The following is a 54,575-nucleotide window of genomic DNA, read 5'->3' as shown; positions in this document are numbered from 1 at the left end:
GGAAAAGTGTTCAGGCAATCTTTGCGTCAGTTCACACTTCAGCAGCATTGAACCGGTTAGGCTGAGACAAAAACAAAGGAGAGGTAAGGCATGGGTAACAAGTTTCCTGACAATTTCTTATGGGGTGGCGCGGTTGCCGCGCATCAGGTAGAGGGTGGATGGAACTGTGATGGTAAAGGCGTGAGCATCGTTGATGTGCTTACCAAAGGTGAGCACGGCGTGCCGCGTAAGATTACCGAGCAAGTCCAGGCTGAAGAAACGTATCCCAACCATCAAGCGGTTGATTTTTACCATCGTTACCGCGACGACATTGCGATGTTCGCAGAGATGGGATTTAAATGCTTTCGGACGTCGATAGCGTGGTCCCGTATTTACCCAAATGGGGATGAAGAGACTCCTAACGAAGCGGGGCTGGCGTTTTATGATGGATTGATTGATTGCTTGTTAGAGCATGATATCGAGCCTGTCATTACATTGTCGCACTTTGAGATGCCGCACCACCTTGTCAGTGAATATGGTGGCTGGGCAAATCGAGCGGTCGTGGATCACTTCGTTCGTTTCTGTGAAGCCGTATTAACGCGCTACCGTGACAAAGTCACCTATTGGATTACCTTCAACGAGATAAATAACCAGCTTAACTGGGATTATCCGTTATTTGGTTATTGTAATTCGGGGGTGGTGTTTACCGAGCACGACCACCCTGAGCAAACCTTGTATCAAGTGCTACATCACCAATTTGTGGCCAGTGCCAAAGTGGTCGCACTGGGGCATGTGATTAATCCTGAATTTAGCATTGGCAGCATGATCCACATGATGCCTTTGTATCCTGCGACGTGCCATCCGGATGACATGTTAGCATCACAGCAAGCGATGCGAGATAAATACCTGTGCAGTGATGTACAGATAAGGGGTCATTACCCTCACTACATTTGGCCTCAATGGGCAAGCAAAGGGATTAAGGTGGTGATGCACGATGATGATGCGCAGATCTTAAAAAATGGTCAGGCGGATTTTTTGGCAATCAGTTACTACATGACCAATATTGTCGATGCTAATCCGCCAGAACAAGATGAAAATGCCTTGTTCAGCGCTAGTCGATTGAATCCACATTTGCCGGCGTCGGATTGGGGCTGGCAGATCGATCCGAAAGGGCTACGTTATGCACTTTCAGAGTTGTACGAACGCTATGAATTGCCCATTTTTGTGGTTGAAAATGGTCTAGGGGCGGTGGATATTCCCGATCAAACCGGCGCAATCAACGATGATTATCGTATCGACTATTTGTCGCAACACATTGAAGCGCTTGAAGAGGCGATTTCACTCGATGGTGTGGATGTGATGGGATACACGCCTTGGGGATGTATTGATTGTGTATCTTTCACCACCGGAGAATACCGCAAGCGGTATGGGTTCATTTATGTTGATCGTCATGACGATGGCAGTGGTGACTTTTCTCGCTCCCGTAAAAAAAGCTTTGACTGGTATAAACAGGTCATTGCCAACAATGGCTTGACGGGCTAGAGGATAGGCTAAAAGGGACGCGTTCGGCGTCCCTTTTGCTTTTATCGCTATACGACCGCTAGGATGAAGATGACGGTTTACACGTTAGGTTGATAATCAAATTCAATCACTTCGCCGTATTCAATGCCTTGTTCACGATAACCCACGATCGCCTCTATCACATTAAAATGTGCGACGACGGCAATGGTTGAATACTCGTGATACATGTCGAGCACAGCGCTCACGCGACGGTGCAAAGCTGTTGCGGATTCATAACCGGCGTTAGTAACCTCATTACCGTTGGCAAACAGCTCTCTATACTCAATCCAGCGACGATCGCGTTCAGAAAGAGGAATATAGCTCCCCTTTATATCCGCTTGCCATTCGCGTAAATCGTGCTCAACAAACAGATCTTTTTGCAGCTGTCGGTTGAGAATTTCTGCTGTTTGCAGGGCGCGCGTATAGGGCGACGACAATATAATATCCGCTTGTTGTAAGGCAGAGTGACTGGCCAAGGCCTGGATGTCTGGAATACACGCACGTTGTAGTGGCGCATAATCTTTTTCTAACTGACTCATCTGACGAGCATCTGCCAAAGCGTAATCGGTTTTTCCATGGCGGACAAAGACGACTTTCATCGGACTTCCTTCTCTAGCGTCGATCATGGCTATCAGCTTGCGGACATGTTTAGCAAGTGACATCCATTTGGACCAACAGTTGCTACAACCTCATTTGACATTGGGTTGTAGCATACCGTCATGATGCTGTCATGAAACGCCAGAAGGATAAAGGACATGACGTGAGCGAGCTCGCTATTTTTGATGATGGCGGTCAAGTATATTAATACGATTCCGTCCTTCCTCTTTCGCTTGATACAGACGTTGGTCTGCCATTTCTAGCAGATAAGAGTCAGTGGTTTCATCGGTCGGTTGCAAAATGATCCCGCCAATGCTCACTGTAATCGTCTTGCCATCTGGGTTTTTCGCATGGGTGAGGCCAAGTGCCGCAATGTCATCATGAATCGCATCAGCTAATGCATGAAGCTGAGAGGCGTAGTGAGTTGAAAGCGTGATAGCAAACTCTTCTCCCCCAAACCTTGCAACCGAGCCTTGAAAGGCTTGGGTTTGCTTGAGCAGTACCCGCGCAATCTTAGTGAGTACATCATCGCCTTTTAGATGCCCATACTCATCGTTGTACGCTTTGAAGTGATCGACATCGATCATCATTACCGCAACAGGTAAGTCATTCTCAATACCATGACGGATATGGCTCTTTAGCTCACGTTTAAAGGGGCGGCGTGTGCTCAGGCGGGTGAGGTCATCTGTCTCTGCCTGTACTTTCAGTTTTTCGTTGGCTGCGATCAGTTCTTCTTGCAACTGTTCCATAGCAAAGTGGTTGCGCTCTCGAATCATGACTTCACTAATCGCCGTCGCAAAGCGCTTCAATAATAACGTTTTGTTGTTATCCCAGATAAACGGTAATTGACGATTCGCCACCGTAATCATCCCAAAGCTCTTGCGGCCGTCGGTTAGTGGAAAAGCCGCAAAAGAGAGAATATGTCGTTGACGCAACCACGATCGTTCATTCATGGCATCATCGCCCAGCTGGCCAACGTGAGGGACCACCAATGTATCGGTATCTGCAAGCCAGCGTTTGATCATGTGCATGTCACTTAAATCCACTGTTTTTGGTGCAAAGTCGGCCTCTTCTGGCCAATAACAGCGACGTTCAGCGCGGTTCGAATCAAAGGCATACCAGCCGATGGCCTCTACTCCTAATAGTGACACCATTTGCGGGAAAATATGCTCAACGTCCTCGGTGATATGTTGAGAGTCAGCGCGTAGAAATTGAATCGAGATATCAGCCAATAATGAGCTCGCATTCGACTGCCAATTCAGTGCTTTTGTGCGTTGTTCTACTTGCTCTTCGAGCAACGTTTGATGTTGGCGTAGCTCGCGTTCTGTGATGCGTTTTTGTAATAAATCGTCTTTGATTCGGGACTGGAGCGAATTGATTGAACGAGAAACTTTACCAATCTCATCATTACGTTGAATTAATTGAACCGGCACACTACTTTGGCTGATTCTATCGGCTTGGTAATAGTCTAAAGTCGTTGCAAGTTGCTTGAGTGGCCGAGAGCAAAGCCGATTTAGCACCCAGAGAATCAGCAATGAAATCATCAATGTTTCGGTAAAATGAACGGCAGCAATAGGCACGGTACTACTCAATGCTTCACGCTTTACCTCGCTGTGATCAAGAACGATATTCAGAGTGCCAATATTATTACCTTGAACACTCAGCAATGCTTGGTGGTTGGCGTCACAATGACGACTGGTGTGATTAACTTCGGTAACCGTCGTGCCATCAAAACCTGTGACGTCGACCCGACAGACGGTGGGCGTCATCGCTAACCCTTTGACACTGCGGCGTACGAGTTCTAAATCAACAATCCATAGTGCATGGCTAATGACCCGAGCTGAATTTTGGCTGCGGCTTTCCACCAGTTGCGTTGTGGTTGTTAGTGCTCGCTGATAGTTGATATACATTTGCGTCAGGGTCGTCCCAATAGCAAAGAGCAAACTAATGGCGAGCACGATAAAGGCGACGCGAGTTTGAAGACCACGTAAGTTAATAGCGCGTTTTGTCACTTAGTTATCCATATCCGTTGAATGAGGCGTACATCGGCTTTCGGTCCGTCGAGCCATTTTTAAAAATGGAATCTCGTGCCAAGCTTGTTTGCGCAACTGTGTAAAAAAGCGTGAATCGGGTGTAATTAAACGAAAAAGTGCATTATTGCATCTTTTTGGTGTTGGTAAGCCGCTATCGTGCGCATAAATATGGCTTAATGCAAGACCGGCTGCGGTGAAATGCCCACCTCCTAGTGCTGAAATAGTACCAGCCTCACGTAAAGCGAGCACCTTTTCTGATGTGTTGACTGTGGCAAAGAAGATATCCTCGCCTGGTGTCTTTCCTGCTTGCTTCGCGGCTTTCATTGCGCCAAATGCCATGTGGTCATTGGCCGTCCACACGTAACGTACATCCGGGTAGCGTTGCAACAAGGTGTGCATCTGCTCTTGGCTAATGGACTCGTCCCATTGACCATGGACAATCTGACGCAAAGTAATATTTGGTTGCTCATCAAAAAAACGTTGACCCCCCGCTTCGCGTTGAACGGAGGCTGGCGTGGTGAGATCGCCCGAAATCATAACAGCGTCGCCAGACTCATTGTTACCTGCGTTTATCATTGCCTTCGCGATCGTATGACCAATGGCCTCGTTATCCGGAATGATGCTAGCTAGGAGATATTCTTGCCAATGCGTATCTTTTTCTATGGACATTTTTGTCTGTTCATCTATATCGTTTAAGATGACCTGAACGTAAATGGGATAATCGCGTAACATCGGAAGCAGATCATCCGCGGCTAATTTCTCATTAACGATGATGACATAATCGGGACGAGTCGGTTTATTTAAAGTGGCAGAGAGAATTTGGCGCATTGCAAAGTGATTACGATCTGCATGTCGAATGGTAAGGTCAAGATGCAACGCCTTGGCAGCAGCCTTGGCGTAATCGTCTACATCCTGCCAAAAGCTCTCATTGGCAAAGCCTGGATTGATAAAAAGTACTCTCGCCTGTTGTTGCGTCGTCGCGTAGGCAAGCGTATTGAAGAGCATGGCCACAGACGCAATAATCCATACCAACAGTGTGTTTTTCATTCTTATTACCAATCCTCGTATGTTTTTTCCCTTTTAGATATGATAGCGCATCTGTATAGGATTGATTGCGATGAAATCTTACAACAATAAAAAGACGTTTAAGCGCCATTTCCCAATGGATTTTTATGGCGACGGTGAAGGATGGCGTTTTGCTGTGCGTGCCGAATCTCCTGGCCAAGTTTTAGCGGCTAAATGCTGGGTTGCTTGTTTGAGTGTTCGCCGTCGAGCCTTTCGTATTGTTGATTTAGCTGTCGATAGCTTTAATTATGTGGATGGTGTGTTTGACGCGGCAGGATTGACTGGTATTGAGTTGGGGACAAACATGCGTATTCGGCGTCAGGGGCAAGTGGTTACGGTCGATGCATTGAACAACCGGTATGGTGCTTTGTGGACCCACCGCGAGGCGTCTATTTCATCGGTATGTATCAAGCCTGCTAACAAGATCGCAATCTCTTAGTCTCCCGCTGCTCGATAAGGCTATCCAGTGTCATACTGAAAAGAAAAGGCGGCAGCGTATGGTTTTTCTCGTCATAACAGCACTTACCGTTTTAGGTGGCGTGCTGGCAGGTGAACACTTTCATTCCTATCTTTTAGGCTTTGGCGTCGCTAGTACTGCCGTGGGAGTTTGTTATTGGATCACTTTTCGTAGCACGCATTATCCGCAGTTTGCTTTATTTTTGTTGTTGCTCGGTGTGGCGGCCAAAATGACAGTGACTGCGGCGGGTGTACTCCTCGGGTTAAAGCACTCGCTTATTACCTCCCCGTTTGTGTTTTCTTTGTCTTATCTTTTCTTTTTGTTTGCGTCGACCTATTGCTACTTTCGTTACCGCGAATATTGGTTAACACGTTTTCGACATAAAGATTTACAATGATTGACTCTAGTGCTGCTATCAAGCAAATAAATCATAGAGTTGGGGGGATGTGTGGATAAACTGGCGGATGATCTTCATCAAAAGCTATTTAACGAGGAAGACGCGCGGGCGTGTAAAGACATTGATGGCAGTGCGTGTCGCGAAGTACCGGGGAATTTTTTTCGTATTATCCTCAGCCAAGGGCTAACTAAAATCGGTGACGCGGTATCTAACCCGAAAATCGTATTACCAGCGTTGTTAACCGCTGTGGGTGCCCCCTTGGCCTTGGTTGGGCTGCTGGTGCCGATTCGAGAGGCGGGGTCGTTAGTGCCTCAGTTAGGTATTGCCGGTTATGTCCGCCAATTTGCGGTACGTAAGTGGGCATGGGTGGCCGGCTCTGCTATTCAAGGGGCTTGTATCCTGGCAATGGCCATCGCAGCGTTGCTTTTAACCGGTCAAGTGGCTGGCTGGAGCATTGTTGGCTTGCTGGTGATCTTTAGTTTGGCGCGAGGCCTTTGCTCGGTGGCATCGAAAGATGTTTTGGGTAAAACCATTCCTAAACCCCAGCGGGGACGCTTGAATGGCTGGTCGTCAAGCTTGGCGGGTGCGGTGACGATTGCTGCCGGTGTGGGTTTATTTAGTGTTTCTGATCAGCAACATGTTTGGGTGTACTGTGCGCTACTAGCATTCGGTGCTGCGCTCTGGTGGGTGGCAGCGGCGCTCTACAGCCAGGTGGATGAATACGAAGGAGCCACTGAAGGCGGTGCCAATGCGCTGACGCATGCGCTTTCTAAACTACGCTTACTGGTGGATGATAGACGGCTGCGCCATTTTGTGATCACGCGCTCCCTGTTACTGTGTTCGGCCTTATCCGCGCCCTATTATGTGTTGTTAGCCAGTCAGCATAGCCAAGCGTTGGCGATCACCACCGCAAGTTTTGTCGCAATTAGCGGCGTTGCGAGCCTCATTTCTGCACCTTTTTGGGGACTTTTTGCCGATCATTCTAGCCGCCAAGTGATGATGATCGCCGCCGTGGTCACGGCGGTACTGGGGCTGGTGGTGGTCAGTATTAGTCAGTGGTACCCCACGCTTTTCTCATTGGCGTGGGTGTTGCCTGGCGTCTATTTTGTCCTGACCATTGCTCACGAGGGCGTGCGTCTTGGGCGTAAAACCTACATTGTGAATATGGCCGAAGGTAATCGGCGCACTGATTATGTTTCAGTCAGCAATACACTCATTGGTCTCGTTTTGTTATTGATGGGCGCGGCTACTGCGTGGCTTAGTCAATGGGGGATCATGGTCGTCATTTCGGTATTGTCCGTTTTTGGTTTACTCGGCGCATTAATGGCGCGCGCGCTGCCTGAAGTAGAACGCTAAGCCGACGGCGGAACAGAAAAAAGGCGCTGAATCCGTCAGCGCCCGGCAAGCGCGACACAAGCCTTACCCTGACGATTTGGTTGGTTTATCCGTGGGTTAAAAAGCCGTAAGGTAGAGCAAAGTCAGTGAAATCGAGGGAATGATGAAACTAAACGCAGACATGGGTGAGAGCTTTGGTGCGTGGACGATGGGAATGGATAGCGCGCTGATGCCATGGATTGATATGGCCAATATTGCGTGTGGCTTTCATGCCTCTGATCCTGATGTAATGGCGGCCACGGTGGCACTTGCAGTAAAGCACAATGTAAGTATTGGTGCTCATCCCGGTTACGCCGATAAGCAGGGCTTTGGCCGTCGTCATATTGATCATAGCCCAGCACAAATTAGTCACCTCGTTCGCTATCAAATCGGCGCATTACAAGGGATCTGTGCACGCTTTAATGCGAGCCTTGATTATGTGAAGCCCCATGGTGCGCTGTATAACACCATGATGGTGGATAATGGTTGCTTTGAGGCGGTGTTGGCCGCGGTGGCTGATACGCTGCCTAATACGCCATTAATGGTGCTGGCACTGCCAGATAACCGTCGGCATCGCCAGCTTGCCCAACAAGCCGGTGTGCCGCTGATTTTTGAGGCCTTTGCCGATAGAGCCTATCTGGCGTCAGGACAATTGGCGCCGCGCAGTCAACCGGGCGCCGTGTTAGATGACGCCAACGCGATGATTGCGCAGGTGTTGCAGTTATCTCAACATGGCACGGTGACAACCCTTGAGGGACAAACGCTCTCTCTGTCGCCGGATACGGTGTGTGTGCATGGAGATAACCCACAATCGGTCGAGGCGATAAAACAACTCAGCAAGGCCTTAACACCATGACACTCAAGGTTGAGCAGGTCAGTGAAACCACGGTGATGATCCGGTTGGGCAATAAGATCGATCTTGCCTTAGTCCCACAGTTATCTGCGCTGTGTGAGCGAGTCCGCCAACACTTTAGCCGTGGTGTGGTTGAGTTAATTCCCGCCTACACCAGCGTTCTGGTGGAAGTGAATGTTCGCTTACTCTCGCCAGAAACGTTGAAAACGTGGGTGGTGAATCAAGGCGATTCACTGCGAGTCACCCGTGACGCTGGGAGTGGAAAACACGTGTCGTTGCCAGTGTATTATCATCCCTCGGTTGGGCCTGATCTGGCTGCGGTCGCCGAGTTTGCTGGCGTGAGTGAGCAAGAGGTGATTGCGCGACACAGCCAACAAACTTACACCGTTTGTGCGATTGGTTTCGCGCCCGGCTTTGCCTTTCTTGCGTCGGTGGATGAGACAATAGCCATGCCCCGTCATATCACGCCTCGTCATCAGATCCCCGCCGGCAGTGTGGGCATTGCACAACAGCAAACCGCGGTGTATCCGGCTGCGTCTCCTGCTGGTTGGCAAATTATTGGCAATTGTCCCAAGGTACTATTCAATCCCCGTCAATCGCCCATGATGCCGTTTGATGTAGGTGATACCGTCTGTTTTGAGCCGATGTCAGAGTCTGATTACCGCGCGGCAGGAGGTCAATGGTGGCAGGATTAACGGTGATCGACCCCGGGGTATTGAGCTTGGTGCAAGACACAGGGCGTTATGGGGTGGGCCAGCTTGGCTTAAGCCAAGGCGGGCCGGTCGATTGCCACGCATTTGCTTGGGCGAATTATTTACTCGATAACCCCGCAAAGACGCCGCTCGTCGAGATAACCATGGGTCAAGCACGTTTTCGTGCTGACCACGCGATGTCGATTGCCATCACCGGCGCAGACATGCAACCTTGTATTAATGGTCAGCGCATGGGTATGTGGCAGACCTTGACGCTAAATGCGGGTGATGAACTGCGTTTACGCTACGCACGCCATGGCTTGCGCGCCTATCTAGCGGTGCGTGACGGGTGGGCAGTAGATGGCGCATTTGGCAGTGCCTCGACGGTGATGCGCAATCAACTCGGCGGCCTTCATTCCGGATTCGGTGAACAGGCGGGAGGTATGGCGCTCGCGAAAGGAGATGTGTTGCCTTGCCGACCGCATGCGCTGTTGCCAAAGGTGCGCGGTGTGCCGACACGTTTTATTCCTGACTACAATGCCCTGACCCCACTGGCGCTTGTGCCGGGGTATCAATTTGATAGCTTCAGCTCCGAGGCGCTAACGGCATTTTTTGATGGCGAATACACGGTCGATCAGCACAGTGATCGTATGGGCGTGCGGCTCAATGGACCGAGCGTCGTAAGCAAGCAACCGGGTATTGTCTCCGAAGGCATTGCGCTCGGCGCCGTGCAAGTGCCCCCTGACGGTCAGCCGATTGTACTACTTAACGATCGGCAAACACTCGGTGGTTATCCTAAGCTTGGCTGTTTAACCCGTGCCAGCTTAAGCATGTTGGCGCAAACGCGACCCGGCCAGACCGTGCGTTTTTATCCGGCACGGCTGGCGGATGCATCAGCGCAATGGCAGACGTTTGTGCAGTTTTTTGACTGGATGTAGTCCGAAGAAAAATGGATAGATGAGCCTCTGGAAGACAGAGGCTCGTGAAGGGGAGTCTCGCGCAAACAACGGGCTAGCGGAAACGGCTAATTTGCTCGAGGGCTTTTTCCATTTGCGCAAAATCAGGTGACGCGTTTTCTATCGGTCGGTTGGTGTTATCCATGTATTGATATTGCCCTCCCGCACCGACTTCTAAAATGGTGTCGTCGGTGACTAATGCATAGCCGCTGTAGTTTGACGATAACACCCAATCTTGCCCGGGGTTGGGTGCAAGTAAGTCATGACCAATCGCGTAGCTGGCCGGATCGGACGTCACGCCCAAATAATGTTTCATCAGGGTGGGCGCAACATCTTGGTGGCTGGTGAGCTGTTTGCCGGTATCCACTTGTTTTGCATCGATGCCGGGGCCTATCATCGCGAAAGGCACGTGAATTTGTGGGTCAGTAAAATTGCTGTTGTGTCCCCAAAAATTTAGCTGGTTGTCATTCATTTCTTGGCCGTGATCGCCAGTGAGCACAATCAAGGTATTATCGAATTCCCCGCTTTGTTTTAGCTCCTCAACCACCTTTGCAACCAAACTATCAACGTAGCGTACGCTGGTCTTGTAGCGATTGAAAAACGGTGTTGGATCTGTCTCGTTATTTAGCTTGAGATAGTTAATTTCGTCCAACATCGGTTGATACTTGGGGGTAAAGTCCGCAGGAAAATCATAGCCATGTGGCGCATCGTAAAACAAAAACGAGAAGGTGGGACGATTGGCCTCACGCTGCTGGTGCCAACGGATCCAATCTTGGGTCAGATCTGCGTCTAGCTCGGCGGGAGAGTCGCCCTCAGAGCCGTTACGTAAATCGGACACCTTGGTAAACACGGTTTGGTTGAATTCCGGCTTTTCCAATTGCGCGGCGGTAAAAATACCCAGTTGATAATCGAGTGCCTGCAGACGATCCATCAATACCGGAGATTGCTGATTGGCAAGAAAGCTATGCCAATAGGTGCCGGGCATGCCATAAAACAGGCCAAAAATGCCGGTGCGGGTCGCGTTCCCCGTCGCAAGATGATGTGAATAGGTACGGCCACCTTGCGCCAACGCCCAAAGGTTAGGGGTGTTGTCAGCATTGAAGGTATCCGCACGCCATGAGTCAACCACCAAAAACATGATATTCAGCGGCTGCGCAACCTCAGTCGTACTTAGCGGCGAAAGGGGATAGTTAAGGTCGGCTTCGCGCTCCACATCCATCGCCTTTTGGCGCGCTAGAGCTTGTTCATCAATCCAGCCGTTTTTACGCATCATACTGTTAGCGGTGGCCGGATAAAAAAGCGGCAAATAACGTTTCACCGTTGTCACGGGCTGATACGCATAGGCTGCGGCCCAAATATGAATCCCGTGGGTGGCGAGCAAGGTAAGAAACGTGAGCAGCGCAAATTTTTTGCCGACCTTGTGCTGGAAGGAAAAGCGTGTCCGTGACAGCACAGTCAGTAGCGCCCATTGCGCGGCGACGCAGGCAACCACGCCACCGGTCACCATCAGCCAGGTGATGAGCGGGAAGCTGACAATCTGTCCGGCAAGGATCAGATCCAGCACCATGGCATTGATATGGAATCGGTATTGGGCAAAGACGATGGTATCAATGAAAAGGGTGATCACACCCACTGAGGCTATCAAGGCAAGTAACGGCTGACGCACCTTGGTTGGCAGCAGTAACAGCGGGAGTGTCACCAAGCCAACAATAGCGGCAAGTAAGGCCATCTGGCTAAAGGTACTGACCACGATAAAGGTGATACCTAGTGGCTCAGTGGGAAAACTAGGCAGAAACGCAAAGTAGCGGCTGGCTATTGCCATCAATACAAGGGCGTTAATGGCAATAAACCAGCTATGGGTTTGAAGTCGCGATTTAAAAGACATGGTTTCTTATCACAGTTGAGTTAATCAATTGGCAACGTAACGGGCGCGTTGCCAGGTTGTATGACGACGTGTTTTATCGAATAAGTGGGACACCAAAGTGATGCCATAAAATGGTAAGCCAGACCACACCTGCTAAAAGTAAACTGACAAACACCGCCGCAGAGCTGATGTCCTTGGCTCTACCACTGAGTTCATGGCGCTCTACACCCACTCTGTCGACCACGGCTTCAATGGCGGAGTTAAGTAGTTCGACGATAATCACTAACACAATGACGCTGAACATCATCAAGGATTCCGTCAGTGGTAATTGCAGCCAGAGCAATACGACTAGCGCCGCAGCCAATAATACAACTTCTTGACGGATCGCGGCTTCATGGTGATATGCCGCTTTTAATCCAGCCCAAGAATAGCCAGTGGCTTTAATGATACGTATCAGTCCTCGTGGCTTTTCTGAGGGGGATGTATTAGCGCCCATAAATACATTCTCGTAACAATTTGATCGATAGACTGGCATTTTACATTTAACCGAGCCAACTGCATAATCGGCGCGATAACTTAATTGGAATTTGTTATGCCTCTGTTTACTCACGCCCCACGCTCCCTGTGTTTTTTACGCCTCTCTGCGATTGGCGATGTTTGTCATGCGGTCGCGGCGATTCAAGCCGTGCAGCGCCATTGGCCGCAGACGCAGATCACTTGGGTGGTTGGTAAAGTTGAAGCACAGCTTTTAGCTGGGCTTGATGGGGTGGAGCTGGTGGTGTTTGATAAAAAAGCGGGATTGGCAGGCATGCGTCAAGTCTGGCGGCAGCTGAAAGGGCGCCGGTTTGATGCGTTAGTACATATGCAGCTTGCTTTACGCGCGAGCTTATTGACGGTAGGGATCGCCGCGCGCCATCGCGTGGGGTTTCATCGTCATCGAGCGAAAGAGGGACAGTGGCTGTTTACCAATAAGCGGATCCCCGATACCCAATCGTGCCATGTGTTAGATAGCTTTTTCGCCTTCACTCAATATTTGGGCGTGCCGGTTACGCCGCCGCAGTGGCAACTGCCTCTTTCTGAGGACGATCATGCCTTTGCCAAAGCGCAACTGGGTGACAAGCCTACTGTCGTGATCAGTCCAGCCGCGAGTAAAGATGAGCGCAACTGGCTACCAGAGCGTTACGCTGAATTTGCCGACTACGCAGTCGGTAAAGGGTATCAGGTGGTACTCTGTGGTTCGCCGGCGGCGCGTGAAAAAACGCTGGCCGCCTGCATTATCGCTGCTGCTAACGCACCACTGGTTAACTTGGTGGGACAAACAAGCCTTAAGCAATTAGCTGCTGTGCTCGCACGCGCCGATGCGGTGCTGGCTCCCGATTCTGGCCCCGCACACATGGCAACCACACAAGGCACGCCTGTCTTAGGCCTTTATGGCCATAGCAACCCGAAGCGGACCGGCCCTTATAACAATCTCGCGGATGTGGTCAGTGTTTATGAAACCTTTGCTGAACAGCAACATGGCAAGTCCGTTGATCAATTGGCATGGAGCACGCGGGTGAAAGGCGATCACGTGATGGCTGCCATTGATACACAGCAGGTGATCGACGCATTTGAAACCATGATGGCGAAGCAATAGAAAAAGGCCCCGTAGGGCCTTTTGTGTATCAATGCCAGTATTAGCTGGCGAGCTGGCGGAGCACATAGTGAAGAATGCCGCCATGGCGGTAGTAATCCCACTCAACCGCGGTATCGATGCGGACATTGACGTTAAACTCAATGGTTTTATCATCCCGCACCGCTCGCACTTTGAGGGTGGACGGTTCGCCGCTAACCTCGTCAAAGTCGAATGCTTCCGTGCCATTTAAGCCAAGCGATTCGACGGAGTCACTGTCTTTAAACTGCAACGGAAGCACACCAAAGCCAACCAAGTTAGAACGGTGAATACGTTCAAAACTTTCAGCAATGACGGCTTTAATGCCTAATAGGTTAGTGCCTTTTGCAGCCCAGTCACGACTTGATCCCGTGCCGTACTCTTTACCCGCAAGCACTACAAGTGGTGTCCCCTCGGCTTGATAGCGCTGAGCCGCTTCATAGATACTCATTTGCTCATTGGTGGGCAAATAGGTAGTCATACCGCCTTCGGTGCCCGGCGCCATTTGGTTTTTTAAACGTACGTTGGCAAAGGTACCGCGCACCATGACTTCGTGGTTACCGCGGCGCGAGCCATAGCTGTTGAAATCCTTCGGCTCTACACCTTTAGATTTCAAGTATTCGCCCGCGGGGCTATCTGGCTTAATTGCGCCGGCGGGTGAGATATGGTCAGTAGTAATAGAGTCACCTACTTTGACCACACAGCGCGCTCCCTTGATAGGTTTTATCTCAGGAAGTGCCATGGTCATGCCGTCAAAGTACGTTGGCTTTTTAACGTAGGTTGAATCGGGCCATGAATAGATCTCATCTTGTGGCACTGGTAATTGTTGCCATGCCTCGGTCCCTGCAAACACATCTGCGTATTTGTTTTTATAAAGCCCGTCGGTCATTGCTGCTTGAATGGTGTCTGCCACTTCTTTTGGCGTTGGCCATATATCATTAAGATAGACGGGCTTGCCTTGTTGATCGTTTCCTAGCGGCTCTTTGAGAACATCAATATTCATATTGCCCGCCAGTGCGTAGGCAACGACTAGTGGTGGTGAGGCTAGATAGTTAGCTTTCACATCTTGATGAATACGGCCTTCGAAATTCCGGTTGCCCGATAGCACGCTAGTGGCTAATAAATCCGCGGAACGAATGGCTTCTGCAATTGGCTCAGGCAATGGTCCTGAGTTACCAATACAGGTGGTACAGCCAAAGCCAACGATATTAAAGCCAAGCGCTGCAAGCGGCTCGAGCAGCCCGACGTTTTCTAAATAAGCCGGCACTACTTGTGAGCCAGGGGCGAATGATGTCTTAACCCAAGGCTTAGTATTTAAGCCTAAATCTCGCGCTTTTTGTGCCACTAATCCGGCTGCCACCAGTACGGCAGGGTTCGAGGTGTTGGTGCAAGAGGTGATCGCAGCAATCACAACCGCGCCGTGCTCAAGGTTGAATGTTTCTCCTTTGTATTCGACCGCCACTTTGCCCTGTTCGCGTAGGCTTGGGTTGTCCACGGCTGTTTGCCCGCCTTCGCTGGCAAAGCTTGCAATCACATTATTCGCCGCTGCTTGCTCTTTTTCTAACAGCTGATCAAACTGACTTTTTGCCTCGGTTAAGGCGATGCGATCTTGTGGCCGTTTCGGACCGGCAAGACTTGGCACCACATCGCCAAGGTCAAGTTGCAAGGTATCGCTGTAATCTGCCACCGGTGCATCATCATCGCGCCACAAGCCCTGTGCTTTGGCATAGGTTTCGACCAAGGTAATTTGATCCTCGGTACGGCCTGTCAGGCGCATATAACTGAGCGTTTCTTCATCAATCGGGAAAATGCCGCATGTTGCGCCATACTCTGGTGCCATATTGGCAATGGTCGCGCGATCAGCCAACGGCAGTTTCGCGAGGCCAGGACCGTAAAATTCAACAAACTTACCCACCACACCACGTTCACGCAGCATTTGGGTGACGGTGAGTACTAGGTCAGTGGCAGTAGCTGACGCGGGCAATTCGCCTTTTAGCTCAAAGCCGACCACTTCAGGGATCAACATAGTAATAGGCTGCCCAAGCATTGCGGCTTCGGCCTCAATACCGCCAACCCCCCAGCCAAGCACACCGAGCCCGTTAATCATGGTGGTGTGAGAATCTGTACCAACCAGTGTGTCTGGCATGGCTAACTTGTTGCCACCTTTTTCTTCGACGAGTACGCCGGGAGCGAGATATTCGAGATTGACTTGGTGCACGATTCCAGTACCTGGAGGCACGACACGGAAGTTAGAGAATGCTTGTTGGCCCCAACGTAAAAATTGGTAACGCTCGCCGTTACGCTGGAACTCAATCTCGGTATTTTTCTGTAGAGAATCAACGTGGCCGTAGTCATCCACCATAACGGAGTGGTCAATGACCAGGTCAACCGCGCCGAGTGGGTTGATTTTGGCCGGATCACCGTTTAAGTCGCGCATGGCAGCACGCATAGCGGCTAAGTCAACCACGGCAGGCACGCCGGTGAAATCTTGAAGGACAACGCGCGCCGGAGTGAAATTGACCTGATCTTGTCCGGCGTGGTCGGCTTGCCACTGACAAAGCGTACGAATGTCATCCGCAGAGACATTCTTACCGTCTTCTTTACGTAGTAAGTTTTCTAACAGCACTTTTAAACAGTAGGGTAAGCGACTGATATCGAATGGCTCGGGCAATGCATCAAGTCGATAATAATCATAGCTCTCACCGTTGACGTGTAGGGTACGCCGGGTGTTGAAGCTGTCTTGGCTTTTGGAGTCAGGTGTATTGCTCACGGGTGCCTCCCCTGGTCGGTTATTGTGAGTAAAAGAAACGGTCATCATGCGTTGCAGGCAACAGTCTCTCTTGGGGATTGCTTATTTTACCTTCATTATTGTAAATGGGGTTTTGTTGAAGTTAAAGGTTCGTTATCACGATACGGTCGATGGTTCTCATTGATCAATCCTTTTGTTTCACAACGTGCGCAAATAGCGCACTCAATGAGAGTATAGAAGGCTCTGCATCAGCGGGCGCTTCCGCTAAAAAGGGCTTATTTGGTATCAATGAACCATACTGATCTATTCTAAATGGCAACTTTTCGTGACAGTAATTAGTCATTCTGCCTATGGAAAATATCGCTATTTTCATCTTTGTTAGCCATTAATGCTAATGTTTTGGAAATGTTAATCATGCATCTGGAGCGTTTCAATCGCTTAACGTTTTTAACTAGTCTAAAATGCTATTTAGGGCTTTTTTGGTCGATAAATCTAGGGGTAAAACTGGAAATAGTAGGGGATTTAATTGATTATTCCATGTAGCGCATTTGTTAAATTTTTTGTCTGACAATTGCATTGCATCACTGTGTGCTTCGGCATGACAAAAGGAGACAGCCATGAATACCTCAACCCTACTCATGCAGCTTAATCAGTTAGATGATCATCATATCAAGCAACTGCAACCTTCATTTAACCGGTTACCTGACACTTCGCATGCGGATGGTGGATTTCGCCTGCGTCGTTACTCGATCGTTCATGTCTTTGACGGCGGGGTTGAAAAGCTGCCGCCACGACCATTTATGCAAACTTCTGATATCAATGAATTCCAAGGTGATGTGGCACGGACGTTTGAAGATATCGAGCCCGAGACAGTACAAACGCCAGGGTTTCATGCGATGTGCCGAACCTTTCGCGACCTCTATCAACTTAGTGATGATAATGATATCGAAATCCACCAGATTCGTATTCAGGCGGATAATCAATCTGTACAGGTCGCCCCAGAAGGCGTTCACCAAGACGGCTTTGATCATATCGCCATTGTGAGCATTGGCCGCGATAATATTGATGGCGGTGATTTTCAGGTGTTTCGTCACAAAACTAGCGCACCACTCTTTAGTCTCCCATTGATGCCGGGTGAAATGGCGGCCCTCGATGATCGTGCCCTTTGGCATTATGCTGAACCGATTACTCCCGTTAATCATGCGCAATCAGGCACGATGGATGTATTTGTACTCACAGCAACAAGGAAGTAACGATGATACCGGCAGTTTTTTCTCCCCATGCAGTACGAGGCCATTTTCCTGCATTGACGCAAACTATTGACGGCCAATCCGTTGCTTTTTTTGATGGGCCAGGGGGGGCGCAAGTACCGCAATCTGTACTGGATGCCATGGTGACTTATCTGGGGCACTATAATGCGAACTTGGGGGGACAATTTTTTTCTGGGCATCACACCACCGCAATGATGCAACAGGCACGTGATAGCGCCGCTGCTTTTGTCAATGCGCCATCATCGGACTGTATGGTCTTTGGCCCGAATATGACAACGTTGACGTTTTCGTTAAGTCGCGCAATCAGCCGTGATTGGCAAGCTGGTGATGAGGTGATTGTCTCGGCACTCGATCATTATTCTAATGTCTCTAGCTGGCAGCAGGCCGCACACGATAAAGGGGCGACTGTTAAGCAGGTGCGAGTGGATGAATCCAATTATTCGATCGATATGACGCACCTTGTCAGTCTTATTACGGACAAAACCAAACTGATTGCGGTGACGCTGGCCTCAAATACCACTGGTAGTTTGGTGGATGTAGCAAACGTGGTAGAGATGGCAAGAAAGGTTGGTGCCAAAGTCTATGTCGATGCTGTCCATTACGCTCCGCATTATTTGGTCGATGTACAAGCATTAGGCTGTGACTTTCTTGCCTGTTCGGCGTACAAGTTTTTTGGCCCACATCTGGGTTTTGTATATGTGGCGCCTGAGTGGGTACAGACGTTGAAACCTTACAAAGTCGAGCCAGCCACAAACCAAGGTCCCGGTCGATTTGAAACAGGTACTCAGAGTTTTGAGGCGATTGCCGGATTTATTGCGGTGGTGGAATATCTCGCGCAGTGGGGCGATCCTGATTGTTCACTAAGAGAAAGATTGGCACAAAGCTATCGCCAGTATCAGGCGCATGAACAGCAGTTATCCGCCCATTTTATTGACCTGATGCAGGCCTATCCCAATGTTCACATTTATGGGATCACGGATGATGACCAGTTGGCTTATAGAACCCCAACCTTTGCGATCCGGATTGAAGGCGTCACGCCCGCGGATGTGGCGCAAGCGCTAGGGAAGCAACATTTTTGCGTGTGGAATGGCCACTTTTATGCCCAAGGTTTGTGCGAACAGCTTGATATTTTAGACAAAGGCGGTGTGATCCGTATCGGTATGATGCATTACAACACCGTTGATGAAATTGACCGGCTACACCAAGCCTTATTGCCATTTATTAGCGATTAAGGTTAATCAACCTCTCAAGCGGCCAAAAGAGCCGCTTTTTTTAGTTAAAATTGGCCTCGATTGAGATTTAAGTGTGAATTTATTCACAATGCAACCTTGAAACGTTAGCTCGCTCATAGGCGAATGCCTATCCGTACGTTATGATCACCACTGTTAGCACTGCCCAAGAAGCTGTTCAGAAAGAAATCATTTAAAAAGAAACCAATAATAATTAAGGCGAGACCCATGACTGAAGAACAAAACGCCTTTTGGCATCAATATCTTGCGACTCTTCCCTCTGACCAACGGCCAGCCGATGATCAAGTAGTGGTGGACACCTTAAGTCATCACACGGTGAGAGCGAATGAAGTCGCGACATTAGTGAGCCTAAACAAAAAGAAAGCGCATTGCCGGTTGCGCAGCTCTTTGGAAGAGAAAAATGCGGTGATCCCTCAAAAAGGACATTATAAGATCGTCCTTAATGGTCACCAGCGACCCGTGTGTATCGTCAAAACCACACAGGTGAGTTATTGCCCGTTTAACCAAGTTAACGCCGAATTTGCGGCACGTGAAGGCGAGGGAGATGGCTCTTACCAATGTTGGCACGAAGCGCATTGGGGTTACTTCTCCCAGTACGCCAAAACACACGGCCTGCATTTTGATGAGCACTCGGATGTGGTGCTTGAAGAGTTTGAGAAAGTCTATCCACTCTAAAAATCAAAGCCGCGTAGAGCGGCTTTTTTAATGGTGATTCATCTTCATGTAAGTCCGAGGTGACTCTCCCAGCATGGTTCTGAAAAATGTGATAAACGCACTGTCACTGGCAAAGTGTAATCGATGGGCGATATCACCTTGCTTTTTTCCCGCGGCGAGTAGCTCTATCGCTTTAATGATCCGCCATTGTTGTCGCCATTGCTGATAGCTCATCCCCGTTTCTTTCTTAAACAAACGCGTGATCGTTTTTTCAGAGGCGCCGCATCGTGTTGCTGCTTCTTTTAACGGTGGGAGTACATCCATTTCGAGGAGCGGCGATAAACGATAATCCGCCGGCAAAGGCAACGTCATTGTTTCTTCTTTAGCGCTTGTCAGCTCATCGATACATACAGCGAGAAGGTTGGCTGGTGCGCCACATTGCCAATCCGTCGTAAACGAAGAAAGAGCAATACGCTCCAGAACTTCTGTTAGTAATGGTGTTGTCGTCAGGATCATTAACTGAGTAGGTAATTGGGTGATTACCCTTTGGTCAAAATAGATCGAGCGGTAGCCTACCGTGTGTTGCATCTCAACCCTATGTTTGCATTGGCCCGGAATCCAGGCAACTCGAGTGGGAGGCAAGATACTGACTGAGTTCGCGAGGGTTATCCGCATACAGCCATGCTGACTAAAGAGTAATTGGCCTTTTTGGTGATAGTGAAAGCCTGAGTCGTGCGAGGTTAAGTCAGCACCAATCCCCAGCACCGAATTATCGAGCATATCAGGATCAAAGTTATCGTCGCTGTTGAGCCATGCCATTACAAATTGTCTTATTTTATAAACTTATTGCCTTTTATATTATAATAGACAAAGTGCTGATGTTGGTAGTCTAAGACCTCATTGTTTTCTTCAGAGGTCATTATGCAAACACGGACTTTTAGCCTGACTTTAGCTATGGCTTTAATGATGTTTCCGCAAATTGCAGAAACGATTTACAGCCCGGCGCTCCCCGAACTTGCTTTACACTTTTCGGTTACTCCCGATATCGCTTCGCAAACCTTATCTAGCTACTTTGTTGCTTTTGCATTTGGCGTTGTTTTTTGGGGGAGAGCTTGTGATGTTATAGGTCGTCGGCTGAGTATGCTCGCTGGTTTGGGGGTCTATGCGATGGCATGCTTGCTTGCCGTGTTTAGTTCTGATTTTAGCCTTGTTTTGATAGCCAGAGTCATGGCGGCTTTTGGTGCCGCGGTTGGGTCAGTTGGTACGCAAACGATGATTAGAGATTGCTATAGTCGTACCCAATTGGCGCGAATGTTCGCAGTGATGGGGATTGCCATTGCACTGAGCCCTGCGATTGGCGTGTTGGCTGGAGCGTTATTGGTAGGTTTTCTTGGTTATCAAGGGGTATTTATTGGGCTGGCTATTACGTCTGTAGGGCTTTTCCTCTACGCCTATCAGTGTTTACCTGAGACCCTAAGGGCTGATAACTCTCTTCCTCCGATGGCGCCGGTTTTACGACGCTTAATGATGGATGGTGATGTCTGGTTCAGTGCTGTCTTGGTGGCTGCATTTAACATTAATTTATTTGCTTACTATCAGCTTGCGCCTTTCTATTTTAGCACTTTGCGCATCCCGCCCTCATGGTATGGCTACTCAGGTTGCATCTTAGCACTAGGGATTGGTATTGGCGCCATTGTGAATAAGAAGCTTTTAGCAAGAGGCTGGGTGTATAAGCCGTTACTTTTATTGTCTGGCCTCGTCTCTACCCTAGGAAGTATTGCGGTTTGGAGGCTAGAAACCAGTCCTTGGTTTGTGATGCCTATGATATTCGTTGTGATGGCGTATGGGATTGCGATCCCTAACATCCTCGCATACGCGCTTCGCCACTATGCTGATTGTGTCGGTACGGCTGGTGCCCTATTCGGTATGCTCTATTACGGGTTAATTGGTATTGGATTAGCAAGCGTAGGAGCAGAGCAAGCTCTGGGGATAAGCTTGACTGTCAGTAGTATAGTCGCGATGTGCATTGGGTGGTGGCAGACAAAATCGGTCTGAACTGCGTTTTTAGGCGGGCACTGTCGCGACTAAGCCGACCAAGGTTTACTCACCGATATCCAAATTCATCTCATCGGCCCATGGCATGTCCGGCAAGGTGTCTAAGTTGGCTTCGTAACGTGATAGTGTGAACTGCCCGTTATTTTGACTAACGTCGTAAATCTCAACCATCAATGCGCACGCGATATATTCAATAGCTTCTTCGCGGGAATAGCCGGTCATACGTAGACGCATAACTGTCTCGGCGACTTTTTTAGGCTCTTGGTCAGTAATTTGATTCTCGACGACCGTAATCAGATCTTCGATACGCGTACTGGCTTCTTCTTGCATGGTTTTACTCGTTGTTTTTAATCGTGGCGCCATCTTAGGACATCAAACAAGCCCTAGCACGACATTTTTGCAATGCGTAAGGCGTATACGTTTCAATAACCGTGGCTAATATGTTAATGATAACTATTATCGTAAAAGTATAGTGAAACAAAAGGATATGACCATGACAAAAACTCGTATCGAAAAAGACAGTATGGGCGATGTTGAGGTGCCGGCGGATGCCTTGTATCAAGCGCAGACCCAACGAGCGGTAAACAATTTCTCGGTCAGCGAACTGACCATGCCAGCGGATTTTATTCGCGCATTAGCCATGGTGAAACATGCAGCGGCAACGGCTAACGAAGAACTAGGCTTACTGGATGGCAACATCGCCCACGCGATTCGCCAAAGTGCCGAAGCCATCATGGATGGTGAGCATTTAGCGCAGTTTCCGGTGGATGTATTTCAGACCGGCTCAGGCACTAGCTCAAACATGAATATGAATGAAGTGCTGGCAACCTTGGCCTCTGAAAAATGTGGTGAAACGGTCAGCCCCAACGATCATGTCAATATGAGCCAAAGCAGTAACGACTCTATTCCTACGGCTATTCAGATCAGTGCTACTTTGGGCTGTGAAAAAGCCTTACTTCCCGCGTTAGTGCATTTACGTGACGCGTTACAGGAAAAGAAAAGCAAAGTCGGCCATATCGTGAAAACGGGTCGTACCCATTTGATGGATGCGATGCCTGTGACGCTTGGACAGGAGCTGGAGGCTTGGTCGCAGCAAATAGAACATGCGATGGCTCAAGTGACACAAACTTTATCGCCGGTGCGTGCGCTCGCTCAAGGAGGAACGGCCGTAGGCACTGGGATCAATGCGCATCCCATGTTTGCCGAATACTTTGCGCGAGCAGTGTTTGAGTTAACAGGGACACCGTTTTCTGCCAGTGACAACCCATTTTTTGCCATTGGTAGTCAGGATGCGCTGGTGGCACTGCATGGTCAGTTAAAGACCACCGCAGTGGCAACCATGAAACTGAGCAATGATTTGCGTTGGATGAACTCGGGCCCACTTGCCGGGTTAGGAGAAATTGAGCTAGAGGGGTTACAGCCGGGATCGTCTATTATGCCGGGGAAAGTGAATCCTGTTATTCCAGAATCCGCTGCTATGGTCGCGGCACAAGTCATGGGCAACGACACCACTGTCACTGTAGCCGGTCAGTCGGGTAATTTTGAATTGAATGTGATGTTACCTGTGATTGCCTCAAACTTACTGCAAAGTATTCATTTACTCGCAGGATCTAGCCGACTGCTGGCAGATAAAGCCATTCGTAGTTTTAAGGTCAGAGAGGACAATTTGCAAGCTGCGCTATCTCGCAATCCGATTTTAGTGACGGCGCTTAATCCTGTAGTTGGATACTTGAAAGCGGCTGACATCGCGAAAAAAGCGTATCAACAAGGCCGCCCTATTTTGGATGTTGCCGAAGAAGAAACTGACCTAGGCCGAGAAAAGCTGGCTGAGTTGCTTGATCCAACCAAACTGACACAAGGCGGTATTGCTGAGTAAAATACGGGGCGAGGCAGACTCGCCCTTTAAAGCATTAATCCATTTTTTTAAGTGCAATGGCATTCATACAAAAACGTAAGCCGGATGGCTCGGGACCATCAGGGAAGACGTGACCCAGGTGAGCATCACAGCTGGCACAGGTGGTTTCAATACGCGTCATGCCATGGGTTGTATCTTTGTGATAGGCAATGGCATTGTCTTGCGCTGGCTGGGTAAACGAGGGCCAACCTGTGCCTGAATCGAACTTTTCGCCGGCATCAAACAGCAAGGTGCCGCAGCACACGCAGCCGTAGAGGCCTGGCTCAAATAGAGTACACATGCCCGAGCTAAACGCGCGTTCTGTGCCCTTTTGGCGTGTCACTCGGAAAGCGTCATCACTGAGTTGTGCTTGCCACTCTTGTTCGGTTTTTTCTACTCGCGACGGCGGTGTGAGATTGCCGTTTTCACTTCGAGCGACGATGTCTTGCCATGTCAGCATGATGTTATTCCTCTTGTTGACCGGACAGGAGTCCGTGCTACAGGCGTCTAGTGTTATGAATCCTGGTGATCGATGCAAGTAGTACGGTTGCTTTTTACTGCTGGGATCAGCTTGATAGGGTGCCAATCCCCCATTTTATTTCATCATCGAGATCATCTTTCACTTGATCGCGATAATCTTCCATATGTTGCTCAATCAAGTCATCGGGCTGTGAGAAGAACGCAATATGGAAAATCGCATCCCCTTCATTCACTACAGGGAGGGTATGCTGACCAATGACGATACCACTTTGCTGGGCTTTGATTTCGGTTTCTGTTGTGCCTGCGGGATCACTGATAATGCCAATGACTTGATCGCGGTTGAGACTTTGTCCGAGCGCCACGTGACTTCTCAATAAACCATCGGCTTCTGCACGCACCCATTTTGTTGATCGGGCTGTGACGGGCTGATAAGGCGTTTTTCGACGTGTTTGGCGTAACATGCCCAGGTAGCGCATCACACGAATCACCCCTCGTACACCGGCATTAATCGCATAAGGCTCAAAACGAAGCGCCTCACCGGCTTCATAGGTGATCACGGGAATATCAATACGCTCAGCTTCGGCGCGTAGCGATCCTTCACGCAATGCGGCATCGACCACCACAGGCGCGCCAAATGCGGTTGCCATCGCCGCCGCCTCTTGATTCTCCAGATTGGCTCTAATCTGAGGCAGGTTGGTGCGATGAATGGCCGCGGTATGTAAATCGATAACATGGCTACATTGGCGAATCACTTGCTCAAAGAGCTGATACGCCATTCTTCCCGCTATTGATCCTCGCTCTGATCCGGGGAATGAGCGATTTAAATCTCGGCGGTCAGGGAGATACCGTGATTTGTGAATAAACCCAAACACATTCACAACAGGAATCGCGATTAAGGTGCCATGTAACTTTTTCGGATCGATTTTGGCCATGACTTGACGAACCACTTCAATACCGTTGAGCTCATCTCCGTGGATGGCGGCACAAACAAGCAGCACAGGGCCATTTAACTTACCATGCAGTACTTCAACACTGACGTTAAGCGGTGAATGTGTGTACAAACGAGCAATTTCAAGTTCGAGACTCGCTCGCTGACCGGCTTGAATATGTTGTCCACCGATCTCGATAGCGTCGCTTTGTTTAGCCCTTCCCACGTGTGCGTGTCCTCTGAGGTTTGGCATTTTTTTCTATATAATCAATCACTAGTCCGGCAACATCTTTTCCTGTTGCGCGCTCGATGCCTTCTAAACCTGGTGATGAATTGACTTCCATGACCAACGGGCCACGTTCTGAGCGTAACAGATCGACGCCCGCGACATTCAGTCCCATGGCTTTGGCTGCCGCCACTGCGGTTCTGCGCTCTGTAGGTGTGATCCGAACGAGGGTCGCGGTCCCGCCACGATGAAGATTCGATCGAAACTCGCCAGGTTGTGCTTGGCGTTTCATCGACGCAATCACCTTATCGCCGATAACAAAGCAGCGAATATCAGCACCGCTTGATTCTCGAATATATTCTTGCACTAAGATATCGGCTTTAAGGCCCATAAATGCTTCGATCACACTTTCTGCGGCTTTTTTGGTCTCGGCGAGCACAACGCCAATACCTTGGGTTCCCTCAAGCAGTTTCACCACCACTGGCGTGCCTCCGACCATCGTCAGCAAATCGGCAATATCACCCGGTTTACTGGCAAAACCAGTGTGCGGCATACCGATGCCTTTGCGTGATAGCAGCTGCATAGAACGCAGCTTATCCCGCGAACGTGTGATGGCGACAGACTCGTTCATCGGAAAGACACCCATCATTTCAAACTGGCGTAAGACAGCACAGCCATAGTAGGTAACGGACGCGCCAATCCGTGGAATAATCGCATCGAACCCACCGAGATCTTCCCCTGCCAAATGAATAGACGGTTGGGTTGAGTTGATACTCATATAGCAGCGTAATGCGTCGATGATCTTGTAATCATGGCCACGTTGTTCGCAGGCTTCGATGAGGCGGCGCGTAGAGTAAAGATTTTTGTTACGCGAAAGAATACCGATTTTCATTGCGCTTGGGGCTCCTTATTTACCGAGGAGGAATGAAGACATGGGATCGACAATGATCTTACCTGCCATTGCGGTGCGTCCCAGTAACATACGAAATCGCATGTTATCGCGTGCGGTGAGTGTCATTTCGATGGGATAACACAAGGTTCCCGCTTTTATCGTTGTTTGTATCACATATCGTAGTTGCTCGTGTCCTCCGGAATCACGTACGAGGCGTCGTGCGAGAACCGGTGCTTCGGCTTGAACGGCGGTTTCGTCATCGCCTTGGTTTGGATGGACCCAGAATCTTACCCACGCCTGGCCGCTTTTCTCGAACTCTTCAATTTTAAACGTGTGTAAACAGGAGGTGCGTGCACCCGTATCGATTTTCGCTTTGATGCGGGCTATATCGAGCTCAGGAAGGCTCACCCATTCGCGCCAACCGACACAGACTTTATCGTTCGATTTTACAGGCATTGTCATCATTACTCGTTGTTATTTAGCCCTTGTCTCACCATAGAAGCGATAATGATTATGCGTGGTAAGAATCAGAAAAATCAGCGATGATATGTGATAACCATCGCATACCAATTGCGGCGATGTCATGGCATTTTGTGGGCGACGGATGATCCTCATCGGGCCTAGCCAATGCGTTTTCCGCCCATGGTTTCGTTATGAAGGAAATACCATGCAAACCAGTGAGAGACAAGAAGTGATTGATGATCTGCTGTCAAAAGTCGATCAAGGTTCGCTTGATGTCGTGCAAGATATTGAGCAGGCACATAGTTTAGATAGCCTTGCGTTATTGTTAGAAGCCTTACCGTTGACCGATCGTGTGGGATTCTGGGAACAACTGTCGTCGTCATTGCAGCTGCCTGTGCTGGCTGAAATGCGAGATGATGCCAGTGAAGCGATTATCCGTGCGGTGGATGATGATCAGTTGCATGCACTATTCGCTGACTTGGATGCTGATACCTTACTTGAGCTGCAAGATGTGCTGACCGAGCCATTACTGGAAGAAGCGCTAGGTCGGATGGATTCAGAGCAAAAGCAACGTTATGCCTCCGCCCAGCAGTATGCAGATAATCAGGTTGGGCATTGGTGTGATCATCAGCCTTTGGTCGTTCCTGCAAAAACGAAAATTAACGTGGTATTACGATGGTTGCGGCGTGTCATGCCAAAGTATTGTGATCACGTATTTGTGGTCGATAGTCGAGGCTTTTGGGTGGGTGCGGTGCCAATCCACCAGTTATTTGGCGCGGATGGACGATTAAAAATTAGCGAGCTGGTTCGAGACCAATTTCCCAGCTTGAATGCGCGCGACGACATCTACGCCAGTGCTGACAAAGTGGCAGACAGTGAAGAGATTGCCTTACCCGTTCTCGACGAGGGAGGGCTCTTGATTGGTCGTTTCGATTTGGGCACCGCCTATGAGATGCAAGCCGAGCGCGCCGAAGCGCAAATTATGGCCTCTGCGGGTCTAGATGAAGACGAGGACTTATTCTCGCCGGTGATGAAAAGTGCTCGAAATCGCGCACTATGGCTGGGTATCAACTTAATGACGGCCTTTCTCGCCTCCTGGTTTATCGGTTTGTTTGAAGCTACGCTACAACAAGTGGTGGCGCTGGCGGTATTAATGCCAGTTGTTGCATCCATGGGAGGAATTGCCGGCAGCCAAACGCTCACCTTGATCGTACGTGGTTTAGCACTTGGACAAATTTCTAAGGCCAACTTAAAACCCCTGCTTACGAAAGAGTTTAAAGTCGGCTTATTTAATGGGGTTTTATGGGCTGTGGTGATTGGTGTTATTGCAGGATATTGGTTTGATAGTTGGGGCTTAGGTGCGGTGATTGGAAGTGCAATAGTCGCTAATATTATCAGTGCCGCCTTGGCAGGAATATTTATTCCAGTGCTATTAAATAAACTGAAAATTGACCCAGCACTCTCCGGCTCAGTGATCTTAACCACAGTGACCGACATTGTCGGCTTTGTCGCCTTTTTGGGTTTAGGGACACTGTTTCTGCTATAATTTTTTTCGACGATAATTTGCTTTTTTCGACCCCAAAATCTTTCGAAAAAAGTGCTTTCGATCAAAAAAGCGCTCATGAAGGGAATGAGCGCTTCTAGTTATTACGCGTTGGCCAACGGCACAGAGGTATCTGTTGTCTGTGGCTCTTTCGCTTCCAGTTGTTTACCGTCTGCGATGGGAAGCAGCTTCTCGCAATACAATGTCATAATATCTTCACGGATCAGCTGCTCCAGTTCCGCTGCGCGCTCTGTTGGGCAAAAGAGTCGAACGTGAACAAGCTGTTCGCCTGTTTCGGTGTGCGATAAATATAAATGTGGCTCAGGGCCGGGTAAATCGACGCCCGCATGACGCTCTATCACATGATTGTATCGCCGAGCGATATCCATAAAATCTTCACTATGATCGTCAATACGTGCCAATAACGCGGGAATATGCGGATATAAATTAATATCGCCGCGGATCACCAGATGAAAATGGTGATACACATACCGCTTCATAAAGTTAAGATTTTTCACCGTGGTGGCAAAGAACAAGCTATTTGGGAGGGTCGCGGTTTTTCCGGTATAGCAATAATGGCCATTATGGGTATCAATTTCTTGAATTTTCGTCGCCATTAAATTGTGTTCGATCACTTCACCGCGTGTATTACCGACTTCAATCCAATCGCCAATACGAAACGAGCGAGAGCTCGCGCGTTGAATTGAACCGGTAAAACATAAAATGATCTCTTTTGAGGCGACGACAACAGCAACGGCGATGGCGGTCAATGATAACGCAAATTCATTGATTTCGGTGTTCCAAAACAGGAATAGAAAGAGTAACAGGGTAGTAAACGCCCCGTTTTTCGTGCGAGACATCCATTTACGCTGATCTTCGCTAAGAAAATTACTGTCACCACGAATGTGGCGTAGGATCAGTCGGCGAACGAGACTGACTACGACAACCACTCCGACGGTGGTTAATAACTTGTTTTCTAACAGTAGTTGGACAATATTGCTTAACTCAGACAACAAATCTATCTCCATGGTTTCCGTTAACGCCTACCCGAGTGATGGCGCTATTCTGCCCCCAAGTGAACAAAAATAAAACGCATACTTTGCAAATAGTGTTCATTCCGCTGTCCGTCACCAAGATATAAGCTTATGGGTCGTGCGTGTTTGAGCGTCGGGTGTGGTGGTTTGAAGGACATATAAAAAGCCCTCATAAAAACAAGGGCTTTGACGGGGGTTTGTGAGTTAAACGGCTTAACTGCCAATGACTCCGCCGTCTTCTTTGGTGATCATGATGACCGAAGAGCGCGGTATAGCGTTGCCACCAGCAGGAAAGTGAGCACCAGGGTGTTGGACGCCGACAAACATAGTGCGTGAATCAGGGGTAAACGTCAGCCCTGTGATCTCACATGAGGTAGGCCCCGTGAGGAAGCGACGAATTTCGCCTGTTTGAGTATCCGCGCATAACATTTGGTTATTGCCCATGCCGGCAAAATCGCCTTCGTTGGAATAATTGCCGTCGGTTTGGATCCAAAGACGTCCGGCGCGATCAAAGCCGATGCCATCCGGGCTGTTAAACATATTGTCTTTGTTGATGTTGTCTGTGCCTGCCATTAAGCCAGATTGCTTTTCAGGATGGCCTGCCATCACAAAAATATCCCACTCAAAGGTGTCACGGGTATGATCGCCTTGGGTAGGAGCCCAACGAATAATATGGCCATAAGGATTTTCTGTGCGGGGGTTAGCGGCATTGAGGGGTTGATTGTCTTTGACGCCGCGGTACTTATTATTGGTTAACGTGCAGAAAACGTGTTTTTTGTCGGCATGCACGGCCACCCATTCTGGGCGGTCCATGGTAGTGGCCCCCACTTGTGTTGCTGCTTCTCGGGCAAAAATGAGCACGCTGGCCTCATCAGGAAAGCCGTTTTCTGGCGTGAGACCGTTTTTGCCAAAGGTCAGCGCTAACCATTCACCTTGGCCGTTTAGCTCGTCGTCGCTGCCAGTAAATTTGGCGACATACAAGGTGCCATTTTCGAGCAAATCACGATTAGCGCTACCTTTACTCGGATCGTATTTTCCCTCAGAGATAAACTTATAAAGGTGTTCGCCACGCTCGTCGTCACCCATGTAAACCACAACATGACCATCGTCATTAACAGTGAGTGCGGCATTCTCGTGTTTAAAGCGCCCTAGTGCACTGCGCTTTTTCGGCGTTGAGTTCGGATCCATAGGATCAATTTCAACCACCCAACCAAAGCGATGTGGCTCGTTGGGATGTTTAGCCACATCGAAGCGTTCGTCATGTTTGTACCAATCATAGCCCCAATCAGAATCGCTGATACCGTAGCGCTGATACGTTTTGCCCAAGGTAACGTTTTTTGCGCTGGCAAAATAGCCGTTAAAGTTCTCTTCGCAAGTCAGGTACGTGCCCCAGGGTGTTTCGCCATTAGCGCAATTGTTAAAGGTGCCCAGGATCTTTTTTCCTGAAGGATCGGCGGCGGTTTTGAGTAACGAATGCCCGGCTGCGGGGCCCGTCATGGCCATTTCAGTGTAGGCCGTAATACGACGATTCAAGCGGCCCTCTTGGTTGACGTGCCAGCGGCCATCCATTTTTTTCAACTCAACCAAAGAGACGCCATGCGCCGCTTGTGACTTACGTGCATCATCAGACGAAATATTTTTACCGCCGTGCTCAAATAAATATTCATCATTGATGTATTCATTATTTACCGCTAATAAAGCACGATCATTGGCGAGAGGAAAAAACGTCATGCCATCATTGTTATCACCAAATTGGAGTGCTTGGGCATCGGCGCCATTTTGTTGGGAAAAAGCAGGTGCGTTAGCGAAAAGAGGATCGCCCCAAGAGACCAGTACGTCAGCTTTATATCCTGAAGGTACGTTCACTGTATCAGTTGTTGATGTTGGGATCGCCTCAAAGCCGAGCAGTTCACTTTGGCTCATTGTATCTGCTACTGCTTTCGCAACTGGATTGGCTGCAAAAAAAGCGACAGCACTGGCCGCTCCGGTGCCTTGTAAAAAACGGCGACGACTTAATGCTGCATCAATAAAGCGGTTGAACTCAGGCTCTGTATCTAATGGACGTTGATCAATATGCTTGCTCACGGCATGGTTCCTTTCTGATCGTGATTAAATAGTTATACTGACCCATCATAAATTGTGGGCGCGTCTGCGAGCATGGTGAGCCACTGTTAAAACCTCATGAATCATTGGTTAACTTCTTGAGTCAGCCGGGATCCGTGCGCACAGGATCACGCTTCAACATAGTTTACACTTCACCGCCTGACTGATGTGAGGACTAGTGCTGGTCAAAGTAATCCTTGCGCCGGATATATTTATCCATGTAATGGTAGGCAATCGGGCGCGTTAACCAACTATAGAGGACGCGCAAGATTCGGAATAAAGAGGGTGTATTGGTATAAATTTTATTCTCGTGTAACCAAAGTAATCGTCCTACATGCCAGTACACGAAGGGAATGGCAGGTAAGAATGTGACCATATCGACATCACAACAGATACGATAGGTACGTGTTGAGAAAGGGTATAATTGCTTAAAACGCCACATTCCGGCAGCCGGCTGTCCAAACGTCACGATGCGCTTGATCGCCCCGCCAAATTGATGATTTAGCTTTGCTGCAGCGACAATCGCCATGGCGCCCCCTGAAGAATGGCCGATAAAAGAAATATGTTTACCTGCGTGTAAAAAAGGGGTTAACGCAGAGATTAATTTAGTGAGTACTGTCTCTCCTTCAAGCACGGTGTGATCGGCCGCTTGGGCAATATCGGCAAATTGGCTGTCTGTCATGTGTCGGTATTGGCGTTTGTGCGGTTGCCATGACAAACTTTTTTGTGTGAGAAGATAGTGAAACCCCCAATGGACGTGACACTTCTTACCATCGATAGTGATCGTTTTAGGCGTGCACGCACAGTTGACCAACCAATCCCAGGCGGTTTGCGAACCACGAAAGACCACGACCGCGTCATCGTTTTCCCGCCACAGCACCCGGATAATACATCGTCCCCATCGGTCATAAATATCACGCCGGCCATGGGGACTGAATCCATACTGGGTGTGATCAAAATAGGTAGGGTAAGAGGCACGACAGAGTATAGCGTATCGCTCATATTGATAGCGTTTCAATCGCTTCATACAAGAGCCTATTTCATGAGTATTGGACTCAGGCTATCGAAAAAACATGACGAAACAGCGAAACGGTCAATGAATAGCGCGCTCGATCACCGCGCTAATAATTGTTTAGGAAGGGTTCTAAATGCGTATCATAAGTGAGCGCTTGAATCGGGCCACGGTGGGTGATTAAAAAGGCAGCATTCGTGCAATTACCAATCCCAATAATAACTTGTACCAACAGCCGTAAATCTCTTAACCAACGTTGCGTCTGCTCTTGACTCCAGTCTTCACGATATAGCCCCATATGATACTCAACCCACCAATAGGCGCCGCGAATAAATGCCTTCATTACCGACTCTGCCGCTAGGATCTGTTCAGCGGTACCAGAAAAGTCAAAATCGGGTGAGATGGGTTTGCCTTGCGTAAACGCGACATAGTTTCGACAGTGGCGAAAGAGCGCGAGCTGAAGTCCGGCTGCAGAATCATAGTGAGGGAGAGACAAGGTCGTGACAGGGAGATGTTTGATCGAGCGACGAAACAATGCCGCCGTGCGCTTACCGGGCATCAGATGCTCTATCGCGTAAAATAAATCCAAACTGATAAGCTGATTATTCAAGAGTACTCTTCACTATATTGACACAACACACTTATCCTGCCCGAACGGGCGGCTCGAGTATACAATATCGTATACTGAATTAAAGCATTAACTGATTCGCTCCCTCAAAGGAAGGCGTTGACAGCGTTGCTCTGATAATCCTCCCTTACTCTATGCCATAGCGCGCTTTTAGTGCAGATATCGCCTCTTGCTTATCGGATAGAAACTGATTGAATTCGTCGATGAGCTTGGGATGATGGATGGTGGAAAGCCGTCGAGTCCCTTTTTCATGGGGCAAGGTATCATCAAAGCGTACCGATCCTTTTTTAAAGCCCATTTGATCAAGATAAAACTGTGCAACAGCGATATTGGCATAGCCGCCATCAATACGACCGCTGACAAGCTTCATCATCAAAGAATCATATTTGTAACTCTCATTTAAGCGTGTTTGGCCCGAACGGATACGTGATTGATAAAGTTCAGGGGTAAAGCCCACGACGGTTCCTAGTCGTTGTAATTGGTCAATAGGTTGACCATAGTTTTGGTCGATAACCATGACGCCGTCGATATAATCAACCACAGGCTCACTATAAATGACATTGACGCCTTTTTTGATGTCGCGATCCCAATCGGGACTATCTGGATATTTAAGATCAACGACACCATCGACAAAACGGGAAGGAAGGCTTGTGAGTGGTAAAGCTTTGTACACAAAGCGATAGTGATGCGTGTTGGCGAACATATCGAGTAACTCGCGATTAAACCCTGAATAACTGCGATTAGAATACGCTGAAAAGGGATAATACTGAGAAAAGCTCTGTACGCCTACCACATAAGTCGTTTTGGCATTCACGGATACCGAGACACTCATAATCAGTAATAAAGCCCATAATCTTTTCATCGTTCCTATCCGACTTTCGTTGATTTTCCTCTTGTTATTGTAGACACAGAGACCGCACCTGTCTTTGCGTGCTCGGCTGTTATTTTACAACATCGACTTTCACTTATCCTTTTTTGGCACGCATAGCTGTCGATAAATCATTCGGTTATCGGTCACATTTTGCGCGTAAATATTTGAATGAACATTCGGTATGTTTTATTTTTTCACCTGGACTTTCAAATTTGATCAAATAACGATGAATAAGCATGAAATTGCGTCGCGGGCGATGCGGCAACATATTCTTTCAACCACATTGGAAATCGTTGGTAATGAAGGGCTTGCGGCACTCACAGCAACAAAGTTGGGTAAAAAAGCGGGGATCAGCAAAGGCGCGCTCTATCATCACTTTGATAATCTTGATGCAGTAAAATATGCGGCTGTGGATGAGCTCATTTCGATGTTTTTAGCCGTGGCTGAACCGGCTAATTTCGAAGACTTTGAAAGTTATTTAGCGGTGACAGGCGATACCTTATACCTGACCATGCAATGCGAGCCTTATGCGATGAAGGCGATGTATAGCTTCACGACTCAAGCATTATTTGATGGGCAATTTCGTGCGGCAATACAACGTTTTTCTCAGCACGGCTTAACCGAATATACCCGAGCAATTGAGTACTTTTATCAAGGGAAGATTCCGCAGTATCAGATAGATACGGCAATTCGGGTAGTGGACGCTTTCTTTCTCGGGGCGGGCTTACAAAGCTATTTATCGCAAGGCGAGGATCGGTTTCGTCAGAGTTGGGCGTTGTTCTCACAAATGTTATTAACCCAACTTGATGAAAAATAGAGCGCCATCTCTGAGGTGAGGCGCTCTAGTGTGTCAAGCACGGAACTATACTAGCTCAGCGTTGTGATAGACGTTTTGTACGTCGTCGCAATCATTAAGCATGTCGAGGAACTTTTCAAAACGTTCAACATCATCGCCACTGACCTCAGTATCGATTTGAGGGACAAAGGTGATCTCCTCAAGATCAATCGGCGTGTCGCCAAGAAAGTCGCTCAGCGCATTTTTCACTTTGAAAAACTCTGTATGAGGCGCGAAAACCGTAATCATCCCTTCGTCTGCTTCGATATCGGAAACATCCACATCAGCCATGACCAGGGCTTCCAGCGTGCCTTCTTCATCTGTACCTTGAAATTGAAACACCGCTTGATGTTCAAACATATGAGACACCGCGCCCGGTGTACCAATTTTCGCATCATTTTTGACAAAGCATTGGCGAACATCCATGTAGGTACGGCTGTTGTTGTCGGTTAAACAATCAACAATCACCGCACAGCTACCAGGGCCGAATCCTTCGTACCGAGCTACTTCATAGTTCTCACCACCAGAGCCATTAGCTTTATCAAGTGCCTTGTCAATGACATGCCCAGGCACTTGATCCTTTTTGGCTTTTTCCATCAAGCGGCGCAGTGATAGATTACTCTCTGGATCTGAGCCACCATTTTTAGCACATACGTAAATCTCTTTACCGTATTTTGAGTAAACCTTAATTTTTGCGCCTTGGGTTTTGGCCATTGACGCTTTACGAACTTCAAAACTTCGTCCCATTGGGAATCTCTCTTAATAACGCTTTCGCAGATACGGGGTAATTCTATCAAGAGAGTGTTCCTTTGCACCAGTAAATGCACTGACCTTGGACAAAGTCAGTGCGATAGACACGAATCATGCTCTCTTGGCGTCTAAATGGCCCTTGCCTGAGTCACCGGGCTTTGGCTTATTCTTGGCTTAAATGACTGGCATAGAGCTTAGGCCTGCGGTGCTTCAAGTTGGTGACTGAGCCTCGTTCATGCAGCATTTTGAGCTTATCAAGGTCAACATCCGCGAAGATCATCATCTCAGTGTTTGCGTTCGCCTCTGCGAGTGTCGCATCGTGAGGGAAATACACATCAGACGGTGAAAAGACCGCCGACTGGGCATATTGAATATCAACGTTATCGACACGGGGCAAGTTGCCGACACTACCACCAATAGCAACATAACATTCGTTTTCAATTGCGCGAGCTTGAGCGCACAAACGGACTCGAAGATAACCATTTTTGGTATCTGTCCAGAAAGGAACAAATAAAATCTGTACCCCTTGCTCGGCAAGGATCCGCCCTAACTCTGGGAATTCCGCATCATAACAAGTAAGAATGCCAACGCGGCCTGCGTCGGTTTCGATAACTTTTACTGTATCACGCCATCGATCACCCAGTCTCGTTGCTCATGTGGCGTGATATGGATTTTGTACTGTTCGTCAATGCTGCCGTCTCGATGCATCAGGTAAGACACATTGTAGAGCTTGCCATCTTCGAGGACGGGCATACTCCCTGCGATAATATTGATGTTGTAAGTCACCGCAAGCTGAGAAAAGCGTTGTTTAATGGCTTGGGTAAACTCACTAAGAAAACGTATCGCCTCCACCGAGCGTTTATCTGGTGCAAGCCCCATTAACGGTGCACAGAAAAACTCCGGGAATAGGGCAAAGTCCGATTGATAATTGGCTAAAGAAGAAACAAAAAACTCGGCTTGGTTGAGCAGGTCGTCAACGGATAACACGTGGCGCATCTGCCATTGCACAACCCCGAGGCGCACAATGGTCTTATCAATATCGTGCACCGATGATGCGTCTTCCTCATAAAAGAAGTTATCCCACTCCAATAATGTTGCGTAACCTGCGGATTTATCATCTTCGGGCAAATAACGATTCATTAGCCGTTTGACGTCAAAGTCATTAGACAGCTGAAACGAGAGGATAGGATCGTGAATCTCTTTACGTCTTACCTTGTTAATGTAGTCAGTCACTGACACATCGGTATGTTTGTGATAACCAGGAATGCGCCCACCCGCTAGAATTGCCTTTAGATTTAATGCTTGGCAAAGATCTTTGCGCGCCTCATAGAGACGACGTCCTAAGCGGTGCCCGCGGTAGTCCGGATGCACGAACACATCTAACCCGTAAAGCGCATCACCTTTCACATCATGAAACACTACGCCGTCGTCAGTAATGATATCGCTATAAGTATGAGGGAGAGAAAAACGGTTGTAAGAGACTTTGAGTGTGAGGGCAGCGGCGACGATTTTACCGTTATCTTCAATGCATATCTGGCCATCAGGAAAGGCCGTTACCAGTTGCATGATCGTGCTTTTTGGCCAAGCACCGCCGACATCCGGAAAGACAAGGTCCATCAACTCTGCTAAGGGTTGATAATCGCTAACTTCTATAACACGCAAGTTAAGTAGCGTGGCGGTGTTTTCATCCATTACACGTTCTCCTATTGATAGCTGAGCGACCATTATGACAAAGTTTGATGTCTAAGTTCACGTTTGTTGATTGCTGGATTTTCTTCTTTGCAGGCTTACCGCTTCGCTGCGGAGCTCGCTATACAGATAACTGCTGAGTAAAAAGCCAAATAGCCAATAATGCAAAGACGATGGCCATAATTTTGTGTTGATAGCTTTGAATGTGGGTGTTGGTCAGCATCTGCTTACCAAGTTTACCTACGATCGCGACCAGTATGATATTAAACGCAAGGCCGAGTGCATTAAGTAGAAGGCCGAGCGTTAATAGCTGAGTGCTCGATGATGCTTGTATCTGCTGTGAGATAAACTGCGGCAAGAATAAAACAAAAAAGAGTAACGCTTTAGGGTTGAGCAGGTTCGTCATCACGGCACGCTTATAGAGATAGCGCCCCATTTTTTGTTGATACTGTACCGCTTCGCTTTCAGCAGGTGATGCTCTCCACGTATCAATACTCATTTTGAGTAGATACGCTGCACCAACATACTGGAGAACCGTTAACGCAATCGGGGACATTGCAATCACGGCTGAAACGCCAGTGGCCGCTAATACGGTAAGAATCAGTCCAGAGGTAGCGTTGCCTAAACTCGCGGCAACACCGACCCGTCGACCATAGCTAAGACTCGCGCTAATAATCAATAACATATCTGGCCCGGGGACGAATAGCAGCGCGGCAACGGCTGTTAAGTAAACAGGAAGCAAATTAGGGTCGATCATAAACGAAGAACACTTAACCAAATAAAGTGCGGCATTTTACCTTCTATCTAGGCATTATCAATAATGATTAAACATTAGGCTGGTGGTTTATAAGGGTAAGCTTGCCCAACTACGCGAAAAGTGCGCATAAAAATGCCCCCAGGTTGGAGGCATTTTCAAACTCACAATGTGTTGCTGCTAGGTTATGCAGCACGCACTGTCGGTTTTGGTGCGGGCTTTTCAATAAAGCAAGCGTGTAATGCACAGATAGCGGCATGGTAATACTTATCAAGGACAACGTATTGCACATCCACATCGCGCATTGAAGAGTGAGCCGCTTTAGGGTTGATCTCCGCATCAAGTAGCGCAAGCATCCCTTTACTCATTGTTTGGTTTGAGTCGATACGGCTGCCGATAACAGAAATCAGTGCGACCATTTCACCGGTAATCTTCGCTTTTGGATATAGCTTTTCAACCCGATTGATGACCTTATCTTGGCTCGCGGTCTTACCATCTAAGTAGTAAGTAATGGAGTTAGCGTTCATCTCTTTACTGATTAGCTGAACGTTCTCTTCACGAATGATTTCCATCACGTCGTAACTGACTTGATCACAATGTCCGACCATTGATTGGTCAAAAATGTGTAGCGCAAGCACTTTGTCACGGCCAGCAATGATTTCGATCTCATTGTCCTTTGGACGGTATTTGTGAGAGATCACCGTACCAGCATGCTCAGGTTCAAAGGTATTTTTAACGACCAGTTCAATACCTACAGCGCGCATGCCAGAGGCCGCGTTAGGATGAATCGCTTCCATACCAAGGTTTGCCAGTTGGTCAGCCACATCGTAGTTGCTGAGGCCCATTGGCTGTACACGTTCAGGGCCGACAATGCGGGGGTCTGCACTGCTCAAATGGTATTCTTTATGAATCACGGCGCTGCTTGCCTTAGTCAGCACTGCAATTCGGCTAAAGGTCATTTCACTGTAGCCGCGGTCGTAGGTCTTCATCAGACCTTCATCACAGTAGACGTAGCCGGTAACGATGGGCAGCTCATTGCTGAAATCAATGTCGTCCATCGCATTGGCGATGACTGTATTGAGATCACCTTTGCCTTCATCCGGATTGTCCCAGCCAGACAGGTCGACAAATCGTGAGTTGATGCCAACACTTTCGAGGAGCAGCGTCGAGTTGTGTGCACTATGTGCTTCACCAATTGACGACAGGAACTCACGGACTTGCGGCAAATAGCTTTCCAGAGAAAACTGCCCATAGTTACAGGTTTCGAGTATGCCTTCGATACAGCTATGCGCTTTTTCCATTCGCTGGCGAATAAAATTATCGGCACGCTCACGAAAAACAGGGTCAGGGAACATGTTGCTATTAATCAATAGCATACGCTGTTCTAGCTCATCCATCGCATCGCGCCATTTTGGGTTGTTCGCGGCGAGTAAGCGATAAATGCCTGGTTTACCCGAACGCTTACACTCCAGCAATGCATCCGTGATGCCAGCGTAAGCAGAAACAACAAAAATTCGGTTATATGGGTTTGACGGGTACAAAAAGATGTTATCCATGACAGCGTCATAGGCTGACATCGACGTACCGCCGATCTTTTCAACGGTATGATTCATGTGAGCTCCTTGTGGGCTTTATGAACAAAAAGGTCGATTGGGTTTACAGGGGCAGCATCCCGCTGCCCCTTGACGGTTAATCGACTAATGGATAAACACCGTTTTCATCGTGTGTCTCTTTCCCTGTGATGGGCGGGTTGAACACACAGGCCATGACCATATCAACACCTTTATTTGCGCGTAGCTGGTGCTCGTCATGTTTATCTAGAATATACAGCGTGCCGGGCTTGATTGGATAAACCTTGCCATCGTCAGTCGTTTCAATCTCACCCTCACCAGACATGCAATAGACTGATTCTAGATGATTCTGATAATGGATATGCGTGTCTGTGTTCGCATAAATGGTGGTGATATGGAATGAAAATCCCATGTTATCATCACGTAGCAACATGCGTACGCTTTCCCAATTTTCTGCGACCACGCGGCGATCACTGTTTTGACATTCTTCTAATGTGCGGACAATCATGATTGTTCCTTATTATTTGTCTATTCGTTATGTCTTTATGATGCTTTTTTGAGCTTCTCTTTCTTGTACTGCTCAACGGACTTAACGAAAATTTGTAAGCCTTTCTCCATTTCAGCTTCACTGACGGTCAGCGGAGAGAAGAATTTAATCACTTCGTCTTCTGGGCCGGCTGTTTCGATGATCATGCCATTATCAAAGCACAAGCTGGTAATGTCGTCGGCAATATCACCGTTCTTACAGGCAATACCCTGCATCAATCCTCGTCCTTTGATGATCTCAAATAAGTCGCTATTTTTAGCAAGCATATCTTGCAGGACTTTGTTGAGCTGATCCGCACGCGCTTGAATATGGGTTTGGAACTGATCATCTAGCCAATAGGTTTCGATGGCTTCGGCAGCGGTCACAAAGGCATGGTTGTTACCACGGAATGTACCGTTATGCTCACCCGGTGCCCATTGATCTAGCTCAGGTTTGAGTAGAACGACTGCCATAGGTAAGCCGTAACCACCAATGGATTTGGACAAGGTCACAATATCAGGGTTGATGCCTGAAGGCTCAAAGCTAAAGAAAGTCCCCGTACGCCCACAACCTGCTTGAATATCATCGACAATCACCAGGATATCGTGTGCTTTACAGATAGTTTGTAAGCGTTGTAACCATTCATTAGATGCGGCATTTAAGCCACCTTCACCTTGAACGACCTCAAGTAATACAGCGGCAGGTTTATCACCACCGGTTAACCCGCTTGAAGCGTCATTAAGCATCGTCTCAAACAAGGTGAGACCATCAACGTTCGCATAGCCGTCATACGGAATACGCGTGACTGAATTATTGACTGGAATACCGCCGCCACCACGATGGTGATGGTTACCTGTCACCGCGAGTGCACCATAAGTACAACCGTGGAAGCCATTAGTAAAAGAAACAATGTTTGAACGCCCAGTCACTTTGCGAGCTAGCTTCATTGCCGCTTCCACAGCGTTGGTACCAGTAGGGCCTGTGAATTGGAACTTGTAGTCCAAACCACGTGGGGCCAAGATGTGATTTTTAAATACTTCGAGAAAGCGTGCTTTCGCCTCTGTATACATGTCTAGGCCGTGTGTAATGCCGTCTTTCTCGATATACTCGATCAGCGCTTTTTTCAGCGTCGGATTATTGTGTCCATAGTTCAGTGAACCAGCGCCGGCTAGAAAATCAAGGTAGCGCTTACCGTCTACGTCAGTCATCCAACAGCCTTTTGCGCTCTCAAATACAACGGGAAAGTTGTTGGCATAACATTGAACATTTGATTCCTGCGACTTAAAGATATCCATAACTCATCCTGTTATTTTTTGAGTGGAATTCGGAAAAGGTATTCGGTGTCGTGCTCACCGTTGAAATGCTCTTGTTCATCAAGGAACACTGAGCGTTGACCACCAGAGCCATAGAGGCGGTCTACCTTTTTAAACAGCGCCCAAGAACCGGCGTTGTCTTCTGTGATTGTGGTTTCGATGAAGTGAACGTTTTGCGCGACTTTGCGAGCCAGTAGCGCCTCAATCATCGATAGGGCAAGCCCCTCACCACGTGCTTTTGGCGACACCGCAACTTGCCAGACGAAAAAGGTATCTGGCTGCTCAGGGCGGATATAACCGGAGATGAAGCCCTGCACATCGCCTTCTCGCTCTGCAACAACACACGTTTCTTTAAAATGCGTCGCCTGTAAAAAATTACAGTAAGCGGAGTTCACGTCTAGCGGCGGGCATTGCGTGATTAGTCGATAAATGTTGCCACCATCGCCGATGGCAGGCTTACGAAACACGAACTGCGTGTTAGATTTTGTCTGTTTACGGTCGAGTACTTCAGAATCCAGCACTGCCGTATCTGTCGTTTTTGATCGCCACATAATTGTTTTGTGCTCTAACGAATTCGCTTTATATAATAGGCGATTGATTTGGTTTATCAACCCCAAATTTTTGTGTTCGGCCTGTCAATAACAATTAAGTTAATGATTTATATGTATATTTATATTGTTAAATTTTTTATTAAAGTAAGTGTTTCGAGGCGTAACATTTACTGGCCTAAAGGTGTGGGCAGGTTCCCAATCGATACGATGGTTTGCTAAACAGACTGCTTTTGCTGTCTAGTGGATGGTAAGTTGTGGATGTAGGGCAGACTCACAGCGCTGAGCAAGGCTGTGAGTCGGGACGCAAGTATTAAAGACCTGGTACCAGGAAGTCGCGATATTTCGTGTCTTCGTGGACAACGNAACATTTACTGGCCTAAAGGTGTGGGCAGGTTCCCAATCGATACGATGGTTTGCTAAACAGACTGCTTTTGCTGTCTAGTGGATGGTAAGTTGTGGATGTAGGGCAGACTCACAGCGCTGAGCAAGGCTGTGAGTCGGGACGCAAGTATTAAAGACCTTGTACCAGGAAGTCGCGATATTTCGTGTCTTCGTGAACCACGTGATGAATCCACCAATAGCGTAGAAATTTAAAAAACTCGGAGCGATAGAGCGTGGGATCGGCCTGGCACTGAAGCAGTACATATTGAGCCTGTCGCGCTAGGCGTTGATGGATGGCTGCATGCTCTTTGTATTTGGGGTAGGCGCGTGCTTCAAGAATATCTTCTTCTAGCAGAAAGTGCGAAGCGATGTAGTCACGGAAACGTTGAGCTAAGGCATCGAAGTCAGCTTTGTCATCATCATCGTGATGGTAAGCAATGGCCTCGTAGGTATCGTTGATAATAGCCAACAATTGCTTATTGCTGTTATCCAATTCTTGATGACCGACTGTGTACTTCTCTTGCCAGCGTATAAATTTGCGATCTTTGGGCTCACTAGAGGGTTGCGGTGATGCCTTTACATCTCCTAGTGTATCAGGCGCTATCGGCGTCTCTTCTACAGGTTCGGTGATGCATTCGATTTGCTGTTGTTCTTCTTCCGTAAACACAACCGCACCATTGTGCTCGAACTCTGTCGATTTGGCCGGATCAGACTGGTACATCTCGAAATAGAACTGTGGGGGTTTTTTCGCCTTGGTATGTTTGGACAGTTGCTTGACACGATTTTCAAGGTCTTGCTTTTTAACAGGTTTTATCATGAACGCGTCAACATCAAAGCGGATACACTCGCTGATCACGGCTTTAGAAGCGTTTGCGGTCAGAATAATGATGGGTGTGTCGTGGCGTAGATGATAGCGGCCACTTCGCATGAGACGCAACATTTCTAAACCATCGATAGGATCCATTTGTAAATCGGTAATGATAAGGCTCGGCTCGTCATGATAGGCGCGAGATATCGCCTCGGCGCCGTCTGCTGCGGTGATCACTGATTTAATACCGAGTGCCTGTGCCATTAATCCAATCGTGTCTCGGATCATCTCATGATCGTCGACAATCAAGCACGGAGATAGCATACGTCCTCCTGACAATATGATGTACTCACAGCCTAGTGGATAGCAACAAGAGCGTCTACTCGCATAGGGGCTGAATGCGATATCAATGTAGCTTAGTGTAATAACTTTAAATGACAGGTATAAAAAAAGGCGCTCTGATGAGCGCCTTTCTTCTTAAATTTGGTTTGGCTTACAGGCGAACGACGTTCGCAGCCTGTGGGCCTTTTTGACCTTGCTCGATATCGAACTCAACCTGCTGGCCTTCTGCTAGTGTGCGGAAGCCTTCACCAACGATAGCACGGAAGTGAACGAATACGTCTGGACCGTTCTCTTGCTGGATAAAACCGAAACCTTTCTCTTCGTTAAACCACTTAACGGAACCATTAGCTTTGGACATGGTGTCTCCTGAATATATTAACTAGGTGTTGCAGTGACGCGAGTGCCGTTAATCGACTCTATGGGCAAATGTAGCGAATATCTTCAGGACAACTAACTTTCCAGCCTAACGGTGGGGTGTTTCGATGTATCTATATTCAATTGCTGCATAAATTTCCGATTATTAAAGCTCAAAAACAGCTTCAACAGGACTACGCGTTGTTTGCGCGTTAGTTTGCTCATTTTTTGACACTGTATGTCAAGGTGTCAACGGTAATGAGCACCGCCAACCAACACGGTTGAACAGGTCTAAGAGTACACCCAAAAAAAGATAAGGTAAAATCCTTTTTCCAATGATATGGCCATCGTTGCGACAGGCTTTTACAAAAGTGGGATCACGCTCAGAGAGTCATGTCGTTCAATCGAGATAAAAAGAGGGGAAAAAGCGATCTGAGTGAGACGAGTGTCAAATTTACCATCGTTATCTGTCTTTCTACACTGGCATTGGCGTATGCTTAAACTTCAGGCATGCAAGCGTTGTCGTCATGTCTGAGTCATTGTCACCCTCTATCAGCGTCGTGTTAGCGACAGTCATAGGATCCCTTAATGGATAACGTTTTTTTTGAAATATCGAGTTTTATTGGCGTATGGATAGTACTGGCGATCTTAGTGATTGTCGTACTGCGCAGTGCCATTACGTTTGTGCCACAAAATACTGCCTATGTGGTTGAAAGGTTTGGTAAGTACTATAAAACAATGGAAGCTGGGCTCAACGTCATTGTTCCCTTTATCGACCGTGTGGCGTATACACGGACTTTGAAAGAACAAGCGTATGATGTGCCTAGTCAGTCTGCGATTACGCGTGACAACATTTCGTTGGGTGTGGACGGTGTACTCTATATTAAAGTGCTTGATCCCTTTAAAGCCTGCTATGGCGTGAATGATTATGTCTATTCCGTCACGCAACTTGCGCAAACCACCATGCGTAGTGAAGTAGGTAAAATGGAGCTGGATAAAACGTTTGAAGAACGTGAAAGCTTGAACATTGCCATTGTCTCGGCCATCAACGAAGCGGCTCAGCCTTGGGGTGTACAAGTGCTTCGTTACGAGATAAAAGATATTGATCCTCCACGGTCGGTGCTCGAAGCAATGGAGCGTCAGATGAAGGCCGAACGTGAGAAACGTGCCGTGATCCTTGAGTCTGAAGGGGCTCGTCAATCAGATATTAACGTGGCAGAGGGTCAGAAGCAGTCACGGGTTTTAGCGGCAGAAGCGGAAAAAGCGGAACAAATTCTGAATGCGGAGGGTGAAGCGCAAGCCATTCTAGCCGTCGCTCAAGCTCAAGCCGAAGCGCTTGAAATTGTCGGGACACGAGCTATCACCGAAGAAGGTCAAAAAGCGATTCAGCTTGATTTAGCAGAGAAAGCAATTCGCGCGAAACAAGCAATTGCCAAAGAGTCGTCGGTCGTCTTGTTGCCTGATTCGGGCACGGGAGCTGCGAACGTGGTTGCAGAAGCGATGACCATCATTGAATCGCTCAACAAAACAAAAAGCAGTTAGGGTAAATACGTGAGTCACTATCTTGCAGAGTTAACTATTATCATTGGTCTACTGTTGTTAGCTGCTGAAGTTTGGCTGCTCGGTTTGTCAACGATTGTCTTATTAGCAACCGGGTGTGCTGCGGTTTTAGTTGGGTTACTGGCCATGATTGGGGTCTTGCCCGAAACCGTGACCGCATTGTTTAGTGGTACTGGCATCGGCGCAGGATTACTTACCTTAGCGCTGTGGCGACCGCTTAAACGGTTACAGCATAAAGAACGTAGTCCGGACAATCGTCATAGTGACTTTATTGGACTGACCTTCGCTCTGACTTCACCATTAAGTCGCGAACAACTGTCGTCGGCCAAGTACTCTGGAGTGACATGGCAATTGCAACTGAGTGCTAACGCAGGGGATATTATCCTGCAGCCTGGTGAGCAAGTGAAAGTGATCGGTGTGGATGTAGGCCGGTTTACTGTTGAGCCCGTTTTATCGTCACCTGAGGGTGAAGCAGAAAATTGAGGATTAAAATCGGACGCGCTGAAACGTAAGCGCAGCGCCAATAAAGCGTGGCCATAACAAACAAAAAGCTCGGGAAATCCCCGAGCTTTTTTTATGCTTATTGCTTAACTAAACGTGGCTTAGGCTTGCTTTAGTTGCTTTTTCAATTTTTTCAGCTTGCCTTCTTGTTTCGCAACTTTTGCTTTGGTTTTCTTGATCGATTTTTTCAGATCTTTCTTTGATACTTTCGCCATGATTTTCTCTCCTCAAATATAGATTGCCGAAGCGTTTGCCACTGCAATACAGCTTCAATGCTGTGGTCGGGTACCGGCAAGTTGCACCGTAAACTGGATGTTATGATTCTTTTTTTGTTTCGTGGTCTTTTAAAAATTGTTTGATAAACCGTCTGACTTCTCGAGCCGCTGAGGTATCAAGCTCGTCACATGTTTGCAGAAACGCATCACGTTGCTCACTATTGATTCGTATCAGTAATTGGCTGTCTTTTTTAACTTTTTCTTTTTTTGCCATATTTTTTAGCCTATCAATTATATATACAATGTATATACACTTACATTGTGTTTCCAGTCAAATAGATAAAAATGTGATCTGTTTAGTGTTCGAACTAAAATGCGGAGTGGGTAGTCATCAACCTAGACACGCTTCGCTAACCGCGATGGCTTAGCGTTTAGCGCGATGACATATCGTTGAATCGATAGATAGAAAATTACAATATGGACGTCTAAATGTCTTTACTGCTTTTGGCGAAACGCTTAGGCTAGAGATATGGGCAACATAGGATGAGTGAGCCATGGAAAAGAAACAAAATCGTACGCAGCTAATCCATGCTGGACGCCAAAAAGGCTACACCTTAGGCGGGGTTAATCCAGTCGTACAACGCGCTTCTTCAATCATTTTTGATTCATTAGCAGAAAAGAAACACGCGGTTGCAAATCGTCACCAACAAACGCTGTTTTATGGCCGACGAGGTACGACCACTCACTTTTCGCTGCAAGACGCAATGACAGAGCTTGAGCAGGGAACAGGTTGTGCGTTATTTCCGTGTGGCGCGGCGGCGATTGCTAACAGTATTCTCGCATTTGTTAAAACGGGCGATCACATACTGGTATCGGGTTCGGCGTATGAGCCTACTCAGGACTTTTGTGAGAAAATACTGGCCGACATGCAGATCGAGACCGAGTATTTTGACCCACTTGAAGGTGACGAGATTAGTCATCGTATCAAGCCGAATACACGTATCGTGTTCTTAGAGTCACCCGGATCGTACACCATGGAAGTGCACGATACGCCAGCCATTGTGCGAGCGGTTCGCAATCGCGCCCCAGATGCTGTGATCATGATGGATAATACGTGGGCGGCAGGTCGCTTATACCAGCCGTTAACACAGGGTGTCGATATTTCTATTCAGTCTGGCACCAAGTACATTATTGGTCATTCAGATAATATGCTAGGCACCGCCGTCGCCAATGCGCGCTGTTGGCCAACGCTGAGAGAGCGTGCCTACTTGATGGGACAAACCGTTGATCCTGACACTGCCTACCAGGCGGCGCGAGGACTGAGAACGCTCGATGTACGGCTAGCGCAACATCAAGAAAATGCGTTACATGTTGCCAACTGGCTGAATGAGCAGGCTGAAGTGGCGAAAGTGCTTCATCCCGCATTCACTGATTGTCCGGGGCATCGCTATTTTGCCCGTGATTTTAGTGGCAGTAACGGACTGTTCTCATTCGTTTTTAAGGAACGTTTGTCCGATACACAATTAGAAGCATTCTGCGACTCTATGAAGTACTTTAGCATGGCTTATTCATGGGGAGGTTACGAGTCTTTGTTACTTGCCAATCAACCCGAACAGCTTAATCGGATCCGGCCCGTGGCTAAAGTGAGTTTCAGTGGGACACTCGTTCGACTGCATATTGGTCTCGAACAGGTGGAGGATTTAATCGCTGATCTTGCCGCTGGTTTTGAACGAGTGAATAAGACGTAATCATATCTATTTTCGAAACACCTAGCTCCCGGACAACAGGGCGCTAGGTGATCACGATTCGCTATTTCGTCGTCACGTCTGAAACTGATCGGTCAGCTGGGTTAATGCGCCCCTATAGGTAGGGCGCATTGATATAATTAGCTCGCTTTTTGGGGCGGGTTTGTGGATAACGTTTCGGTCGCGCTTTTTCCTGTTTCGCTGAGAATGTTGGCAACAGTCTGTCGTGAGAGATGCCCGATAAGCTCCCCATGATCGTCGAAGACGGGCAGTGGCCATTTCGACTCCAAGGTATCTGGAATCACACTCTCGAGCAAAGAATCTTGATCAATCGCGGGAACATCCTCAAGTAAGCTAGCCTCGATATGGCCACTTGGATCTTTGTCACTCAGTGCTTTTTGGCTCAAGGTACCTTGGTAACCCTCCTCGGTAATGTAGTAGCCATAATTAACTTTTTGATGGCGCATCTGCTGAATGGCATCACCAATTGTGGTCGCACTGATACGACAGATTTGCGGCTGCATCACGGTTTCAACGGTTAGGGCTCGAGCACGGTTGACGTCTTTAACAAATGCTTCGACATAGTCGTCTGCTGGTTGAAGTAGAATATCAACCGGCTCACCCACTTGTACCAGCTTACCGTCCCGTAAAATGGCAATACGATCACCAAGACGTAACGCTTCGTCGAGATCATGGGTAATAAAGATAATCGTTTTATGCAGCTTTTCTTGTAGCTCAATGAGTTGGTCTTGCATCTCACTGCGAATGAGCGGATCCAGTGCAGAAAACGCTTCGTCCATCAATAGGATCTCCGCATCCGTACACAAGGCCCGTGCTAAACCGACGCGTTGCTGTTGCCCACCGGATAACTGGGCAGGGTATTGGTCAGCATAGCCCTCTAAGCCAACCGTAGAGAGCCACTGTTGTGCCTTTTCATCTCGCAGTGCTTTGGCTTCTCCTTGAATGCGAAGACCAAAACCGACGTTTTCTTTGACAGTACGGTGAGGAAGCAAGCCGAATCGCTGGAAAACCATCGACATTTTATGACGACGAAATTGCTGCAACTCTTTTTGTGAGTACTGCATTATATCCGTGCCATCAATGCGAATTTCACCTTCTGTCGGATCGATCAAACGATTGAAATGGCGAATCAGTGTTGATTTTCCTGAGCCAGATAAGCCCATGATGACGAACACTTCACCGCGCCGAATAGACAGATTGATGTCACTAAGTCCGATAGTATGTCCTGTTTCTTGTAGCAATGCGTCTTTGCTTTTACCTGCTTTAACATCGGGCATGAGCTTACGCGGATGGTTGCCAAACACTTTGTAAAGACCGTGAATTTCGATCAAGGTGTTCTGCTCAGAATCAGTCATGATCACCTCCTTTTAAGTGCTGCTGTGATCGCTTGGCATAGCTTTGCGAGACGCGATCGAAAATAATAGCAATCACGACGATCGCGAGGCCATTGAGCAGGCCCAAGGTGAAATATTGGTTAGTGATCGATTTAAGAACGGGTTGACCCAAGCCAGAAACACCGATCATCGAGGCGATCACGACCATGGCGAGTGCCATCATAATCGTTTGATTAATGCCGGCCATAATGGTGGGCATTGCCAGTGGTAGCTGAATCTGAAAAAGGCGCTGAACGCCATTGGCGCCATACGCAGTCGCTGCTTCAAGCACATCTTTATCGACCAGCCTAATCCCAAGGTTCGTTAAGCGGATGACCGGTGGAATGGCGTAAATCACGACGGCAATGACCCCCGGAATTTTACCAATGCCCAGTAGCATCACGACAGGAATTAAATATACGAAAGCGGGCATGGTCTGCATGATATCAAGGAGTGGCGTAACCACCGCTTGGGTCCGATTGGACTTCGCCATCGCAATCCCGATAGGTACACCGACACCTATCGCGACAAGCGTACAGACCAAAATGATACTCATGGTGCTCATGGTATCTTCCCACATCCCTAAGTAAGCAATTAGAGTGAAAGAAACAACCACAGCCGCAGGGAGCTTCCAAGAGCGACTGGCGAGATACGCGATACCGGCAAGTACGGCAATCACCAGCCACCAAGGTGTGGCAAGGAGTAAGTCTTCGAACCAAACAAGAAAGTGGAGGAGGGGGTCAAAAAAGGCTTCGATACCTTCGCCATATTCGCGAGAAAAATTCCGATAGGCACCATCCAGTGTTTGTCGGATGGTGAGCAGATCGCGCCTGCTCATTTCTGGCACATCCGTTAGCCATGAAGTCGCCATTGTTATTATTCCTATACTGCTAAAAGAAATCCCGCACAGTGGCAATACTGTGCGGGTTTTTGAGTTACAACGCGTCTTTTACCTTGCTCGCCACCTCATTTGGCACCCACTGGGTCCAAATGTCTTCATGATTAATTAAGAAATTGATCATCGCATATTCACCGTCAGCCTGGTTATCTTCCATCCATGCCAGTAATCCATTCATCTGGTCGTTGGTAAAACCACGATTTTCTATATAGGCCATGGCCTCGGGAGCTCGTTTAGCAAAGCGTTCTGTCACGACAGTCTCAACATCAGCGGCTGGATACATTGTTGCTTTCGACGTTATGCACTCGTCAGATGTAATACATGACTTATAGTGCTCGACATCCGTACCCGTTTCGAAATCGACTTTAACCATTTCATATTTGCCTAACACGGCCGTCGGTGCCCAGTAGTAACCAAACCAAGCTTCTTCGCGTTCATAAGCTTTGGCAATGGAGCCGGCTAAGCCAGCACCGGAGCCAGGGTCGACAATTTCAAAGCCACTGTCGGCGAGATCCAATGCTTTAAAATTATTTTCCGAGGTAATTTGGCAGCTCCATCCCGCGGGACATCCGTAAAAGGCTGCTTTTGACGGATCTTCGGGATGAGGGAAAAGATCGGCATTGGCTTTAACGCCCGAAATGGTTTTAAGTTCGGGATGCTGATCGATCATGTATTTAGGGACCCAAAATCCCTCTTCGCCGCCTTCAACAAAGGCTTGTCCTGCATAGCGTATACGTCCTTCGTCAATACCTCGCTGAAGGCCTTCACGCATGGAGTTACTCCAAAACTCCGGTGCAATATCGGGCTCGCCTTTTTCTATCATGGATGTGCCGGTTGGCATGGTATCACCAGGTACGAGTTCAGCATCACAGCCGTAGCCATGCTCTAAAATAAACTGATCAATGTTGGCAATCAGGCTCGCTGAATTCCAGTTCATATCGGCAATCGTGACGTTGCCACACCCATGGTCATCGGCACTGGCCGGGACTGCAGACAGCGTTAATAGGGCTGCAGAGAGTAGTCGTTTGTACATAGTGCTTCCTTTCTCTTTCATACATTCGTCATGAATAATATTAGACCACTAATGAAAATGTTAGCGCCTACTGTGCGATCTATATCTCATAAATACTCGATATTTTAGGAGTATACGTATTCAACCCCTAGATCTTCACGCCCATTACTTAGAGATCTATTTGCTTTCTACTTGATTAACGTTAAAAAAGATCGAAAGTCTGAACCGCCGGCTGCTTGTTGCCACTCAAACAACAAGGCTTCGACCAAAGTGATCCAGGCGCCATGTTGCTGCATCATTGCAATTCCGGTGTGGTAATGAGACGCGTCACAGGATGAGGTTGCATCCGTGACTAGGTGAACGTGATAGTGGGCTCTGAGTAGATCGCAGGCTGTTTGATAAACACAAATATGGGTTTCGATGCCACATAGGATGACTTGTTTACGGTTAAGATCATCGAGTCGTTTTTTAACATCGGGGTTTGCGTAAGCACTAAATGTCTGCTTGGCAATGGGCGTATCCGTTGGGATTAACTCAGCCAAACTCGCAGTGGTCGCTCCGAGCTTATCGGGCAGTTGCTCGACCCACACCACGGGCACATCAAAGTACTGACAGGCACGCATTAGTTGGGCCAGCTTTTGGTGTAGTGCTTCGCTGCCTGTTACCTTTTGTGCCAGTTTGCCTTGTACATCAATCAACAAAACGACCGCATTCTCAGTATTGATCATTGTTTTATCCCCCTGTTTTATCACGCAAATAAGCATAGCACCTTCTCGCTATGGCGTTGTCTTTTTGAGCGCTAATACATTTTTCTTACTATTAAGATACTTGATGTCAACTAACATAACAGCTACTGTATCTTTACGTGAAGATACATAGAGAAAGGTTATGCATTATTTTATCGCTATTCTTGCCCCGATTTTTTGGGGCAGTACTTATTCAGCGGTTGCTCTGTTTCTGGGAGATCTTTCCCCTTATTGGATGGCAGTATGGCGAGCATTGCCAGCAGGCCTGTTAATGCTGATGATCAGTCGACGTGGTTTACCTTTAAGTTTGCCGAGAATGCTTGCTGTAAGCTTTTTTAATATCGCAGCTTTCTTTTTACTGCTTTTTATTGCCGCTTATCGGCTACCCGGTGCTATCGCTGGGACTTTAGGCGCGACCTTACCTTTGGTACTGATGCTGCTTCAGTGGTTAACAGAAGGGAAACGGCCTCAGCCTAAACTACTTGGGCTGGCGATTTTAGGGCTTTTCGGCGTGGTATTATTATTGAATCCATCTTCCAATATCGATTGGATAGGGGCAGGTGCCATGTTACTTGCTACATTTTTTGTTGCTCAGTCGACACTATGGATGAAGCGCTGGGAAGCGAAAGACATTTTTGGATTAACCGCTTGGCAGTTAGTCCTTGGTGGCATCATGCTTATTCCTTTTGCTTGGCTCTTTGCGGGGCCGCCAAAGGCGATAACCATGGAGGCCGTACCAGGACTTGCTTGGGTTATTTTACTCAATACTGCTGTCGGTTACTGGGCCTATATTCGCTCGATCACTGTACTTGGTCCAAATCGTCAATCTATCATTATGTTTCTTAATCCGCTTACGGCGGTAACCCTTGGTGTACTGTGGATCAATGAAACGTTACAGCCGTTACAGTGGTTAGGTATTGCGATGATTTTAGCGTCATTGGTGTTGATGAAACTCACGGATAAACGAAAGAGTCAGTCGCCTAAACAAGCCGTTGCCGCCACACCTCGATAGTGGCGACGGAAAGCGAAACGAGAGTATGGATGTTAATACCGATAATGCACGGTCCAAGATACGTAGCTATAGGTGTCATCGGTAGCTTGCTTATAGTCTTTCGTGTGTACAACAACACTGATATCTGTGCCCCAGCGAGGCTGGTAAAATGCTAGCCCGGTAGCAGCACTTGCTTGCCAGTGGGTCATATCGATGTCGGCATTCTCTGGCGGTTTATCGCCATTGATGGTGATGTCATTGGCCCGATATCGGCCTTGCATCGCGGCATAAAAGAATGCGCCCTGTTCGCTTGCGTCGAACAAACGGCTGTCTAAATGGCGGCCTGGCTCGAAGCTAATGCCGCCAAAGGTATTAGCCAGATCAAGACCAATACGATAACTCAATCCTGTAGAGAGTTCGCTGCGGAAGTTACCGATATCGGCACGTCCAGTCACTCCCCATTCTTGATTCTCGCTACGGTGCAGGAGCTGGTGGCGTTCATAAGCAAACTGCGCCACTGGCGTGTTTTCTACTTGGTAGTCCCATCCTTTTGGGTCGGGCGAGTCGATGAGGTCATGAACGTAAGATTGTCCTTCTTCAGTTTGCGATGCGGGGCCGACCATTCCGAGCATAAATGACCACTTATCGACCCGCTCTGATGTCTGCTGATAAATGCCAGGCTCGATAAAAATCAAACCGGCATAGGGACGTTCATTGGGATGGGGCGTTTCCCATTCAATATCGTTGGGCGTCCACATCATTTGTCCAACATCGATGCTCCAGCTTTGGCGTGCTTGTTCGTTAAGCGGTAGCTGTTGAGCAAACCAACGAATGGGCGTGACAGCGGTGGTGGTGACATCATCGGACCAATCCGCATGCCAGTGCGCATAAACACCACTGGTGTATTGATTATCAACGCCTAACGGACTGTCGTTTTCAATTGTTACACCGACCCCCGCGCTAAAAGCCGCTGTGGGTGCTAGTAGCAGTGTGGGAAACAATAAAATAGCGCCTGAGATCACGCGAGATGGCGTCATTCATATCCTCATTGAGTTGCATCTTTAGTGCGAGGCTTTCAGTATGAGTAAAAAATTAGGCTGATACTAGATGAGATAAGTCAATATCTTGTGAAAGTGTTGTCATCCGCCAATCAACGATGAAAAGGAACCGTCAAAATGTCAGTGTTTGTAACCCCTGAATGGCTCGCTCAGCGCCTCGATACCGTCGTTCCTGTCGATGCTAGCTGGTTTATGCCAGATGTATCCCGAGATAGCTTCCAAGAGTGGCGCCAACGGCGTATTCCGGGTGCCGTCTACTTTGATTTCGATAATACAGTCAAAGATCAATCCTCCTCTTTACCTCATATGTTACCGGATGAAACGAGTTTTGCGCGACATATGGGAACGCTAGGTATTGCCTCGCAAGACACGTTAGTGGTCTATGACACGCAAGGCTTATTCTCTGCCGCTCGCGTGTGGTGGATGTGTAAAGTGATGGGCCATCGGGATGTATTTATTCTTGATGGCGGACTACCTGCTTGGATGGCATCAGAGGGGCTGATAGATAATACACCGCCTCAGCCGCGTGTCGAGGCAACTTACCACGCCGATTTTAAAGCGTATCGTTACATTGATGGCGACACGCTGGCCGAAAAGCTGGCCGCAATCAATGTGATTGATGTCCGTCCTGAAACACGATTTTATGCACAGGTGCCAGAGCCTCGAGAAGGTATACGAAGTGGTCATATGCCCGGTGCTATTAACCTACCTTTTAGCGAATTAACCGATCCGCGCGGTTTTGTGATCAGTTCAGACATCGCACGTAACATCGTTTTACCTCACCTCAGTGATACACGTTTGAACGTAGCAAGCTGTGGTTCAGGCGTGACGGCTTGTATCTTAGCCGCGGTGGCCGAGCACTATTTTGCTTATCCGCTTGCGGTGTATGACGGCTCTTGGACGGAGTGGGGCGTCCATCAATCTTGGCCTGTTGTCCGGGAAGATTAAAATCTATTCAAACGCGAAGGCGGTAAGTGGCAAGATTGACTTGATAGTGATCTATGTCACTATCTAGCTGATGCGCTAATGATATATCAATACATAAAGTAAT

Annotated in this window: 51 protein-coding genes and 1 pseudogene; 20 read left to right on the top strand and 32 right to left on the bottom strand. The window is 48.1% G+C overall.

Features of this window, described 5'->3' with window-relative positions:
* The first annotated feature begins 90 nt into the window (after positions 1-90).
* On the top strand, positions 91-1,521 hold the full coding sequence (locus tag BZG78_RS12990; protein ID WP_077661436.1) for a 6-phospho-beta-glucosidase: 1,431 nt from the start codon (positions 91-93) through the stop codon (positions 1,519-1,521).
* A gap of 77 nt (positions 1,522-1,598) precedes the next feature.
* Here the strand turns inward: BZG78_RS12990 and BZG78_RS12985 are convergent, their stop codons facing one another.
* The 3 genes from BZG78_RS12985 to BZG78_RS12975 all read right to left on the bottom strand — a co-directional run bounded on the left by BZG78_RS12985 (position 1,599) and on the right by BZG78_RS12975 (position 5,216).
* Positions 1,599-2,138: a histidine phosphatase family protein gene (locus BZG78_RS12985; protein ID WP_077661435.1), complete on the bottom strand. Its 540-nt coding sequence runs from the start codon at positions 2,136-2,138 to the stop codon at positions 1,599-1,601.
* A 174-nt stretch (positions 2,139-2,312) separates the two neighbouring features.
* Positions 2,313-4,148, bottom strand: a complete 1,836-nt coding sequence (locus BZG78_RS12980; protein WP_077661434.1) for a GGDEF domain-containing protein — start codon at positions 4,146-4,148, stop codon at positions 2,313-2,315.
* Positions 4,149-5,216: an ABC transporter substrate-binding protein gene (locus BZG78_RS12975; RefSeq protein ID WP_077661433.1), complete on the bottom strand. Its 1,068-nt coding sequence runs from the start codon at positions 5,214-5,216 to the stop codon at positions 4,149-4,151.
* 70 nt (positions 5,217-5,286) lie between these two features.
* On the opposite strand from BZG78_RS12975, the gene BZG78_RS12970 reads away from it, so the two are divergent.
* The 6 genes from BZG78_RS12970 (at position 5,287) to BZG78_RS12945 (ending at position 9,945) form a co-directional block, all read left to right on the top strand.
* On the top strand, positions 5,287-5,673 hold the full coding sequence (locus BZG78_RS12970; protein WP_077661432.1) for a hypothetical protein: 387 nt from the start codon (positions 5,287-5,289) through the stop codon (positions 5,671-5,673).
* A gap of 58 nt (positions 5,674-5,731) precedes the next feature.
* Complete coding sequence (locus tag BZG78_RS12965) at positions 5,732-6,088, top strand: hypothetical protein (protein ID WP_021024285.1); 357 nt, start codon at positions 5,732-5,734, stop codon at positions 6,086-6,088.
* A gap of 51 nt (positions 6,089-6,139) precedes the next feature.
* Positions 6,140-7,444, top strand: coding sequence for an MFS transporter (locus BZG78_RS12960; protein WP_077661431.1), 1,305 nt, complete (start codon positions 6,140-6,142; stop codon positions 7,442-7,444).
* 142 nt (positions 7,445-7,586) lie between these two features.
* A complete protein-coding gene (locus BZG78_RS12955) occupies positions 7,587-8,318 on the top strand; it encodes a 5-oxoprolinase subunit PxpA (protein WP_077661430.1) in 732 nt (243 codons plus the stop codon).
* Entirely contained in the window at positions 8,315-9,010 is a 696-nt protein-coding gene (gene pxpB / locus BZG78_RS12950; protein ID WP_077661429.1) for a 5-oxoprolinase subunit PxpB, read from the top strand. The genes BZG78_RS12955 and pxpB overlap by 4 nt, the downstream gene beginning before the upstream one ends.
* Positions 8,995-9,945: a biotin-dependent carboxyltransferase family protein gene (locus tag BZG78_RS12945; protein ID WP_077661428.1), complete on the top strand. Its 951-nt coding sequence runs from the start codon at positions 8,995-8,997 to the stop codon at positions 9,943-9,945. Before pxpB ends, BZG78_RS12945 begins: the two co-directional genes overlap by 16 nt.
* 73 nt (positions 9,946-10,018) lie before the next feature.
* Here BZG78_RS12945 and BZG78_RS12940 read toward each other — a convergent pair whose 3' ends face one another.
* On the bottom strand, positions 10,019-11,848 hold the full coding sequence (locus BZG78_RS12940) for a DUF3413 domain-containing protein (protein WP_077661427.1): 1,830 nt from the start codon (positions 11,846-11,848) through the stop codon (positions 10,019-10,021).
* Positions 11,849-11,921: 73 nt separating this feature from the next.
* The gene (locus BZG78_RS12935) at positions 11,922-12,323 is read right to left on the bottom strand and encodes a diacylglycerol kinase (protein ID WP_077661426.1); all 402 of its coding nucleotides are present in this window, start codon (positions 12,321-12,323) and stop codon (positions 11,922-11,924) included.
* Between the two features lie 96 nt (positions 12,324-12,419).
* Between BZG78_RS12935 and BZG78_RS12930 the strand changes: the two genes are divergently transcribed.
* Positions 12,420-13,463: a glycosyltransferase family 9 protein gene (locus BZG78_RS12930; RefSeq protein ID WP_077661425.1), complete on the top strand. Its 1,044-nt coding sequence runs from the start codon at positions 12,420-12,422 to the stop codon at positions 13,461-13,463.
* 40 nt (positions 13,464-13,503) lie between these two features.
* Here the strand turns inward: BZG78_RS12930 and acnA are convergent, their stop codons facing one another.
* Positions 13,504-16,248, bottom strand: coding sequence for an aconitate hydratase AcnA (acnA, locus tag BZG78_RS12925; protein WP_242413023.1), 2,745 nt, complete (start codon positions 16,246-16,248; stop codon positions 13,504-13,506).
* Positions 16,249-16,844: 596 nt separating this feature from the next.
* Between acnA and BZG78_RS12915 the strand changes: the two genes are divergently transcribed.
* The 3 genes from BZG78_RS12915 to BZG78_RS12905 all read left to right on the top strand — a co-directional run bounded on the left by BZG78_RS12915 (position 16,845) and on the right by BZG78_RS12905 (position 19,423).
* Entirely contained in the window at positions 16,845-17,480 is a 636-nt protein-coding gene (locus tag BZG78_RS12915) for a 2OG-Fe dioxygenase family protein (RefSeq protein ID WP_077661423.1), read from the top strand.
* 2 nt (positions 17,481-17,482) lie between these two features.
* On the top strand, positions 17,483-18,730 hold the full coding sequence (locus tag BZG78_RS12910) for a cysteine desulfurase-like protein (RefSeq protein WP_021024274.1): 1,248 nt from the start codon (positions 17,483-17,485) through the stop codon (positions 18,728-18,730).
* Positions 18,731-18,955: 225 nt separating this feature from the next.
* Positions 18,956-19,423 (top strand): ASCH domain-containing protein, encoded by a 468-nt coding sequence (locus BZG78_RS12905; RefSeq protein WP_077661422.1) that lies wholly within the window; start codon positions 18,956-18,958, stop codon positions 19,421-19,423.
* Between the two features lie 27 nt (positions 19,424-19,450).
* Here BZG78_RS12905 and BZG78_RS12900 read toward each other — a convergent pair whose 3' ends face one another.
* A complete protein-coding gene (locus tag BZG78_RS12900) occupies positions 19,451-20,221 on the bottom strand; it encodes a helix-turn-helix transcriptional regulator (protein ID WP_077661421.1) in 771 nt (256 codons plus the stop codon).
* A 102-nt stretch (positions 20,222-20,323) separates the two neighbouring features.
* Between BZG78_RS12900 and BZG78_RS12895 the strand changes: the two genes are divergently transcribed.
* Positions 20,324-21,457, top strand: coding sequence for a multidrug effflux MFS transporter (locus tag BZG78_RS12895; RefSeq protein ID WP_077661420.1), 1,134 nt, complete (start codon positions 20,324-20,326; stop codon positions 21,455-21,457).
* A gap of 45 nt (positions 21,458-21,502) precedes the next feature.
* On the opposite strand, the gene BZG78_RS12890 is transcribed toward BZG78_RS12895, so the two are convergent.
* Complete coding sequence (locus BZG78_RS12890; RefSeq protein WP_077661419.1) at positions 21,503-21,787, bottom strand: hypothetical protein; 285 nt, start codon at positions 21,785-21,787, stop codon at positions 21,503-21,505.
* Between the two features lie 157 nt (positions 21,788-21,944).
* Between BZG78_RS12890 and BZG78_RS12885 the strand changes: the two genes are divergently transcribed.
* Positions 21,945-23,333, top strand: coding sequence for a class II fumarate hydratase (locus BZG78_RS12885; protein WP_077661418.1), 1,389 nt, complete (start codon positions 21,945-21,947; stop codon positions 23,331-23,333).
* Between the two features lie 34 nt (positions 23,334-23,367).
* Here the strand turns inward: BZG78_RS12885 and msrB are convergent, their stop codons facing one another.
* The 4 genes from msrB to BZG78_RS12865 all read right to left on the bottom strand — a co-directional run bounded on the left by msrB (position 23,368) and on the right by BZG78_RS12865 (position 26,333).
* Positions 23,368-23,811: a peptide-methionine (R)-S-oxide reductase MsrB gene (gene msrB, locus BZG78_RS12880; RefSeq protein ID WP_025744776.1), complete on the bottom strand. Its 444-nt coding sequence runs from the start codon at positions 23,809-23,811 to the stop codon at positions 23,368-23,370.
* A gap of 106 nt (positions 23,812-23,917) precedes the next feature.
* Positions 23,918-24,985, bottom strand: coding sequence for a succinylglutamate desuccinylase/aspartoacylase family protein (locus BZG78_RS12875; protein WP_077661417.1), 1,068 nt, complete (start codon positions 24,983-24,985; stop codon positions 23,918-23,920).
* Entirely contained in the window at positions 24,972-25,877 is a 906-nt protein-coding gene (gene rimK, locus BZG78_RS12870) for a 30S ribosomal protein S6--L-glutamate ligase (protein ID WP_025744775.1), read from the bottom strand. The genes BZG78_RS12875 and rimK overlap by 14 nt, the downstream gene beginning before the upstream one ends.
* A 15-nt stretch (positions 25,878-25,892) precedes the next feature.
* Positions 25,893-26,333 (bottom strand): ATP-dependent zinc protease, encoded by a 441-nt coding sequence (locus tag BZG78_RS12865; RefSeq protein WP_198532344.1) that lies wholly within the window; start codon positions 26,331-26,333, stop codon positions 25,893-25,895.
* A 211-nt stretch (positions 26,334-26,544) separates the two neighbouring features.
* Here BZG78_RS12865 and BZG78_RS12860 point away from each other — a divergent pair, with 211 nt between their 5' ends.
* Complete coding sequence (locus tag BZG78_RS12860; RefSeq protein ID WP_077661416.1) at positions 26,545-27,885, top strand: magnesium transporter; 1,341 nt, start codon at positions 26,545-26,547, stop codon at positions 27,883-27,885.
* 101 nt (positions 27,886-27,986) lie between these two features.
* Here the strand turns inward: BZG78_RS12860 and BZG78_RS12855 are convergent, their stop codons facing one another.
* The 5 genes from BZG78_RS12855 to BZG78_RS12835 form a co-directional block, all read right to left on the bottom strand.
* Entirely contained in the window at positions 27,987-28,910 is a 924-nt protein-coding gene (locus tag BZG78_RS12855; RefSeq protein WP_108743387.1) for a mechanosensitive ion channel family protein, read from the bottom strand.
* A 219-nt stretch (positions 28,911-29,129) separates the two neighbouring features.
* Positions 29,130-31,001, bottom strand: coding sequence for a PhoX family phosphatase (locus BZG78_RS12850; protein WP_077661415.1), 1,872 nt, complete (start codon positions 30,999-31,001; stop codon positions 29,130-29,132).
* A gap of 193 nt (positions 31,002-31,194) precedes the next feature.
* Positions 31,195-32,046, bottom strand: a complete 852-nt coding sequence (locus BZG78_RS12845) for a lipase (RefSeq protein WP_077661414.1) — start codon at positions 32,044-32,046, stop codon at positions 31,195-31,197.
* 94 nt (positions 32,047-32,140) lie between these two features.
* A complete protein-coding gene (locus BZG78_RS12840) occupies positions 32,141-32,641 on the bottom strand; it encodes a hypothetical protein (RefSeq protein ID WP_025744358.1) in 501 nt (166 codons plus the stop codon).
* A gap of 145 nt (positions 32,642-32,786) precedes the next feature.
* Positions 32,787-33,521: a transporter substrate-binding domain-containing protein gene (locus BZG78_RS12835; protein ID WP_077461418.1), complete on the bottom strand. Its 735-nt coding sequence runs from the start codon at positions 33,519-33,521 to the stop codon at positions 32,787-32,789.
* A gap of 235 nt (positions 33,522-33,756) precedes the next feature.
* Here BZG78_RS12835 and BZG78_RS12830 point away from each other — a divergent pair, with 235 nt between their 5' ends.
* Positions 33,757-34,347 (top strand): TetR/AcrR family transcriptional regulator, encoded by a 591-nt coding sequence (locus tag BZG78_RS12830; protein ID WP_158009973.1) that lies wholly within the window; start codon positions 33,757-33,759, stop codon positions 34,345-34,347.
* 45 nt (positions 34,348-34,392) lie between these two features.
* Here BZG78_RS12830 and BZG78_RS12825 read toward each other — a convergent pair whose 3' ends face one another.
* The 9 genes and pseudogenes from BZG78_RS12825 to BZG78_RS12785 all read right to left on the bottom strand — a co-directional run bounded on the left by BZG78_RS12825 (position 34,393) and on the right by BZG78_RS12785 (position 43,408).
* On the bottom strand, positions 34,393-35,112 hold the full coding sequence (locus tag BZG78_RS12825; protein ID WP_077661413.1) for a YebC/PmpR family DNA-binding transcriptional regulator: 720 nt from the start codon (positions 35,110-35,112) through the stop codon (positions 34,393-34,395).
* A gap of 166 nt (positions 35,113-35,278) precedes the next feature.
* Positions 35,279-36,807: pseudogene (locus BZG78_RS12820) on the bottom strand (bifunctional GNAT family N-acetyltransferase/carbon-nitrogen hydrolase family protein).
* A gap of 118 nt (positions 36,808-36,925) precedes the next feature.
* Positions 36,926-37,561, bottom strand: a complete 636-nt coding sequence (locus BZG78_RS12815) for a LysE family translocator (protein WP_021024029.1) — start codon at positions 37,559-37,561, stop codon at positions 36,926-36,928.
* Positions 37,562-37,743: 182 nt separating this feature from the next.
* Positions 37,744-39,171, bottom strand: a complete 1,428-nt coding sequence (locus BZG78_RS12810; RefSeq protein ID WP_021024030.1) for an aspartate kinase — start codon at positions 39,169-39,171, stop codon at positions 37,744-37,746.
* A 76-nt stretch (positions 39,172-39,247) separates the two neighbouring features.
* Entirely contained in the window at positions 39,248-39,637 is a 390-nt protein-coding gene (locus tag BZG78_RS12805; protein ID WP_021024031.1) for an ectoine synthase, read from the bottom strand.
* Positions 39,638-39,672: 35 nt separating this feature from the next.
* A complete protein-coding gene (ectB, locus tag BZG78_RS12800) occupies positions 39,673-40,950 on the bottom strand; it encodes a diaminobutyrate--2-oxoglutarate transaminase (RefSeq protein ID WP_021024032.1) in 1,278 nt (425 codons plus the stop codon).
* Between the two features lie 11 nt (positions 40,951-40,961).
* On the bottom strand, positions 40,962-41,519 hold the full coding sequence (ectA, locus tag BZG78_RS12795; RefSeq protein WP_021024033.1) for a diaminobutyrate acetyltransferase: 558 nt from the start codon (positions 41,517-41,519) through the stop codon (positions 40,962-40,964).
* Between the two features lie 511 nt (positions 41,520-42,030).
* Positions 42,031-43,032 carry a bacteriohemerythrin gene (locus tag BZG78_RS12790; protein ID WP_077461415.1) on the bottom strand — a complete coding sequence of 334 codons (1,002 nt, stop codon included), beginning with the start codon at positions 43,030-43,032 and terminating at the stop codon, positions 42,031-42,033.
* Between the two features lie 169 nt (positions 43,033-43,201).
* Entirely contained in the window at positions 43,202-43,408 is a 207-nt protein-coding gene (locus BZG78_RS12785) for a cold-shock protein (RefSeq protein WP_025744354.1), read from the bottom strand.
* A gap of 584 nt (positions 43,409-43,992) precedes the next feature.
* Between BZG78_RS12785 and BZG78_RS12780 the strand changes: the two genes are divergently transcribed.
* Positions 43,993-44,946 (top strand): slipin family protein, encoded by a 954-nt coding sequence (locus tag BZG78_RS12780; RefSeq protein WP_021024036.1) that lies wholly within the window; start codon positions 43,993-43,995, stop codon positions 44,944-44,946.
* A 9-nt stretch (positions 44,947-44,955) separates the two neighbouring features.
* Positions 44,956-45,447: an NfeD family protein gene (locus BZG78_RS12775; RefSeq protein ID WP_077661412.1), complete on the top strand. Its 492-nt coding sequence runs from the start codon at positions 44,956-44,958 to the stop codon at positions 45,445-45,447.
* A 333-nt stretch (positions 45,448-45,780) separates the two neighbouring features.
* Here BZG78_RS12775 and BZG78_RS15510 read toward each other — a convergent pair whose 3' ends face one another.
* The gene (locus BZG78_RS15510; protein ID WP_164837586.1) at positions 45,781-45,954 is read right to left on the bottom strand and encodes a hypothetical protein; all 174 of its coding nucleotides are present in this window, start codon (positions 45,952-45,954) and stop codon (positions 45,781-45,783) included.
* Between the two features lie 280 nt (positions 45,955-46,234).
* Here BZG78_RS15510 and metC point away from each other — a divergent pair, with 280 nt between their 5' ends.
* Positions 46,235-47,428, top strand: a complete 1,194-nt coding sequence (gene metC, locus BZG78_RS12770; protein ID WP_077576703.1) for a cystathionine beta-lyase — start codon at positions 46,235-46,237, stop codon at positions 47,426-47,428.
* A 137-nt stretch (positions 47,429-47,565) separates the two neighbouring features.
* On the opposite strand, the gene BZG78_RS12765 is transcribed toward metC, so the two are convergent.
* The 4 genes from BZG78_RS12765 to BZG78_RS12750 form a co-directional block, all read right to left on the bottom strand.
* The gene (locus tag BZG78_RS12765) at positions 47,566-48,801 is read right to left on the bottom strand and encodes a glycine betaine/L-proline ABC transporter ATP-binding protein (RefSeq protein WP_077576701.1); all 1,236 of its coding nucleotides are present in this window, start codon (positions 48,799-48,801) and stop codon (positions 47,566-47,568) included.
* Positions 48,794-49,690 (bottom strand): proline/glycine betaine ABC transporter permease, encoded by an 897-nt coding sequence (locus tag BZG78_RS12760; RefSeq protein WP_025744837.1) that lies wholly within the window; start codon positions 49,688-49,690, stop codon positions 48,794-48,796. Before BZG78_RS12760 ends, BZG78_RS12765 begins: the two co-directional genes overlap by 8 nt.
* Positions 49,691-49,754: 64 nt before the next feature.
* Positions 49,755-50,750 (bottom strand): ABC transporter substrate-binding protein, encoded by a 996-nt coding sequence (locus BZG78_RS12755; protein WP_077661411.1) that lies wholly within the window; start codon positions 50,748-50,750, stop codon positions 49,755-49,757.
* A gap of 167 nt (positions 50,751-50,917) precedes the next feature.
* A complete protein-coding gene (locus tag BZG78_RS12750; RefSeq protein WP_077661437.1) occupies positions 50,918-51,457 on the bottom strand; it encodes an isochorismatase family protein in 540 nt (179 codons plus the stop codon).
* A gap of 160 nt (positions 51,458-51,617) precedes the next feature.
* Between BZG78_RS12750 and BZG78_RS12745 the strand changes: the two genes are divergently transcribed.
* Complete coding sequence (locus BZG78_RS12745; protein ID WP_025744900.1) at positions 51,618-52,487, top strand: EamA family transporter; 870 nt, start codon at positions 51,618-51,620, stop codon at positions 52,485-52,487.
* Positions 52,488-52,519: 32 nt separating this feature from the next.
* Here the strand turns inward: BZG78_RS12745 and BZG78_RS12740 are convergent, their stop codons facing one another.
* Entirely contained in the window at positions 52,520-53,503 is a 984-nt protein-coding gene (locus BZG78_RS12740; protein WP_077661410.1) for a lipid A deacylase LpxR family protein, read from the bottom strand.
* A gap of 138 nt (positions 53,504-53,641) precedes the next feature.
* On the opposite strand from BZG78_RS12740, the gene BZG78_RS12735 reads away from it, so the two are divergent.
* Entirely contained in the window at positions 53,642-54,472 is an 831-nt protein-coding gene (locus tag BZG78_RS12735; protein WP_077661409.1) for a sulfurtransferase, read from the top strand.
* Positions 54,473-54,575: the final 103 nt, after the last annotated feature.

Origin of the sequence: Salinivibrio sp. MA351, from assembly GCF_001996065.1 — a bacterium.
Classification (GTDB): domain Bacteria; phylum Pseudomonadota; class Gammaproteobacteria; order Enterobacterales; family Vibrionaceae; genus Salinivibrio; species Salinivibrio costicola.
The sequence above is the reverse complement of the archived record's forward strand: the minus strand, read 5'-3'. Positions and strand labels throughout refer to the sequence as shown.

What these genes read in the sequence shown, in the direction of transcription:
- BZG78_RS12990 (WP_077661436.1), top strand. Translation starts at nt 91, where the DNA reads ATGGGTAACAAGTTTCCTGACAATTTCTTATGGGGTGGCGCGGTTGCC.
- BZG78_RS12985 (WP_077661435.1), bottom strand. Translation starts at nt 2,138, where the DNA reads ATGAAAGTCGTCTTTGTCCGCCATGGAAAAACCGATTACGCTTTGGCA.
- BZG78_RS12975 (WP_077661433.1), bottom strand. Translation starts at nt 5,216, where the DNA reads ATGAAAAACACACTGTTGGTATGGATTATTGCGTCTGTGGCCATGCTC.
- BZG78_RS12970 (WP_077661432.1), top strand. Translation starts at nt 5,287, where the DNA reads ATGAAATCTTACAACAATAAAAAGACGTTTAAGCGCCATTTCCCAATG.
- BZG78_RS12965 (WP_021024285.1), top strand. Translation starts at nt 5,732, where the DNA reads ATGGTTTTTCTCGTCATAACAGCACTTACCGTTTTAGGTGGCGTGCTG.
- BZG78_RS12955 (WP_077661430.1), top strand. Translation starts at nt 7,587, where the DNA reads ATGAAACTAAACGCAGACATGGGTGAGAGCTTTGGTGCGTGGACGATG.
- pxpB (WP_077661429.1), top strand. Translation starts at nt 8,315, where the DNA reads ATGACACTCAAGGTTGAGCAGGTCAGTGAAACCACGGTGATGATCCGG.
- BZG78_RS12945 (WP_077661428.1), top strand. Translation starts at nt 8,995, where the DNA reads ATGGTGGCAGGATTAACGGTGATCGACCCCGGGGTATTGAGCTTGGTG.
- BZG78_RS12940 (WP_077661427.1), bottom strand. Translation starts at nt 11,848, where the DNA reads ATGTCTTTTAAATCGCGACTTCAAACCCATAGCTGGTTTATTGCCATT.
- BZG78_RS12935 (WP_077661426.1), bottom strand. Translation starts at nt 12,323, where the DNA reads ATGGGCGCTAATACATCCCCCTCAGAAAAGCCACGAGGACTGATACGT.
- BZG78_RS12930 (WP_077661425.1), top strand. Translation starts at nt 12,420, where the DNA reads ATGCCTCTGTTTACTCACGCCCCACGCTCCCTGTGTTTTTTACGCCTC.
- BZG78_RS12915 (WP_077661423.1), top strand. Translation starts at nt 16,845, where the DNA reads ATGAATACCTCAACCCTACTCATGCAGCTTAATCAGTTAGATGATCAT.
- BZG78_RS12910 (WP_021024274.1), top strand. Translation starts at nt 17,483, where the DNA reads ATGATACCGGCAGTTTTTTCTCCCCATGCAGTACGAGGCCATTTTCCT.
- BZG78_RS12905 (WP_077661422.1), top strand. Translation starts at nt 18,956, where the DNA reads ATGACTGAAGAACAAAACGCCTTTTGGCATCAATATCTTGCGACTCTT.
- BZG78_RS12900 (WP_077661421.1), bottom strand. Translation starts at nt 20,221, where the DNA reads ATGGCATGGCTCAACAGCGACGATAACTTTGATCCTGATATGCTCGAT.
- BZG78_RS12895 (WP_077661420.1), top strand. Translation starts at nt 20,324, where the DNA reads ATGCAAACACGGACTTTTAGCCTGACTTTAGCTATGGCTTTAATGATG.
- BZG78_RS12890 (WP_077661419.1), bottom strand. Translation starts at nt 21,787, where the DNA reads ATGCAAGAAGAAGCCAGTACGCGTATCGAAGATCTGATTACGGTCGTC.
- BZG78_RS12885 (WP_077661418.1), top strand. Translation starts at nt 21,945, where the DNA reads ATGACCATGACAAAAACTCGTATCGAAAAAGACAGTATGGGCGATGTT.
- msrB (WP_025744776.1), bottom strand. Translation starts at nt 23,811, where the DNA reads ATGCTGACATGGCAAGACATCGTCGCTCGAAGTGAAAACGGCAATCTC.
- rimK (WP_025744775.1), bottom strand. Translation starts at nt 25,877, where the DNA reads ATGAAAATCGGTATTCTTTCGCGTAACAAAAATCTTTACTCTACGCGC.
- BZG78_RS12865 (WP_198532344.1), bottom strand. Translation starts at nt 26,333, where the DNA reads ATGCCTGTAAAATCGAACGATAAAGTCTGTGTCGGTTGGCGCGAATGG.
- BZG78_RS12860 (WP_077661416.1), top strand. Translation starts at nt 26,545, where the DNA reads ATGCAAACCAGTGAGAGACAAGAAGTGATTGATGATCTGCTGTCAAAA.
- BZG78_RS12855 (WP_108743387.1), bottom strand. Translation starts at nt 28,910, where the DNA reads ATGGAGATAGATTTGTTGTCTGAGTTAAGCAATATTGTCCAACTACTG.
- BZG78_RS12845 (WP_077661414.1), bottom strand. Translation starts at nt 32,046, where the DNA reads ATGAAGCGATTGAAACGCTATCAATATGAGCGATACGCTATACTCTGT.
- BZG78_RS12835 (WP_077461418.1), bottom strand. Translation starts at nt 33,521, where the DNA reads ATGAAAAGATTATGGGCTTTATTACTGATTATGAGTGTCTCGGTATCC.
- BZG78_RS12830 (WP_158009973.1), top strand. Translation starts at nt 33,757, where the DNA reads ATGAATAAGCATGAAATTGCGTCGCGGGCGATGCGGCAACATATTCTT.
- BZG78_RS12825 (WP_077661413.1), bottom strand. Translation starts at nt 35,112, where the DNA reads ATGGGACGAAGTTTTGAAGTTCGTAAAGCGTCAATGGCCAAAACCCAA.
- BZG78_RS12815 (WP_021024029.1), bottom strand. Translation starts at nt 37,561, where the DNA reads ATGATCGACCCTAATTTGCTTCCTGTTTACTTAACAGCCGTTGCCGCG.
- BZG78_RS12810 (WP_021024030.1), bottom strand. Translation starts at nt 39,171, where the DNA reads ATGAATCATACCGTTGAAAAGATCGGCGGTACGTCGATGTCAGCCTAT.
- BZG78_RS12805 (WP_021024031.1), bottom strand. Translation starts at nt 39,637, where the DNA reads ATGATTGTCCGCACATTAGAAGAATGTCAAAACAGTGATCGCCGCGTG.
- ectB (WP_021024032.1), bottom strand. Translation starts at nt 40,950, where the DNA reads ATGGATATCTTTAAGTCGCAGGAATCAAATGTTCAATGTTATGCCAAC.
- ectA (WP_021024033.1), bottom strand. Translation starts at nt 41,519, where the DNA reads ATGTGGCGATCAAAAACGACAGATACGGCAGTGCTGGATTCTGAAGTA.
- BZG78_RS12790 (WP_077461415.1), bottom strand. Translation starts at nt 43,032, where the DNA reads ATGCTATCTCCGTGCTTGATTGTCGACGATCATGAGATGATCCGAGAC.
- BZG78_RS12785 (WP_025744354.1), bottom strand. Translation starts at nt 43,408, where the DNA reads ATGTCCAAAGCTAATGGTTCCGTTAAGTGGTTTAACGAAGAGAAAGGT.
- BZG78_RS12780 (WP_021024036.1), top strand. Translation starts at nt 43,993, where the DNA reads ATGGATAACGTTTTTTTTGAAATATCGAGTTTTATTGGCGTATGGATA.
- BZG78_RS15510 (WP_164837586.1), bottom strand. Translation starts at nt 45,954, where the DNA reads ATGGCAAAAAAAGAAAAAGTTAAAAAAGACAGCCAATTACTGATACGA.
- metC (WP_077576703.1), top strand. Translation starts at nt 46,235, where the DNA reads ATGGAAAAGAAACAAAATCGTACGCAGCTAATCCATGCTGGACGCCAA.
- BZG78_RS12765 (WP_077576701.1), bottom strand. Translation starts at nt 48,801, where the DNA reads ATGACTGATTCTGAGCAGAACACCTTGATCGAAATTCACGGTCTTTAC.
- BZG78_RS12760 (WP_025744837.1), bottom strand. Translation starts at nt 49,690, where the DNA reads ATGGCGACTTCATGGCTAACGGATGTGCCAGAAATGAGCAGGCGCGAT.
- BZG78_RS12755 (WP_077661411.1), bottom strand. Translation starts at nt 50,750, where the DNA reads ATGTACAAACGACTACTCTCTGCAGCCCTATTAACGCTGTCTGCAGTC.
- BZG78_RS12750 (WP_077661437.1), bottom strand. Translation starts at nt 51,457, where the DNA reads ATGATCAATACTGAGAATGCGGTCGTTTTGTTGATTGATGTACAAGGC.
- BZG78_RS12745 (WP_025744900.1), top strand. Translation starts at nt 51,618, where the DNA reads ATGCATTATTTTATCGCTATTCTTGCCCCGATTTTTTGGGGCAGTACT.
- BZG78_RS12740 (WP_077661410.1), bottom strand. Translation starts at nt 53,503, where the DNA reads ATGACGCCATCTCGCGTGATCTCAGGCGCTATTTTATTGTTTCCCACA.
- BZG78_RS12735 (WP_077661409.1), top strand. Translation starts at nt 53,642, where the DNA reads ATGTCAGTGTTTGTAACCCCTGAATGGCTCGCTCAGCGCCTCGATACC.